At 46.0% G+C, this 57671-nt stretch carries 47 protein-coding genes, 6 tRNA genes and 1 rRNA gene (1 of these 54 running past the window's edge); 4 read left to right on the top strand and 50 right to left on the bottom strand.

Features of this window, described 5'->3' with window-relative positions; all coding sequences use genetic code 11:
* The 15 genes from G633_RS0111590 to G633_RS0111520 form a co-directional block, all read right to left on the bottom strand.
* Nucleotides 1-2288, bottom strand: partial view of a diguanylate cyclase domain-containing protein gene (locus G633_RS0111590; RefSeq protein ID WP_026520017.1) — the 5' portion only. It extends 1498 nt beyond the left edge of the window; the window shows 2288 of its 3786 coding nt (coding positions 1-2288); its start codon is at nucleotides 2286-2288; the stop codon falls past the left edge of the window.
* Nucleotides 2289-2640: 352 nt separating this feature from the next.
* Nucleotides 2641-2901 (bottom strand): HPr family phosphocarrier protein, encoded by a 261-nt coding sequence (locus G633_RS0111585; protein ID WP_026520016.1) that lies wholly within the window; start codon nucleotides 2899-2901, stop codon nucleotides 2641-2643.
* Between the two features lie 10 nt (nucleotides 2902-2911).
* Nucleotides 2912-3856: a DNA-binding protein WhiA gene (whiA, locus tag G633_RS0111580; protein ID WP_026520015.1), complete on the bottom strand. Its 945-nt coding sequence runs from the start codon at nucleotides 3854-3856 to the stop codon at nucleotides 2912-2914.
* A 3-nt stretch (nucleotides 3857-3859) separates the two neighbouring features.
* The gene (gene rapZ, locus G633_RS0111575; protein WP_022767972.1) at nucleotides 3860-4729 is read right to left on the bottom strand and encodes an RNase adapter RapZ; all 870 of its coding nucleotides are present in this window, start codon (nucleotides 4727-4729) and stop codon (nucleotides 3860-3862) included.
* 24 nt (nucleotides 4730-4753) lie between these two features.
* Entirely contained in the window at nucleotides 4754-5668 is a 915-nt protein-coding gene (gene murB / locus G633_RS0111570; RefSeq protein WP_026520014.1) for a UDP-N-acetylmuramate dehydrogenase, read from the bottom strand.
* Between the two features lie 18 nt (nucleotides 5669-5686).
* The gene (locus G633_RS0111565; RefSeq protein ID WP_022767970.1) at nucleotides 5687-6622 is read right to left on the bottom strand and encodes an ROK family glucokinase; all 936 of its coding nucleotides are present in this window, start codon (nucleotides 6620-6622) and stop codon (nucleotides 5687-5689) included.
* Nucleotides 6623-6652: 30 nt separating this feature from the next.
* Nucleotides 6653-7603 carry an HPr(Ser) kinase/phosphatase gene (gene hprK / locus G633_RS0111560; RefSeq protein ID WP_026520013.1) on the bottom strand — a complete coding sequence of 317 codons (951 nt, stop codon included), beginning with the start codon at nucleotides 7601-7603 and terminating at the stop codon, nucleotides 6653-6655.
* A 163-nt stretch (nucleotides 7604-7766) separates the two neighbouring features.
* Nucleotides 7767-8333, bottom strand: coding sequence for a DUF6985 domain-containing protein (locus tag G633_RS0111555; protein ID WP_026520012.1), 567 nt, complete (start codon nucleotides 8331-8333; stop codon nucleotides 7767-7769).
* Between the two features lie 811 nt (nucleotides 8334-9144).
* Nucleotides 9145-11037 carry an excinuclease ABC subunit UvrC gene (uvrC, locus tag G633_RS0111550; RefSeq protein WP_026520011.1) on the bottom strand — a complete coding sequence of 631 codons (1893 nt, stop codon included), beginning with the start codon at nucleotides 11035-11037 and terminating at the stop codon, nucleotides 9145-9147.
* 123 nt (nucleotides 11038-11160) lie between these two features.
* Nucleotides 11161-11418 (bottom strand): HPr family phosphocarrier protein, encoded by a 258-nt coding sequence (locus G633_RS0111545; RefSeq protein WP_026520010.1) that lies wholly within the window; start codon nucleotides 11416-11418, stop codon nucleotides 11161-11163.
* A 58-nt stretch (nucleotides 11419-11476) separates the two neighbouring features.
* Nucleotides 11477-12739, bottom strand: coding sequence for a zinc-binding dehydrogenase (locus tag G633_RS0111540; protein WP_022770814.1), 1263 nt, complete (start codon nucleotides 12737-12739; stop codon nucleotides 11477-11479).
* Nucleotides 12739-13164, bottom strand: coding sequence for a PTS sugar transporter subunit IIA (locus tag G633_RS0111535; protein WP_026520009.1), 426 nt, complete (start codon nucleotides 13162-13164; stop codon nucleotides 12739-12741). Before G633_RS0111535 ends, G633_RS0111540 begins: the two co-directional genes overlap by 1 nt.
* Before the next feature lie 13 nt (nucleotides 13165-13177).
* Entirely contained in the window at nucleotides 13178-15214 is a 2037-nt protein-coding gene (locus tag G633_RS0111530; protein ID WP_026520008.1) for a BglG family transcription antiterminator, read from the bottom strand.
* Nucleotides 15215-15226: 12 nt separating this feature from the next.
* Nucleotides 15227-16630 carry a PTS mannitol transporter subunit IICB gene (locus tag G633_RS0111525; RefSeq protein ID WP_022770811.1) on the bottom strand — a complete coding sequence of 468 codons (1404 nt, stop codon included), beginning with the start codon at nucleotides 16628-16630 and terminating at the stop codon, nucleotides 15227-15229.
* Between the two features lie 214 nt (nucleotides 16631-16844).
* A complete protein-coding gene (locus G633_RS0111520; RefSeq protein ID WP_026520007.1) occupies nucleotides 16845-19211 on the bottom strand; it encodes an EAL domain-containing protein in 2367 nt (788 codons plus the stop codon).
* Between the two features lie 218 nt (nucleotides 19212-19429).
* Between G633_RS0111520 and G633_RS0111515 the strand changes: the two genes are divergently transcribed.
* Nucleotides 19430-20635 carry an endo-1,4-beta-xylanase gene (locus G633_RS0111515; RefSeq protein ID WP_026520006.1) on the top strand — a complete coding sequence of 402 codons (1206 nt, stop codon included), beginning with the start codon at nucleotides 19430-19432 and terminating at the stop codon, nucleotides 20633-20635.
* A 24-nt stretch (nucleotides 20636-20659) separates the two neighbouring features.
* Here G633_RS0111515 and G633_RS0111510 read toward each other — a convergent pair whose 3' ends face one another.
* The 8 genes from G633_RS0111510 to ftsH all read right to left on the bottom strand — a co-directional run bounded on the left by G633_RS0111510 (nucleotide 20660) and on the right by ftsH (nucleotide 27842).
* Complete coding sequence (locus tag G633_RS0111510; protein WP_155834951.1) at nucleotides 20660-21115, bottom strand: hypothetical protein; 456 nt, start codon at nucleotides 21113-21115, stop codon at nucleotides 20660-20662.
* A 24-nt stretch (nucleotides 21116-21139) separates the two neighbouring features.
* Nucleotides 21140-21544: a hypothetical protein gene (locus G633_RS0111505; protein ID WP_155834950.1), complete on the bottom strand. Its 405-nt coding sequence runs from the start codon at nucleotides 21542-21544 to the stop codon at nucleotides 21140-21142.
* A 58-nt stretch (nucleotides 21545-21602) separates the two neighbouring features.
* Nucleotides 21603-23039: a hypothetical protein gene (locus G633_RS0111500; RefSeq protein ID WP_026520003.1), complete on the bottom strand. Its 1437-nt coding sequence runs from the start codon at nucleotides 23037-23039 to the stop codon at nucleotides 21603-21605.
* Between the two features lie 7 nt (nucleotides 23040-23046).
* On the bottom strand, nucleotides 23047-23409 hold the full coding sequence (locus G633_RS0111495; RefSeq protein ID WP_026520002.1) for a hypothetical protein: 363 nt from the start codon (nucleotides 23407-23409) through the stop codon (nucleotides 23047-23049).
* Nucleotides 23410-23420: 11 nt separating this feature from the next.
* A complete protein-coding gene (locus G633_RS0111490) occupies nucleotides 23421-24125 on the bottom strand; it encodes a hypothetical protein (RefSeq protein ID WP_026520001.1) in 705 nt (234 codons plus the stop codon).
* A gap of 26 nt (nucleotides 24126-24151) precedes the next feature.
* Entirely contained in the window at nucleotides 24152-24601 is a 450-nt protein-coding gene (locus G633_RS0111485; RefSeq protein ID WP_155834949.1) for a hypothetical protein, read from the bottom strand.
* A 41-nt stretch (nucleotides 24602-24642) separates the two neighbouring features.
* Complete coding sequence (locus G633_RS0111480; protein WP_155834948.1) at nucleotides 24643-25359, bottom strand: hypothetical protein; 717 nt, start codon at nucleotides 25357-25359, stop codon at nucleotides 24643-24645.
* 254 nt (nucleotides 25360-25613) lie between these two features.
* Nucleotides 25614-27842 (bottom strand): ATP-dependent zinc metalloprotease FtsH, encoded by a 2229-nt coding sequence (gene ftsH, locus G633_RS18215; RefSeq protein ID WP_081664769.1) that lies wholly within the window; start codon nucleotides 27840-27842, stop codon nucleotides 25614-25616.
* A 109-nt stretch (nucleotides 27843-27951) separates the two neighbouring features.
* On the opposite strand from ftsH, the gene G633_RS0111470 reads away from it, so the two are divergent.
* The gene (locus G633_RS0111470; protein ID WP_026519998.1) at nucleotides 27952-29562 is read left to right on the top strand and encodes a CTP synthase; all 1611 of its coding nucleotides are present in this window, start codon (nucleotides 27952-27954) and stop codon (nucleotides 29560-29562) included.
* Between the two features lie 55 nt (nucleotides 29563-29617).
* On the opposite strand, the gene G633_RS0111465 is transcribed toward G633_RS0111470, so the two are convergent.
* The 7 genes from G633_RS0111465 to G633_RS0111435 form a co-directional block, all read right to left on the bottom strand.
* Nucleotides 29618-30409 carry a DUF7402 domain-containing protein gene (locus tag G633_RS0111465; protein ID WP_026519997.1) on the bottom strand — a complete coding sequence of 264 codons (792 nt, stop codon included), beginning with the start codon at nucleotides 30407-30409 and terminating at the stop codon, nucleotides 29618-29620.
* Entirely contained in the window at nucleotides 30406-32448 is a 2043-nt protein-coding gene (locus G633_RS0111460) for a DUF2264 domain-containing protein (protein WP_026519996.1), read from the bottom strand. The genes G633_RS0111465 and G633_RS0111460 overlap by 4 nt, the downstream gene beginning before the upstream one ends.
* A 19-nt stretch (nucleotides 32449-32467) precedes the next feature.
* Nucleotides 32468-33607, bottom strand: coding sequence for a glycoside hydrolase family 88 protein (locus G633_RS0111455; protein WP_035771336.1), 1140 nt, complete (start codon nucleotides 33605-33607; stop codon nucleotides 32468-32470).
* Nucleotides 33608-33627: 20 nt separating this feature from the next.
* Nucleotides 33628-35556 carry a heparinase II/III domain-containing protein gene (locus tag G633_RS0111450; protein ID WP_026519994.1) on the bottom strand — a complete coding sequence of 643 codons (1929 nt, stop codon included), beginning with the start codon at nucleotides 35554-35556 and terminating at the stop codon, nucleotides 33628-33630.
* 4 nt (nucleotides 35557-35560) lie between these two features.
* On the bottom strand, nucleotides 35561-36397 hold the full coding sequence (locus tag G633_RS0111445; RefSeq protein WP_022770540.1) for a carbohydrate ABC transporter permease: 837 nt from the start codon (nucleotides 36395-36397) through the stop codon (nucleotides 35561-35563).
* A 16-nt stretch (nucleotides 36398-36413) separates the two neighbouring features.
* Entirely contained in the window at nucleotides 36414-37337 is a 924-nt protein-coding gene (locus G633_RS0111440; protein ID WP_022770542.1) for a carbohydrate ABC transporter permease, read from the bottom strand.
* 205 nt (nucleotides 37338-37542) lie between these two features.
* Complete coding sequence (locus G633_RS0111435; RefSeq protein ID WP_026519993.1) at nucleotides 37543-38925, bottom strand: ABC transporter substrate-binding protein; 1383 nt, start codon at nucleotides 38923-38925, stop codon at nucleotides 37543-37545.
* 210 nt (nucleotides 38926-39135) lie between these two features.
* On the opposite strand from G633_RS0111435, the gene G633_RS0111430 reads away from it, so the two are divergent.
* Together G633_RS0111430 and G633_RS0111425 are read left to right on the top strand one after the other, a co-directional pair.
* Nucleotides 39136-40848, top strand: a complete 1713-nt coding sequence (locus tag G633_RS0111430; protein WP_196804260.1) for a sensor histidine kinase — start codon at nucleotides 39136-39138, stop codon at nucleotides 40846-40848.
* 24 nt (nucleotides 40849-40872) lie between these two features.
* Nucleotides 40873-42165 carry a response regulator gene (locus tag G633_RS0111425; protein WP_026519991.1) on the top strand — a complete coding sequence of 431 codons (1293 nt, stop codon included), beginning with the start codon at nucleotides 40873-40875 and terminating at the stop codon, nucleotides 42163-42165.
* A gap of 96 nt (nucleotides 42166-42261) precedes the next feature.
* Here the strand turns inward: G633_RS0111425 and G633_RS0111420 are convergent, their stop codons facing one another.
* The 20 genes from G633_RS0111420 to G633_RS0111325 form a co-directional block, all read right to left on the bottom strand.
* Nucleotides 42262-43314 (bottom strand): acyltransferase, encoded by a 1053-nt coding sequence (locus G633_RS0111420; RefSeq protein WP_026519990.1) that lies wholly within the window; start codon nucleotides 43312-43314, stop codon nucleotides 42262-42264.
* Nucleotides 43315-43426: 112 nt separating this feature from the next.
* On the bottom strand, nucleotides 43427-45040 hold the full coding sequence (gene pckA / locus G633_RS0111415; protein ID WP_026519989.1) for a phosphoenolpyruvate carboxykinase (ATP): 1614 nt from the start codon (nucleotides 45038-45040) through the stop codon (nucleotides 43427-43429).
* Between the two features lie 188 nt (nucleotides 45041-45228).
* Nucleotides 45229-46566: a glycoside hydrolase family 27 protein gene (locus tag G633_RS18210; protein ID WP_035771332.1), complete on the bottom strand. Its 1338-nt coding sequence runs from the start codon at nucleotides 46564-46566 to the stop codon at nucleotides 45229-45231.
* A gap of 2 nt (nucleotides 46567-46568) precedes the next feature.
* On the bottom strand, nucleotides 46569-47432 hold the full coding sequence (rsmI, locus tag G633_RS0111405; protein WP_026519988.1) for a 16S rRNA (cytidine(1402)-2'-O)-methyltransferase: 864 nt from the start codon (nucleotides 47430-47432) through the stop codon (nucleotides 46569-46571).
* Between the two features lie 12 nt (nucleotides 47433-47444).
* Entirely contained in the window at nucleotides 47445-48179 is a 735-nt protein-coding gene (locus tag G633_RS0111400; protein WP_026519987.1) for a tRNA1(Val) (adenine(37)-N6)-methyltransferase, read from the bottom strand.
* On the bottom strand, nucleotides 48172-49107 hold the full coding sequence (locus tag G633_RS0111395) for a PSP1 domain-containing protein (RefSeq protein WP_022770555.1): 936 nt from the start codon (nucleotides 49105-49107) through the stop codon (nucleotides 48172-48174). The genes G633_RS0111400 and G633_RS0111395 overlap by 8 nt, the downstream gene beginning before the upstream one ends.
* Complete coding sequence (locus G633_RS0111390) at nucleotides 49104-50150, bottom strand: DNA polymerase III subunit (RefSeq protein ID WP_026519986.1); 1047 nt, start codon at nucleotides 50148-50150, stop codon at nucleotides 49104-49106. Before G633_RS0111390 ends, G633_RS0111395 begins: the two co-directional genes overlap by 4 nt.
* Nucleotides 50151-50161: 11 nt before the next feature.
* Complete coding sequence (locus tag G633_RS0111385) at nucleotides 50162-50602, bottom strand: YaaR family protein (protein ID WP_022770562.1); 441 nt, start codon at nucleotides 50600-50602, stop codon at nucleotides 50162-50164.
* A gap of 24 nt (nucleotides 50603-50626) precedes the next feature.
* Nucleotides 50627-51229 carry a guanylate kinase gene (locus tag G633_RS0111380; protein WP_022770567.1) on the bottom strand — a complete coding sequence of 201 codons (603 nt, stop codon included), beginning with the start codon at nucleotides 51227-51229 and terminating at the stop codon, nucleotides 50627-50629.
* 5 nt (nucleotides 51230-51234) lie between these two features.
* Nucleotides 51235-52644 (bottom strand): pyruvate kinase, encoded by a 1410-nt coding sequence (pyk, locus tag G633_RS0111375; protein ID WP_026519985.1) that lies wholly within the window; start codon nucleotides 52642-52644, stop codon nucleotides 51235-51237.
* Nucleotides 52626-54071, bottom strand: coding sequence for an aminotransferase class I/II-fold pyridoxal phosphate-dependent enzyme (locus G633_RS0111370; RefSeq protein ID WP_026519984.1), 1446 nt, complete (start codon nucleotides 54069-54071; stop codon nucleotides 52626-52628). Before G633_RS0111370 ends, pyk begins: the two co-directional genes overlap by 19 nt.
* On the bottom strand, nucleotides 54064-54657 hold the full coding sequence (locus G633_RS0111365) for an HD domain-containing protein (protein WP_022770571.1): 594 nt from the start codon (nucleotides 54655-54657) through the stop codon (nucleotides 54064-54066). The genes G633_RS0111370 and G633_RS0111365 overlap by 8 nt, the downstream gene beginning before the upstream one ends.
* 115 nt (nucleotides 54658-54772) lie before the next feature.
* On the bottom strand, nucleotides 54773-56692 hold the full coding sequence (locus G633_RS0111360; protein ID WP_022770572.1) for a M3 family metallopeptidase: 1920 nt from the start codon (nucleotides 56690-56692) through the stop codon (nucleotides 54773-54775).
* 113 nt (nucleotides 56693-56805) lie between these two features.
* A tRNA-Phe gene (locus G633_RS0111355) sits at nucleotides 56806-56878 on the bottom strand.
* A 6-nt stretch (nucleotides 56879-56884) separates the two neighbouring features.
* Nucleotides 56885-56958, bottom strand: a tRNA-Met gene (locus tag G633_RS0111350).
* Between the two features lie 36 nt (nucleotides 56959-56994).
* Nucleotides 56995-57076, bottom strand: a tRNA-Tyr gene (locus tag G633_RS0111345).
* Between the two features lie 6 nt (nucleotides 57077-57082).
* Nucleotides 57083-57155: transfer RNA gene (locus tag G633_RS0111340), tRNA-Thr, on the bottom strand.
* Between the two features lie 29 nt (nucleotides 57156-57184).
* A tRNA-Val gene (locus G633_RS0111335) sits at nucleotides 57185-57257 on the bottom strand.
* A 25-nt stretch (nucleotides 57258-57282) separates the two neighbouring features.
* Nucleotides 57283-57356 (bottom strand) — tRNA-Asp (locus G633_RS0111330).
* Between the two features lie 70 nt (nucleotides 57357-57426).
* A 23S ribosomal RNA gene (locus G633_RS0111325) occupies nucleotides 57427-57671 on the bottom strand; the annotation flags it as partial.

Below are 57671 nucleotides of genomic sequence, written 5' to 3'. Positions count from 1 at the left end.
AGCATGTATTTGCTTGCCTTATTGGACAGAAGGTCTCTTTCGTCCAACACAAATATACCGGCGCTGGAGAGTACCCATGCCTTCTTGTTTTCATCTATAAATACGTCATAGTTATTGCTGTAAGGGAAGGAATTCAGCGGCTTTATCTCAGCGCCGTTGTTGTAGTAAATGGCGTTACTGGTCACATAGAGGTATCCGCCTCTGCAAGGTGTGATCTTCATGACAACCTGTGACTTAAGGCCGTCCTCTGCCCCAATGGTATCCACCACTTTGAAGTTTTTTATGACAAATATTCCTCCGCCGTCGGAGCCTGCGTATATGGTTCCGTCAGCGTCCTCAACCATGCACAGCACCTGAGTTGTTATGCCGTCATCTTCACCGAGTTTTTTGAAGATCCTCTCGTTTTTGATGAAGTTAAGGCAGGTTGATGAGACTGCCACAATTGTTCCGTCCGAGAGTTCAAAGGTACTCCTGAACTTTTCGCCTTCAGTTCCGTCATACTTGCGGGTATAGGTATTTATGGTCTTGTCAGGATGCATCACCACAAGTCCGCCCGGTCCATAGGTACTGAACCATATGTTGTCATCGCTATCGCTCATGACACACCTTATGCGGACATCTCTTAAAACCTCAGGATGAGGAATGGGCACGGAATAGAAGGTCTTAAGATCTATGGTCTTAAGGCCTGAGCCGGTTCCGGCATAGAGAACTCCGTCTTTTACAAGAACGCTGTTAACAACCTCGTTCTCAAGATGTGCTTTGGCATAGATATCCTCAAAAGGATTCCAGGAGAACTTCTTGATGCCCTGTTTACTTGAAGCAAACCATACGTTGTCCTGATAATCAACGTATATATCAACAATGGATGTGTTGAAGTCGGAGGTGGAAAGATCCGTCACAACACCTGTATCCGATATAAATCCCAGACCGTTCTCGCAGGCTATGAAATACCCTTTAAAGGTCTTGGAATAAAGAATGTCATTGAAGTAGGTAAGCTTTCCGGCAAGGTGCTTGGACATGATGTCCGTCATACCATCCTTGATATAAAGCCTTCCTGTCATGTTGCTGCTATTTCCTATTATATAATTGCCTTCATCTTCTTTTGTTATATCCGTGTAGTTTCCCGCAAGGACATAGATTATCTTCTTATCCCTGAAGATCATAAGGCTTCCGTCACTTCTAACGCCGGCCACGGTATCTCCGCTGGAGCTCAGCTTGCTGACACCGTAAAAGCTCTTTGCCATAAAGACTTCTATCTCGCCTTTTTGGTCTATCTTGCAGAGCTGCTTGATGGTTGCCACATAGATATTTCCTTCAGAATCCTCGCAGATTGCTCTTATAGCATCGGAAGCAAGACCTCTTCCCGTATCGAAGAATTCAATTTCTCCCGTGTCAACATCGTAGCATCCGACACCACTGTCGTTGGTTCCTATCCAGAGTCTTCCCTTGGAATCCACAAACAGTACTATAACGTTCTTGATTCTCTCGTCTATGGCAAAAGACCTGAACCTGTAGCCGTCGTATCTGTACAAGCCGGAGTATGATCCTACCCACATGTAGCCGTCCTTTGTCTGGGCAATGGCATTTATCTCAACCGACTCAAGTCCACTCTCTGTGTCATATATAGTTCCCGCATATTCAGACCCAAAGTCAGCAGCGCTTGACTTAACAGGATAAAGCATAAGGGGAGCTGTCACTGACAGAGCAAGTAATGCGCCAAAGGCTTTAGCTGCCGTTCTGTGACTTTTGCTCACAAGACCTATCAGCTTCATGAGGCAAAAGGCTATGATAAAGCTCACCACTTTATCCGGAATATCAACAAAGGCTTCGCCCAAAAATGAGTTGAGAGCCTGGACCTGAATATCGCTGGAGAGCATGTCCATAAAGCTGTCGCCCCAGGCATTTCCGGTCTTTCCGTCATAAATGATGATGTTGAGAGGAGTTGATATGACTGCAGAGAGAATTCCGGTCATAACCATGGTGGATATGGCCTTGAAGACATTTCTTTTTCTTCTGGGATAAAAGACTCCTACGCAGACGCCGATGGCTATTGACACAGCCATGTACGGCAAAGATACCGGATCCGCAAAGGATATGATGGCATTAAGAAGCAAACCACAGACTGCACCGGCAATAGGTCCCAGTACAACTGCAGCAAGGATTGTTCCAATCGAATCAAACCAGAAAGGAATTTCATAGCCCGAGGCTATAGTCCTTCCCAGCAGGTTTAAACCGACGCATATGACGATAACAAACCAACCTACCCATGATTTAAGTTTATTATTCATGCTATCCTCAAAATTGATGGCACAATCAAACAAAACGCAGCTAAATATAGATATGCGTACTCACAATAATTTTATCACTATTTCGAACGTTTTCCCAACGGTTAATTGTGAAATATCTATTAAAAAAACGTCAAACAATCGGCACGTATGCGCGATCTTTGACGTTTACAATTTGTTAACAATTAATTAAAAGAATAGTTTACTTCAAATCATCTTTTAGACACATTAGCTTGTTAATATAATATTGTCAGATGAGTTAAGACAATACCAAACAAAAACTTTTTCATAATATGCCAGGTAAGGAAGCTTACCTGGCATCCTCCCTTTTATAGGGCTTTTTTTATTTATAGGATTATTTCTGTGATCCCTGAAGGAACTTCTCAAGATCTGCAACTGCAGACTCCTCATCACTTCCCTCTGCAATAACCGTAACCTCCTCACCGGAAGCAAGATTAAGTGTCATCATTCCCATGATGCTCTTTGCGTTCACCTTCTTGGACTGAGCCTCGATGTGAACAGTGCTGTCATACTTACTTGCAAGCTGTACAAGTTCCGCAACAGGTCTTGCCTCAAGTCCTCTTGGGAGCTTAATTTCGATAGATTTTGTGATCATAATATCCTCCTTAAGATCTCAACTTGTCCGCCAGCTCTGAGAGCTTGCGAAGCCTGTGGTTAACTCCTGACTTACCCACGGGCGGGTCGAGAAATTTACCAAGTTCCAACAACGTTGCATCAGGATGCTCAAGTCTGACCTCTGCCATTTCCTTGAGTCCTTCCTGAAGTTTACCAAAACCATAGTGGTCTCTGATATAGGTTATATCTTCTACCTGCTTGGTAGCAGCATTAACTGTCTTGGTGATATTGGCCACCTCACAGTTTACCTTCCTGTTGATGGAGTTCCTCATCTCCTTGAGAATCCTTAGGTTCTCAAGATTCATCAGACTGACCGGCGCCTCCATTATATTCAGAAGATCCACGATTCCGGATCCCTCTTTAATATAGAGAACGTAGTACTTCTTGCGCTGTACTATCCTGGCCTCAATGTCAAAGCTCAGGGTCATGTCAGCCAGTTGCTGCGCCAACTCCGGAGTGCTGCATACATACTCCAGATGATACCCTTTATTGGGGTCGCTGATAGAGCCGATGCACAAGAATGCGTCCCTCAGAAATGCCCTCTTGCAGCAGGAATTTCTGGTGACCATCTCGCTCACTTTAGCACCTGTTTCTCTCAGGTTTCCATTCTGATCCATCAGCCTGATCGCCATTAAAACGGATTCCACATCATGCTCTGAATCAAGGACAGGGCGGTAGATTCGGCCTCCTGCCTTAACATCGGGAATCCCCTCTAAAATGCTAGTAACTATATTAAATGCTTTTTTTAATAATGTAAAGAACTTTCTAAGCACCTGTGCGTTATCCGCCTGCAGGTAAAGCACCGTATTTCCTGCATTATCGGCTTCCACATGGCCTATGCAGGTAACGATGGCCGAGATTTCAGCCAGCTGACAATGCCTGGATGATGCGATGCGCTTTGAGAGTTCCTCTTTTACCTCCGAGGAAAAAGACATATCTCACCTTGCCTGTTTAACGTCCCTATGAGACAGATTGAGTCCGTAGTTACCGCCGGATGCCTTTAGTCTTTCGTAAACCTCATTGGCGATGGTAACACTTCTGTGCTGACCGCCGGTGCAGCCAATAGCTACCACCAGCTGATACTTGCCCTCCTGAACATATCCCGGGATAAGGAAGTTAAGCATATCTACGAGCTTGTCCACAAATTCACCGCAGGCAGGGAAGCTCTTAACATAGTCCTGAACAGGCTTGTCGTTACCTGTCAGGTGCTTGAGTTCATCGATGTAATAAGGATTTGGCAGGAACCTTACGTCAAAAACAAGGTCTGCATCAGTAGGGATTCCATGCTTAAATCCAAAGCTCATAACGTTGACCATCAGGGAGTTGTACTCCTTGTTCTCAACAAATATCCTATCCAGCTCCTTCTTGAGCTCTCTGGTAAGAAGGTTTGAAGAGTCGATGACATAATCAGCCTTCTTCTTGATCTCCGCAAGGACTTCTCTCTCCTTGGCAATTCCGTCCTCGAGCCTGTCTCCGGCTGCGTTCATTGGATGGATCCTTCTGGTCTCTTTGTATCTTTTTATGAGCACCTGGTCTGAAGCATCCATAAAGAGGATCTCAACAGGAATTCCTCTTTCCCTCATGGAATCTATGATTCCGGTCACGCCCTCAAAGCTCTGACCGGCTCTTGCATCAACGCCAAGAACAACTTTTGTTATCTCGCTGTTGGGAGCAGAAATAAGCTCCGTGAACTTTCCAATAAGAGATACCGGAAGATTGTCAACGCAGTAAAATCCCGCGTCTTCGAGCATATTTATAGCAGTGGCTTTTCCTCCGCCGCTCATACCTGTTACAATTACAAATCTCATTTTTCAGGTCCTTTCAATACCTCTTTATTCAAAGTCTCCAACCAGGATAACTTCCGGCTCTAGGCTTACGCCCGAGTCTTCAAGTACTCTCTTTTGTACTTCTTTTATAAGTGCGTATATATCTGCAGCCGTGGCCTGTCCCTTGTTGATGACAAAGCCGCAGTGCTTCTCGGAGACTGCTGCATCTCCTACGCTAAATCCTCTAAGGCCCGCATCCTCTATGAGTTTGCCGGCAAAGTAGCCTTCAGGTCTCTTGAATGTTGAGCCCGCGCTTGGGTACTCAAGGGGCTGTTTTTCTTTTCTCTTAAGTGCCAGCTCCGTCATAAGGTCTGTTATCTCTTTTTCGTCGCCCTTTTTTAACTGCAAAAGAGCTGAGAGAACAACGTAGCCTTCTCTCTTTAATGCACTGGTCCTGTATCCAAAATCGCAGGTTTCTGCCGGCAGCTCTTTTACCTCTCCGGTAGGAGTAATGGCTCTTACGGAAACTGTGATCTGCTTCATCTCTCCGCCGTAAGCACCGGCGTTCATGATCATGGCTCCGCCTATGGTTCCGGGAATCCCGGCAGCGAACTCAAAGCCTGCAAGTGCGTTTTCTTTGGCAAAAGAGGCTATCCTGGAATTTAGTGCACCGGCCTGTGCGCGGATGGCTGTATCGCCCTCAAGGCTTATCTCTGAGAGCTTCTCTAGACTTATGACAATGCCGTCATAGCCCTTGTCGGAAACCAGGAGATTACTGCCGTTGCCAAGGAGCATAAAGGGTGCCGATTTGTCTTTTAACAGGGCGATAGCCTTTATGAGCTCTTCCTCGGACTGTGGGCGCAAAAATAAGGTGGCAGGCCCACCACATCGAAATGTAGTGTGCCTGCTCATGGGTTCATTTATTAATGTATTTTCTTTTGAAACAATCTGACTTAAAGCTTCTATTACTTCTGTGTTCACTGTATGTCCTCAACAAGATCAGTCGATAACGAGCTTGGCTGCTCCGAATACACCTGCGTCATTTCCAAGCTTGGCAAGTGCGAACTTGGCGTCTGCACAGCCCGGGAATACGTACTTCTTGAAGCTTGGCATAAGGAGGTCAAAGAGCATGTCGCCGGCCTTTGAAACGCCGCCGCCGAGAACGATGATCTCAGGGTTTGTAACTGAAGCAACTGCTGCGATACCCTTTCCGAGGTAGTAGCCGTACTGCTCAGCAGCCTTCTTGGCAAGAGCGTCGCCTGACTTGGCGGCATCGAAGATGTCTCTGCACTCGAAGTCTTTGCCGCGAAGAACGCTGTCCTCTGTAGTGGAAGCAAGGAGTCTCTTGGCAAGTCTTACTGCACCTGTTGCGCTGGCATACATCTCAAAGCATCCGTGGTTTCCGCATCCACAGGTCTCGGGCTCGTCATCAACAAGATGAAGGTGTCCGATCTCTCCGCCTGATCCCTTGGCACCGTTTAAGATCTTGCCGTCAACGATGATTCCGCCGCCGACACCGGTTCCGAGAGTAACAAGAAGCATGTTGGGATAGCCCTGTCCGCCGCCCTTCCAGGCCTCGCCGAGAGCTGCAACGTTAGCATCGTTACCTGCCTTAACAGGGAGTTTGAGCTTTGAGTGAAGCTCATTTACAACGTTTACCTTCTCCCATCCGAGGTTAACTGCCTGATGGCACATACCGTCTGAATTAACTGCGCCGGGTACGCCGACACCTGCACCTACAACCTGTGTGTCCTCGATGTTCTTCTCTTTCATCTTGGCTCTGATGGACTCTGCAATATCGGGAATGATATTGATTCCGTGGTCCTCTGTTCTTGTGGGAATCTCCCAGAAATCCACCTTCTCACCGGTCTCTGTAAGGAGTCCGATCTTAACTGTTGTTCCTCCAACGTCTGCGCCAAATACGTATCTTGCCATTTTTATTCCTCCGATTTTTAATAGGGTTTATCATTCGTCGTCGTCGTCATCCTCTGACCTTCTTCTGGCCAGGGAGTTCTGTACTCTGTTGTAAAGCTCCTGAGCTGCGTTGTAGCCCATTGCCTTCTGTCTGTGGTTAACCGCTGCCGACTCACAGATGACAGCCAGGTTTCTGCCGGGACGGATAGGAATCCTGTGGCAGACAACCTTGTTTCCGAGGTACTCTGTGTACTCCTCTTCAAGGCCGAGTCTGTCGTACTCTTTGTCTTTATCCCAGTCCTCAAGCTTGATCACAAGATCGATGTTCTGGGTCTCCTTTACACTTGATACACCGTAAAGGGTCTTTACATCGATGATTCCGACACCGCGCATCTCGATGAAGTGCTTGGTGATGTCGGGTGCTGAGCCGATGAGGGTCTCTTCACTTACTCTTCTGATCTCGACAACGTCATCGGATACAAGACGATGTCCTCTCTTAATCAGCTCGATGGCTGTCTCGGACTTACCGATTCCGCTCTCACCTGTGATAAGAACGCCGACACCAAAGACATCCACCAAAACGCCATGGATTGAAATGCATGGAGCGAGCTTAACATTGAGCCATCTGATGATCTCTGCCATGAATGCAGATGTTGATTTCTTGGTAATAAGTACCGGTACTCTCTCTTCAAGAGCTATCTTAACGAAAAGAGGATCCGGAGCAAGCTCTCTACAGAAAACTACTGCCGGGATGTCAAAGGATAAGAACTCCCTGTACATCTTCTCCTTGTCTTTCTCAGGAAAATTCTCCATATAGGTGTACTCAACGAACCCAATTACCTGAAGTCTTGTGGCTTCGAAGTGCTCGAAATATCCTGCCAGCTGCAGCGCCGGTCTGTTGATATCCGGCTGAGTGATCCTGATCTTCTTGGCATCGATCTCAGGCGTCAGGTTCTCGAGCTTCATTTTTTCAATGATGGTTTTAAGACTTACACTCGACATGCTATCCTCCTAGCAATATTATTGATAATCTGTGAGTTATTATATATTAATCACAAGGAATTTGCACCCTTTTGTAATGAGTCACCGGGGACGTTTCACTTTGTCTCATTTTGAGTCACTGGGGACGTTTCATTTTGTCTCATTTTGAGTCAGTGGGGACGGTTCATTCTTCCTTATCCACGTAATTAATGTTCATGTCTTTTTCCGGATCATAATATCCATACTTCTCGATTATATGCGCCAATCTGCTTGTGTTAGGACCATAGTCTTCAAATGCACCTACATACAGTATCTTTCCATCAGATATGGTGATCTCAAGTCCGTGCTCAACTTCCCATTTGCATCCACCTTCTATATGGAACTCAATCCTATCTTGCCTGCAATGATCATCAACTATCACAGACCTTATCCTGATAAACTTTAAAACAGAATCTTCGTTTACCATTCCCATATCAGCTTTCTGTTCATCATCTAAAAACTGCTCAAAGTCCTTATAATACCTTACAAGATATTTGCAAAGTCTCTGCTCTACTTCAAAAGGCATATTATCAAGATAATCAAGACATCTCAGCGCATAAGAAATCTGCTCTTTAGATCTGCACATCAGCCTAAAGTCTTCACCCCATTTTTTTGATGTGGTCATAGCTGTTATTAGTCCTGAAGCAGACTCTTTGGTCTCCTTGATTGCATAACCTTCATTCTTTTTCTTTCCAAAAGGAAAAAATCCCATCAGATTCTCCATTCTACATATGTTTTATTTGCTTTCTTAACAAAAGATATCATGCACCGGAAGTCAACGGGGACGGTTCTCTTTGACTCCTTTTGAGTCACCGGGGACGTTTCACTTTGACTCACTTTGAGTCGCCAAGGCGGCTCTCTTCAACATATCGTCCCATTTTCTATGCCCATCGGGTACTTTTTCTGATATATGTAGAAAGATTTTGCCTCCAAAATTTTTGAGCGCCAAATTTTCTACGCCCACAGCCAAGTTTTTGTCATATATATAGAAAATTAAAAGTCAGGTCTCACCAATTTCTACGCCCACACCTCACTTTTGTGCATATATATAGAAAAATAGCTCAATCATCCTTTTCAACACAAATTTTTTCTATACCCATCAGGCACTTTTCCTCATATATGTAGAAAATTAGATGAGTAAAATTTCTTCAGCATCACAACCAGCAGACCACAGATTCTTTGTGATGCATCCCTCGACAATTCAAGACAATCGCCATAGTCTCTGCATAACCCGTGCCCACTTTACCGGCCCGCCTTAGTGACCGACCGCTCATATAAATACCGGAGTCAAGGGACAGTACGCTGGACGCCGCCCTTTGGCGCCCGGGCAGCCCTTGGGTCCGGTATTTATGTGAGCTACAATCCCATGGCGGCGGGCCTATATACACTTACGCCTGCCCCACTCGCATAGCGAGTCACAAGAACCGTCCCCTTGACTCATCCCCTTGACTCACAAAGTGAGTCAATCTGAAACGTCCCCGGTGTCTCACGTCCCCGGTGTCTCACTCGGTGACTCAAAGGAGTCAAAGAGAAACGTCCCCGGTGACCCCTTCGGTGTGGAAGAAGTCGTAGATCTGCTGCGCGGTACTGAGAGGGATCTCGGGTACGGCGCAGAGGTCTTCAACCGAAGCCTGCCGGATATCCTCGATAGATTTGAAGGCCTTCATGAGGGCCTTGCGCCTTGCAGGGCCGATGCCCGGGATGTCGTCTAAAGAGCTCTTGACCTGGGCCTTGCTGCGAAGGGATCTGTGGTACTCGATGGCGAAACGGTGAGCTTCGTCCTGGATCCTGGTGATGAGCTTAAAGCCTTCGGATCTGGTGTCGATGGGAAGCTCTACATTATTATAGTAGAGACCCCTTGTCCTGTGGTTGTCATCCTTGACCATTCCGCAGACGGGAATGGTGATGCCAAGTTCCTCAAGGACCTGAAGACAGATGTTGACCTGTCCGCGTCCGCCGTCCATGAGGATAAGATCCGGGAACTTGGTAAAGCTTCCGTACTGAGCGTCAATGTCCCTGACCTCCAGGTCGTGACGCTCCTCTATTCCGTGAAGGAGTCTTCTGGTCAGAACCTCCTTCATGCATGCATAATCATCAGGACCTGCAACAGTCTTGATCCTGAACTTACGATAATCACTCTTCTTGGGCTTGCCCTTTTCATAGACAACCATGGAACCTACATTGGCAAAACCACTGATATTGGAAATATCGTAGGCCTCCATCCTGGTCAGTCCCTTGATGCCGAGCAGACTCTCAATCTCCTTGACCGCGCCGATGGTCCTGCCCTCCTCGCGCTTGATCCTCTCCTTGTCCTTGGAGAGAACCAGCTCTGCATTCTGGGCCGCGAGCTCCATGAGCTTCTCCTTCTGGCCACGCTCGGGCACGGTGATATACACACGGCTTCCCTTTCTCTGGGTCAGCCACTTCTCGATGATGTCCATGTCCTCGATCTCATCGGGAAGCAAAAGCTGCCTCGGAATAAACGGAGTTCCGGCATAGAACTGCTTGACGAAATTCCCAAGAATCTCCTCCTTGGGCGTCTCCGACACATGCGTCATGTAGAAGTGCTCGCGCCCTATCAGCCTTCCATCCCTGACAAAGAACACCTGAACAACAGCGTCTTTATCATCCGCCGCAATCGCTACTATATCTTTATCCTCCATGGAGGAATCAGTCATCTTCTGCTTCTGTGCCACCACCTTGACCGAGGCGATAAGGTCCCTGTATCTCGCTGCATTCTCGAAATCAAGCTCCTCGGAAGCAGCCTCCATCTTCTCCTGAAGATCCTTCAGGATCACAGAATAATTACCATTAAGGAAGTCCAGCGCCTTGTCGATCCTCTCGCGATACTCTTCCTTGGTCACATGTCCGTTGCAAGGCCCGCAACACTGCTTCATATGATAATTAAGACAAGGCCTCTCAAGCCCTATGTCCCTCGGCAGTACGCGATTGCAGGTCCTTAGCCCATACAACTTATTTATCAGTTCAATCGTATCCTTGACCGCCGCAGCACTGGTAAACGGCCCGAAGTATCTTGACTTGTCCTTCTTCATGAGACGGGAAAAGAGAATTCGCGGATAATCTTCTGCAACGGTCACCTTTATATAAGGATAAGTCTTGTCATCCTTAAGAAGCGTATTGTACCTCGGACAATGCTCCTTAATAAGGTTGTTCTCCAGAACCAGAGCCTCGAGCTCCGAGTCCGTAACAATATATTCAAACCTCGCAATCTGCTTAACCATGCGGTCAATCTGAGGTCCGCGACCAATATTTGCACGAAAATAAGACCTGACACGGTTGTGCAGGTTTATGGCTTTTCCGACATACATGATGGTATCGTTCTCATCACGCATGATATAGACTCCCGGGTTCTTCGGGAGCTTTTTTAACTCTTCCTGAATATCAAAGTTTCCCATATCCAACTAAATAATACCATAAACACGCCATTAAGGCACCGACGAAGTGTGAGGAAGTCGGTGCCTTAATGATTTGTTAAAGAGGAAAAAAAGGATACTATTAGAGGGTGAGGCCTGTTGGCATCAAAGATTATCCTGCAGATATCTCAAAAGAGCTGCTTCTGCCCTTTCTTCGTCCTCGCCGTCGCAGGTGATGGTGATAGTCTCTCCGCATTTAATGCCAAGAGACATAACGCCAAACAGATGCTTAAGGTCAACGCTGCTGCCGTTCCCCTGCGCTGTAATGCTGCAGTTAAACGTGCCGGCGAGTTTTATGAGACCTCCTGCCGGAAGTGCATGGATCCCCTCGGGGTCTTTTACAGTATAATCAAATACCTTCATATAAAGCCTCCTGCATGCACATCCGATCCGGGATGCCATAAATCACGTTACTAAAAAACTAAATCTCTACTCCAAAGTGCTCGAAAAGAATCTTCTCTGCTTCAGGGTTCCAAAGTCCCTGGTGAGCCTTGCAGCTCTCATTAAGCTTTGCAAAGAGAGGATCGCTCTCCCCAAGCTTTTCAAAATCATCAATTGCTGTAAGAGGCATATCGATCTGTGTATAGATCAGTTTCTTACCTCCGGGAATACCGGGCAGATTGCAGGTAGTCTCTGCTGCTGCATCAAGTCCTCCGATGTGAGTAACCATAACTGAAGGATTGATCTCTCCCTTGGCAGCAAGCTGAAGAGCCTCTAAGAGGTCATCATTGTTTCCGCCTGTTGTACCCAGAATATGAGTGCTTGTATAGTGAGCATTGTAGAGGTTGATGTCAGCCTTGAACTGGTTGTCTGTAGGACCTGCAAAGAAGTTCATGCAGCCGTCAAACGCCATAAGTCTGTCGCCCATCTCAGCAACGCTTCTTACAGGAACATAAACGAATACGTCGTCATATCCGTGTCCCTCTGTGATGTCCATGAGCTTCTGCTCAGCATCATCACCTGACGCATTGAAGTATATAAGCTCGATGCCTTTCTCTTTTGCAAACTCAGGGCTGATAACCTGTGCTGCCCTTGCGAGCTTGGCATCATCAAGATCTGTTACAACGATTCTCTTTGGCTTGTTCTCGAAACGAAGGCCATAGCTTACAGCGCCCAGGCCCATAGGTCCGCAGCCACCCATGATAAGGATGTTTCCGCCCTCTTTGGTTCCCATAGCGTGGTTGTAATTCTGCTTGTTGGTGTGGTAGTTTGCATGATATCCACCGATAATGCAGCTCATGGGCTCTCCGAGAGATGCCTGGTAGAAGCTCTCGCCGTTGTAAGGAAGAAGCGCATCCAGCTCCATTACTTCGTGAGGCATGATGCAGTAAGTAGCATCTCCGCCGCAGAAACGATATGAATATCCGGGAGAATCAAGCTTGCCCTGGTAGTTAAGTGCAGGCTGAAGTGCCCACTTATCGCCTACCTTGTACTTGTCCTTCCACTTATCGCCAACTTCAACGATAACACCTGAGCACTCATGTCCTGTGATGATAGGATTTACATCGATATCCTGAGGTGCTCTCTTATGCTTCTTGCCCTGCTTGGCAAGCTTATATGTTGACATGCAGATGCTGTCACTGATTACCTTGACAAGTATCTCATCGTCTTTGATCTCGGGGAGCTCAAACTCCTCAAGTCTAAGATCCATTTCTCCGTACATTCTAACTGCTCTGGTTTTCATTATTCCTCTCCTTCAAAAAACTCACTGATTTCCTGTTCACTCATGGTCAAAACCTTCTCAACACCTGCCCTGTCGCAGAATGTCATTGCGATCTTCTGAAGAACATCAAGGTGCTCATCTCCAACCGCTGCGATCCCGATAACAACCTTAACCTTCTCGGGAGCGCCCCAGTCCTGACCCTCAGGAAATGTCATAAGTACAAGTCCTGTCTTTAAAATATGTTTCTTAGCTTCCTCAATACCATGAGGTATTGCTACCTCATTCCCAATATATGTATTAAACACCTTCTCTTTATCCAGCATTGCCTGAGTGTAATACTCATTTGTATACCCCTGTGATGCAAAGATATCTCCGATTCTTCTTATGATATCTTCCTTTTCACCGCTTGCCTGATTTATAAAGATATTCTTAGTTTCCAGTATCATGTGTACCTCCGGTTTAAAACGCGCCTAACTGTTCACTAAAATAGGCCCTTAGTATCTCCTGTAGCTTGTCCTGAATGCCTTCTTCATCTCCCCCTTTGAGAACCGCAAGAAACTTCTCGTCCTCAATGATGGCTCCGGACACCCGTCCAAGCATCTCAGCATTCTGCTGCCTGTGCTCATCTATCGGCATTGTCATGCAGAGCACTGCCTTAATGCCATTTAGCTTTGGATCTGTAAAAGAGCTTTCTCCTCCCAGTCCCGCTGTTATTATCTGACACTCTTTTACCGCCTTTGACCTGCAGTGGAAAAGAGCTATCCCAATCTCCGGAAAGAGCTGGCTCATAACCTGTTCTCTTGCGATGATGTCCGCCGCAAGTACCGCTGCTGCCCTTGGTGTGTCAGTAATATCTGTAGCCAAAAGTTTTATCAGTGATTCAAGGGTCGTATCTTTTGAAACTATCAGGTGATGATACCTTCTGATAACACCTTTCACCCTTGTAATAACGTTGTTGATCTCATCAAGCTGCCTTGTGAAGTCATTGTTTTCCTGCCTTGCCGGCATTGATGCATATTCGTCTATCTTAACGCTGATCTGCAAAACATCTCTGTTTGTGATCAGGGGACTAACCTGGCAATAGTCAACGCCCAGGTCATCCACATTTATGCTTGATATAAAAAAATCTGTTCTGGATACGGTATGCTGTGTGATCTCATCCACACCGTATGCCTTTAGCACGATGTCCCAGTCCGAGAAGTGACTCTTTAGCTTGGCCATCATCAGCTGCGCTACCCCAAATCCGCTGGCACAGATGACACCTATTGTTACCGTGCGCTTCTTACGCTTTCTTGAGTCGATTCTCTCTTTTGCTGCTCCAAAGTGCATTGCGAGGTAGCCGATCTCGGCCTCGTTAGCAACAAGACCTGTCTTTTCCCCAATTACCTCTGCTGCCTTTTCGCATTTTTCAAACACCTCCGGATACTCCTGCTTTATCTGCAAAAGCAGCGGATTGCTGATAGTCATGTCGTTCTTCATCCTGTAAAGAGCCGGCTCAAGATGTACCATAAGGCCTCTAATGAAGTCATCATCAACCTTAAGTTCCCTTGCCAGTTCCGGATCAAAGACATCTATCATGCCATCGATTATTACCATAAGTTCATCGGTATTAATGCCGCTCTCGCCGATGGTTTCACTGGTGTAATTAAGTTTTGCTCCGTTTATGTGAAGCAGTATGTTGTTAACTTCCGATTCAGGAATCTCAATGGAGAACTCATTCTCAAGTGCCGTTGCGATATTCTTGGCGATGTCATACCCCTTGTCAAATCTTGCATCGTAGGTCTGCTCATCCACAAGCTCGCCCTGGCTTATTCTCTCAACCGCAACTGCAAGGTGGACCAAAAGTCCCATAAATGCATCGTTGGTCAAAAGATTCAGATACGGTTCTTCAAGTTTTTCCAAAACCGATTCCACTTCAGAGAGTATCTCTTCATTCATAAGAAGATAGATATTATCTCCCTCTACCGTGACTTTTTTGCTCTTCATGTTCTCAGTGACGTAGCGCTGCATCGCCATTCGATAGCTCTTTTCACTTCCTGAGAGCATGATCCCGTAGCCGGGTTTTCTTATGATATCCAGGTGGCACTCGCTTGCCCATTCACTGATAGCTTCAAGGTCCGTGCTGATGGTAGCTTCGCTCACTCCGAACATATCACTGTAGTAAAAGAGCTTTTGAGGCTCGCGATTTCTAAGAAGCTCAAGCTTAAGCAGATTCCTTCTCTGGTCCTTGTCGGATATCACCTGTTCTTTGCGGGCTTTTACGATCTTTAAAAGCTCGGCCTTTTTGCTTTCGTCGCCGACTATCAAAGATCCTTCGCCCTTTTTTCTTACAAGGGTCAGATCATAGCTCTTTAAAATACTCGAGATGTAATCCGCTTCCCTTAAAATAGTGCGCTTGCTTACACCCAGAGCATCAGCGACTTCCGAATCTGTCGCCGACTGCTCTGCTTCCAACAAATATATTAAGATTTGTCTAATGCGAGGTGTAAGTTCCATTTAATCTCCGTCTTATGCTCTGAGTTCCTCAGCGAGCTGATCATACTCAGGAGCAGACATGAAGTTGCTGATTGTTATCAGTCTTGCGTTAGGAGCGCTCTTCTTTGCTCTTGCTGCAAGATCCTGATGAGTTACTACTATCTGAGTTCCCTCAGGAATCTCAGAAACTGAAGCGTGTGTTACTTCGATATCTCTTCTTCCGACATCAGCGAGTTTCTTTCTGAGTACTGTTGCACCCATTGCTGATGATCCCATTCCTGCATCGCAGGCAAATACGATGTGCTTAACATCTGCTGCTGCAGTGTTTACAAGTGTGTCAGCTACTGTCTGCACTTCGCTTGCTGCAACACCCTTTGACTCAGCCTTCATCTCTTTCATCTGGTTTGTTGACTCCTCAAGAGACTGCTTTGCATTTGAAAGCTTGATGATAGGAGCTGCGATAACAAATGAAACAGCTGCTGCAACTACTACTGAGAGAAGAACCATGAAGGTTGATCCCTTAGGTGCCATTCCAACATAAGCAAAAATTGATCCGGGTGATGGAGGTCCTGCAAGACCAAGCTTAAATGCTGTGTTGAAGATCATGGCTGCTACTGATCCACCGATTGTAGCAAGGAGAAGAAGTGGATTCATAAGTACATATGGGAAGTAGATTTCGTGGATACCACCAAGGAGATGTACTATAAGTGCTCCGGGAGCTGAATCCTTTGTTACCTTATCCTTAGCAAAGAGCCAGTAAGCAACAAGTACGCCTGTACCTGCACCGGGGTTTGTCTCGATCATGTAGAAGATTGACTTTCCGGCCTGGCTAACCTGCTCTGCTCCAAGAGGAGTGAAGATACCGTGGTTAATAGCGTTGTTAAGGAAAAGAACCTTAGCAGGCTCAACAAATATTGAAACAAGAGGCAGAATGCTGTGGCTTACAAGGAAGTCTACACCACCGTTAAGAACTGCAAGTACTCCGCCCATGAAAGGTCCGATTACATAGAATCCAACGATTGCAAGTAAAAGACCAAGGATTCCGATTGAGAAGTTGTTGACAAGCATCTCAAATCCTGAAGGGATCTTACCCTCGATTGCCTTGTCGAACTTCTTGATAACCCATCCGGCAAGAGGTCCGGCGATCATTGCGCCCATGAACATAACGTAATCTGTTCCGCAGATAACACCGACTGCCATGATGGCACCCATAACTGCTCCTCTTTGTCCTCCGACCATCTTACCACCCTGATAAGCTATAAGCAGAGGCAGTACATATTTGATCATCGGATCAACCATTGAACTGAGCTGTTCATTAGGAAGCCAACCGGTTGCTATAAATAATGCGGTCAAAAGACCCCAAGCAATAAACGCGCCGATATTCGGCATGACCATTCCACTAAGGAAACGGCCGAAGCTTTGTATTTTTTCTTTCATTTGGATTTCCCCTTCCAACCTATGCGATAGGTACGTCCCGACACGTCTGCCGGTATTTCAAGTGTATAATCCGAACGCATTCGTTTGTTGTAAGGTCATTATATTTGTACGCAATTTAATTTTCAATTCATACATCTTTAACTTTGTCACGTGGAGAAAGTGACAAGTCCTTAAGAGTCAAAAAATGCGCGGTGTACAGTGCACCGCGCATTATTTATTTATCCAGTATTTTCTCGAATTCCTTCTCGGGCATCGGCTTGTAGAAATAATAGCCCTGAATAAAATCACAGTCATAGTCCCTTAGGAACTTCAGCTGCTCTTCAGTTTCAACGCCCTCGGCCGTAACCTTGGCGCCTATCATGTGGGCGAGTCCTATGGTTGTAATGATAATGGACTCCGCCTTATCGTTGATTCCAATCTTTCGGATAAAGCCCAGATCCAGCTTAATGATGTCAAAGCTGAAGTTCTCCAGCATTGAGAGAGAACTCATTCCGCTTCCGTAGTCATCAAGAAGGATCTTTATCCCCTGCTTCTGCATCTTGTTAAGGTAGTCCATTGCCTTTGCTTCAAGGTCCGCATAAGCCGACTCCGTAACCTCGAACCTTACCATGGTAGGGTCGAGCTCCATGGCATTTATCCTGTCAAAGATACTCTCGATAAAAGAGGTATCATAGAAATCCACTCTTGAGAGATTCATGGCACAGGGGACAATCCTTTGCTTGTTGCCCGTGCGTCTTGCTATGAACTCCATGCCCCGTTTAATAATAAAGTTATCCAGAGACGGGATCTTACCCTCGGCTTCAATGACAGGAATGAAATCGCCGGGAGAAACCATACCCATATCTTTGTGCCGCCATCTGATAAGCATCTCGGCACTGACGATCTCGCCGGTCTTGGCATCAACTATTGGCTGGTAATACGGCTCGAATTCGTTTTCATCAAGCGCTCTCTCAAAATCCGCCAGAAGGAATCGCTGCTTAACATAGTTCTCCTTCATAACGTCATCATAGTAAGCGTAGAGAGGATTTCCTTTTCCTGTCTTAATATTCTTCTCGGCAAGCTTGGCTCCTGCAAGGAGCTGTCCTATCTCCGCACCGGAATGTTTTATGGAATAGATTCCGCATCTTATCTCAAAGTTGAATTCCTTGTTTTCAACTTTGAAGGTCTGGCTGCACACTGCCTTAAGCCTCTTGTCTTTTAAGTTTTCATCAGCAGTTATCAGCGCAAAGTGATCGCTTTCAAGACGCCCCAAAAGCACAGGCTTTAAGTACTTCCTCAGTGCATCCCTGGTCTGGAAGATGACCATATCTCCGCTGTTGTCGCCAAAGAGCTCGTTTACCGCCTTAAAGCCCTTAACATTGGTATAGACAAGGGAGTAATCTCCCTGATCAGAAAACTCGGATATAAAGAGCCTTGCCCTGTCCATAAATCCTGATCTTGTATATTCTTCTGTCAAAAGGTCATGATCCAATGTAGTCGTAATATCAAAGTACACAAACAGCAGCCAGTCGGGATATCCGGGAACCTTTCTCACCCTGATATTCTTGGCTCTTCTTCCCCTTGGGGACTCAACATTTATGGTTCTGACAAAATTGCCCTTCTCTTCAATCTCGCGGAAGATCTCTTTTAACTTCATTCCCTTCAGAAAGTTTTCACGTTCTTCCTCGACAACTTTCTGTGAGAGTTTGAAACAAACATCACTGTATTTGAGCTTGGTACTCTCAAATACTTCCCATAGCGTCTCGCACAGATAATAAACCTCGCAGTTCTCGTTCTTCATGTTTACTGTTACTACCATGTCGAAACCGTCTGCAAGAATAGCCTTTATAACAGGCTGCTCGTAAATGCCCATGTAAGGAATGACAGGGCCTTCTTTAAGCGTGCTTCTGACGCCGTCCTCTATAACTTCACCGGTACCTTTAAATCTTGTTCTGCCATTTTTCACCTTGAAATAACTTCCGTCGGTGATCATATAGAATCTGCTTCCGAAGCTGTCAGGCAGCACAATATCATTGATGACATCCAGGCCATCAATCTTCATGGTTTTTACAGAATCTGCGTGGGGTATTATCTCAATATTGGTCAGATCAAGTCCGTCTGAAAAGTGGACAAAGTTAGGATCCGCAGCTTCTCCCTCAAGCTCCGGCAAAAGATATACATTATAAGCCGCATTCATGGATCCCGAGCTAAGTCCTATAATAACGCCCTCGTAATCAAGGAGCGCCTCCTTTAGCCCTATTTTCTTCATGTATGCCAGCTGCGTAGGCACATGACCACCTGCCAGATATATTACGTTTGACCACGCAATAATATCCGACAGAGCATCGCCGGTCTGTTCTCCCAGTATCTTTACTTCGCTTACCGGAAGGTCTTTAAACTCAAACGCATTGAGCAGTTGCTGCTTCTGATGTTCATTCTCTGATGCAGCCTTAGGGTCGCAGGGAATATAAAGGAGCCTTGCAGACTCCGGCCACTCACTCCTCATATCCTCAAAAAGGCCATAGCAGTCCAATGGTGGAATCTTCTCTACAGATTCCATCTCCTGATAAGGGATGAAACTGCCGGTTAGATAAAGAACCATTTGCTCTTTCTCCTTTTAACCCAAGGCCATTTGCATATCGTATATAAATCTATTGTATCACGTTTTTGCATTCCCTGCCGAATATCCGCACACTATTTTCAAATGATTTCCGCATATATTGATTAGTCTATGCACAATATTTAAGGAGACTCTATTTTTTTCATCACATATAATAAGCAAAATACTGAAAACAATTCTCGCAGCAGCAGGAGGTTACCATGGATATTTCACATAGAAAAGTAAACAAAGTTCTGGTTCTTACAGATAAAAACGGCGCACCGATTGCCAATAAAGAGGTACATATCCGGCAGACTAACCACAGCTTTTTATTCGGCTGCGGAGCCTTTGATTTTATCCCACACGTAATGAACGGTGATGACAGGACAAAAGAGATAACGGAGAGCTGGCTCGATATCTTTAATTACGGAACGCTTCCCTTTTACTGGGGTAATTACGAACCCGAGGAAGGTAAGCCAAATAAAGAAGTGCTCATGAATACAGCAAAATACCTTCAGGGTAAAAACGTCAAGGTCAAGGGCCACCCCCTCTGTTGGCACACTGTGTGCGCCGACTGGCTCATGAAATATGACAACGAGACCATACTTAAAAAGCAGCTTGAGAGAATCGAGCGTGAAGTCGTAGGTTTTAAGGGCGTTATTGACATGTGGGATGTCATCAACGAAGTTGTTATCATGCCCATTTTCGATAAGTACGACAACGCCATTACAAGAATCTGCAAGGAGAAGGGCAGAGTTGGCCTTATCCGCGAAGTCTTTGAAAAGGCTCATGAATGCAATCCTGATGCCACTCTGCTGCTGAATGACTTCAACACATCCATAAATTACGAGATACTCATCGACGGATGCCTTAATGCAGGTGTCCCCATCAGTGCGATAGGTATTCAGTCCCACCAGCATCAGGGCTACTGGGGAAAAGAGAAACTGGAAGAGGTTCTGGATCGTTTCTCATCATTTGGTCTTCCTATTCACTTCACGGAGAATACGCTGATCTCCGGCGAGATCATGCCCGCGCATATCGTTGATCTCAACGACTGGCAGGTAGATGAATGGCCAAGCACTCCGGAGGGCGAAGAGAGACAGGCAAGAGAAATCGAGGAAATGTACCGAATTCTCTTTTCACATCCTCTTGTTGAGGCTATTACAACCTGGGATTTCAAGGACGGCGCATGGCTCAATGCACCAAGTGGGTTTCTCAGAAAAGACCTCTCGAAGAAACCTTCTTATGAGATGCTTAAAAAACTCGTGAAGAACGAGTGGTGGACTGACACCACAGTAAAGACTGACGAAAACGGTCGTGTAGACTTCTCCGGATTTAAGGGCGAATACAAACTGACCGCCGGCGATATGTACGCAGATGCGACACTCACAGACGATCAGGAGATGGTTATCAAACTGGGACGATAGCACTAATTTACAGCTCTTCCATTTTCAAGTTGTTGTTATAGAAAAGATGATTGTGTTCCCATCTAGCCAAGCTGCTCCTCCATAGTACCCGGGAATAATATCCTTACAAAAGTCATATGAATATTTCCAGTTACCCTCAGGCTTTTCAATACTCTCGAATGTAACATCGGGATCAACTTCTTTCCATTCATAAGATGAAGCATACTTCTCAGCTGCCTCATCTGACAGAATAATGTATCCCTGGTACATGTAGTCTGTAGGTCCGGGGACTCTGTCATCTCCACTGCCTAATCTGATCTGCTCCCACTGAGTTTCAAGTGCACCTTCTAAAGAAGGAAACATCTTTGCTATTGCTTCCATATTATTGCTTGGATTCATTATTTCCTCCTCATTTACGGTTTTACTAATTTCCTTTTTACCTGAACATGCTGTAGCCCCTAACATCAGAAGTATCAGCAGTCCTGCTATTGCTCTTTTCATACACTATTATTCCTCGCCTAGTATTTATTCAAAAATCAGATCAAGTCTTAATACATCCATTCGGACGTATTTTCCATCCAAATGTCCATAATTATATAATTCCTCTTGATCAATTTCGAAGTCTATTAATGATTTCAAAACCGCATTTTCAATATCCAATACTCCCCATATTGAATATTTGAATGACTTGCCTAACCTTTCAATGCACATTTTATTATCTTCAGATAATTCTATCTCTATATCATCGTAAAGTAATATCTCAACCTTTACTTCTTCACCAATTTCTGCATCAACACCACAATTAGCAAAGCCCGTAATAGTTGCATCTCCTATCTGTACTGTAACTTCGTCTTCATCAACATTGATAATTCTACAATCATATGTCATTTTTTCAGCTCCTACAAAGAATGATGCAATGAATACTGTCAAGTATCCTGTTGACTCACAAAAATCTCTTTGGACTAATTCCTTTTGTGTTCAAAATGTTTCATTCCTCATTTCCATCCCAGTCTATAACTATCTTGACTTCGTCATGGCCTTCTATTTTTTTTATAACAATCTTGTCATCATATATTTCATCAACACCGGTAATGCCTGAATATATTATATTTCCTTCATAATCGGCAACGAGGCTTTCATTGGCATTTTCATCAATTGTAGTGTGGCCAACTTCTCCCCACACTAATTTGTTCTTATCATCGAATTCAATACTGCGTAAATTATTATCTTCTTTAAATAACTGTTTTCCATCCAGTGTGAATGCATTTTCTTCACCTGTCCTACGCATACGCACTCTCAATACATTGGGACTTTTGAACTTATAACTATAAAACACCGGCTCCACTATTATCTGCCCCTGATCATTTACTAGTCCGTAGCCGCCTTTTACATCAGAATAAAAAGCTGTGACGTGATTATAAAAATACTGCTTGTGTTCAATTTCATCGCTATCATAATAATCAAACTCGTAAAACTTATCATCCGAATTATGCCATGCAATATATGAATCATCAGCTCCCAGCAACACATTAAGACTTCTTTTGTAATCAGGGACATACTTATGATAGTAGCCTTTACCACTCTTCACCAATGCATAAATAGGATTGAAGACCTTTGTCATGGTTGAAGTTTTCGCGGAAACTATCCATGGCATTGTGATCACAATATTACCTTCCTGATCAATGAAATGTCCTTTATTGTCCCAGGCGATACCAGTATCATCGTATTTAAGCACATTATTCTCTCTTGGTTTATGAATGCCGTTAAATGTAACCACGAACAAAACAAAAGCATATACGCCGATAAGCGCAATCCAAACCCGTTTACTGATCTTCTTGTTGGCAAACTTGCTCCAGACATTCCATTTACTGATAACGTCACTTCCCTCAATATCAGGAAAAGGGCTCGCCAATACAATCACCAGAGCCATCACAAATCTGACAAACACAAGACATACCAAAAGAATAAATAATCCAAAAACATAAGTACTAAGCACTATACTCACAAGTAGTGCAACATTGATTGTCACCCAAGTCTTTTGGACTTTATCGCTATTACATAATTCCAAATATAAGAAAAAATCCAGAATGGTGTTAGCAATAACCGGAATCAGAAAAAGAGTGAGCCCCAAGGCATACCCCGGGTCTGTGCCCAATACCGATACCAGAAGCTCCCAAACACTGAAAGCGATTATGAACTTCATGATAAGCAGCACTCCTCGATACCTTTCCGGAATTTTGTTTCTTAGTAGAAACACTGTCAAGATGCAAATCAAAAGTTTAGCTGTATATAATACGTGATCCGCTTGATCACTCAAAAAGCCCATTCTGTAGTTTATGATGCGAATAAATAAATGCGCATACGTAAAAAACACATACAGATAAAATTCAATTTTAAGCTTTTCGGTTTTCTCATTTTTTACCATTTATCTGTCACCACTGCTTCCTCTTCTTTAATAACAGTTCATCAACCCAAAATGTTGCAAATTTAAAAAAAGAGCATCTCCAAATGAACTCATTCTGAACTGTGTATTCGATTATCATACTGACAATGTCTTCATAGGGCATAACCACTTTGTCAGCTGAATATTGAGCATCAAAAAGATCTCTTAAATCAATAGGTATACCATTTTTCTCAAGCTCAATTATATCCATGTTTTTGTTTGGATATCGCTGAATACCCTGTTTTTCATCCTCGAGAAGTTGCTCTATCTCTTTAATTGTGTTCTTAATATTCTCTGGCAGAAGCTCTAGTTCTGCTTCCAAAAGTTCTATATCGCAACGTTTATCTCTCATATACAGCCTCCTTATGGATTGTGCGTTCGATATTCTCCGTTTATATCACATTCGCATACCGGTATTCCTGGTCTGTATTCCCAAATCATTTTGCATAACTCATCAATATCGTCATCAAGTATGTTGAAAACAACAACCTGCTCAAGGCCATCAATATTCTTTAGTATTCCTAAACTCTCTTTTGAGATCCCACTGCCATAATCGAAATATATTGAAGCTACAGATGCCTTTAAATTAACATCTTCTGTGTAGACTTCCTCCGGAAGATCCATCTTGTATAATTCTATGGTTTCAACTTTTCCGGATTGCAGGTCTTTCAAAGCATCATTCTGATCCAGCACGTAGGAATCAGGTGCCTTATTACTAAACGCAAGTAATGATGTCAATTGTTTTCGATTTCCACTCACAGCTATAATTGAGATATCGGAATCACCAAAGTATCCCGGATTCTCATCAATGAACAGGTTGGTGGCATCAACCACCTCGCTCAGTTCTCTATATCCGTATACATTCTTACACTGAATACGCAGTTGTATTGTACCGTCTTTCTCACTGTAGTTCTCAACTGAAAGATTCTTTTTACTCTTCAAATCCAGCGAGTTTACCCACTCTTCATAAGAGGTGTCAATGGAATTGCTTGAGAATCCACATCCAACGAAAAGAATACATATACAAACTGTAGCTAGCAATATTATTGCTTCAATTCTTTTTTTCATAGCATTTATCTCACTTATGCACTAGCTTAGTAATTTACGTCTTCTTCATATCTGGACCACGCGATTTTCATTTGCGTCCAATCCATTTTCGTAACCGTATCTTCACCATTTTCCACATTATGCATTATCATCTCGAACTCATCAAAGCTTTCACTAGCTATTTGTGATATCCATAACGGACGCTCTACTTCATGAAAACCATGCTCTTTTGCATAGGTGGCGTTGCCTGTGAGTACTACAACATCATTGCCTCTGACATCACTCACAAAGAATGCCAAGCCATCTGAAAATGCCCGAAATGCAACTGTAAAACAACCCTTTGTGTCTTTTAAATTAACAGTTTTCTCGTAACAAATAATGCCGCCGCGACCGATGTCTGTTTTTCGGAAGCCATCTACGGGAGTATAACGCCATATATCTGCTTTTTTTCCTCTTTTTTCGATATTGAATATTTCACCTTTATACTCTGTAAGCATTACTTTCCACCGTTGCTTTTTCAAATACATGTTCACTCATTTTAGTCGCCGCCTAGGATATCTGATTTAATGCTTCTTTTTTCAATTCGTACTTTATCTATTTTGGCTGTCTCTTCCGGAGACAGATCTTTATATGTACCATCATAAAAATTATGGGTAAAACTTATCGGACAGCTATCATACAAGGATAGATCAGTTTCTTTTTTCATATGATCGTTTATCATTACATTACTCAAATGCTCAGATACAGCAATCACCTCAAAAAGATAACCATAGAGCGATACGTACATAGTGCACTTGTAAATATCATCAAATTCTTTGGCATTTAGTTGTGTCCGATACTTACATCTGCCCTTATAGCGAGTTTTTTTAGATTGTTTACATATTGGCACGGCTGTATGTATAACAACCTGCTTATCTCCTATTAAAGTTACATCATAGCAATTCCCTTCATACAGTCCTTCGTGATAAACGCCCCATCCGGAAAAAGTTGATTCTTTCGAAAATTCTTTTGCATTATATTCTTCCACTATTACGCCGACGAGTCTTTCTGCTTCCTTCTGTCTCATGTCTTTGACATGATTGATCATGCAGTCAACCGACTCTTTAACTGCATCTTCTGCATCTTGGCTTTGCAGCCTCTTTTCCCCGAACACAGATTGAAGCTTGAAGAAATAGCTGTTATGTAGTACCGGCTGTTTTTTCCACTCAACATTTGCTATTAGGTTTTCACCAAGGAAAATGTCAAAGCTTTTCATAAACAGTTCATGCTCATAGTTTGTATCACAGACACTTAAGCATTCAGTACACAGGCAGATATATCCGCCTGATGCATCAATACTATATTGGTTATTGCATTTATTACAGGATATCAACATCTCTCTTCTCCAATTCATCATGTCCTCTGAATTTATTAAATTTTTATAAATAAATCGTATTATATTTGATTTGTCCGCTTGTTGCAACACATAAAAAAGGCCATGGAAAAAAGTCCATGGCCTAAAATAATGTCTTAGTCTTTCTTGTCAAAGTCCTCAGGAACGCGGGAGAAAAGTCCCTGGTTCTGAGTGGGCTGAGGCACTTCCTGTTCTGAAGGCTCTTCTGTGACAGGGGTATCTGTATCTACTTCACGGAAGTCCTGAACCTGTGGCTCAGCAGTAGGTGTCTGCTCCGGTTCACTTACCACCGGGTTCTCAACAGGCTGCTCGGGAGCAGGCTCTTCTTTCTTAGGCTTTTTAACAGGAACATCCTCACCAACCTTGGCTGATTCAGCTCTTGTGGCGTAGATTCTTCCTTCCTTAGCCTTCTCCTGCTCTTCCTCTGTGGGTTCAGGAATGTTCTCAACCTCGCGGTAGATCTTCATGAACTCCTTACCTGTAATGGTCTCTTTCTCAATAAGGAACTGAGCAATCTTGTCCATTGCATCGAGGTGCTCGCTGATGATCTTCTTAGCCTTGGCGTAGCACTCTGCAAGGAGCTTCTGAACCTCGGCATCAACCTCAGCAGCTGTCTGATCGGAACAGTTAAGGACTCTGTTTCCGTCCAGGTATCTGTTCTGGATTGACTCAAGCTGCATAAGTCCGAACTTGTCGCTCATACCGAACATGGTGATCATGCTGCGCGCCATGCTGGTAGCTTTTTCTATATCGTTCTCAGCACCGGTGGTTACCGTGTTAAAGATAACTTCCTCTGCTGCTCGTCCGCCGAGGCTGACGATGATGTCATCTATGATCTCGTCCTTAGTCTGAAGGAATTTCTCATCCTCAGGAACCTGCATTACATAACCGAGAGCTCCCATGGTTCTTGGAACAATGGTGATCTTCTGTACGGGTTCTGTGTTCTTCTGAACCGCGCTGATAAGCGCATGTCCAACCTCGTGATAGGATACGATCTTTCGCTCTGCCTTACTGAGGATTCGGTCCTTCTTCTCTTTTCCTACAAGAACCTGCTCAACGGCTTCCATAAGATCCTGCTGGCATACATACTCTCTGTGTGCCTTGACTGCATTGATGGCTGCCTCATTGATCATGTTGGCAAGGTCGGAACCTACAGCTCCGCTGGTTGCTAGCGCGATTGCCTTAAGGTCAACGGTCTCATCCATCTTAACATCCTTGGAGTGAACCTTGAGGATCTCCTCACGTCCCTTAAGATCAGGCTTATCAACGATGATTCGTCTGTCAAAACGTCCCGGACGCAAAAGAGCTTTATCCAGGATCTCAGGTCTGTTGGTAGCGCCAAGGATAAGTACACCCTTGGAAGAATCGAAACCATCCATCTCTGAAAGGAGCTGGTTAAGAGTCTGCTCTCTCTCCTCATTGCCTCCGCCGTACTTGCTGTCACGGCTTCTACCGATGGCATCGATCTCATCTATGAAAATGATACATGGTGCATTCTTACTTGCTTCGCTGAAAAGATCTCTAACCCTGCTGGCACCTACGCCGACATAGAGCTCGATGAAGTCCGAACCTGCCAGTGAGAAGAAAGGTACATGCGCTTCTCCGGCAACTGCCTTGGCAAGAAGTGTCTTACCTGTTCCGGGAGGGCCTACAAGCAGAGCACCCTTGGGGAGCTTAGCTCCAATCTTGGCGTACTTACTTGGGTTATGGAGGAAATCTACGACTTCCACCAAAGACTCTTTTGCCTCATCCTCACCTGCTACATCCTTGAATGTAACTCCGGTCTCCTTCTGTACATAGACCTTGGCATTGCTCTTACCTACGCTAAGTGGTCCGCCGCCTCTGCCCATTCTCTTGAAGATGATGGAGAGAAGGAGCCACATAAGAAGAATCGGCGCTATATAATAAAGAAGAAACGTAAGTATTGCACCTGAGCTGTCGGGAACTTCGCTTGATACCTCAACTCCCGCATCCAGCATTCTCTGGGTAAGGACGCTGTCCTCTTCTGCCTTGCCTGTGTAATAAGTCACTGTGGTATAGCCTGTGAGGGAATAGCCAAAGCCAAGCTGGTCTTCTGCCTTGGTTTCCTTGGGATAGATGTTGATGCGATCTTCCTCGATCACGATCTTCTCTATCTCGCCGGCCTCTACCTTCTGAATGAATTCCGAATAGGTAACTTCACTGTTGGTGTTCTCTGAAAATGCTCTGAGAAAGTATGTCATGCAGAACATTGTTACCAGTGCTGCTACAAGTAGCAGTATGAGGTTCTGTCTTCTCGGAGAATTGTTGCCACCCCCTCCGAGAGGGTTGTTATTTCCATTTCTTTGATTTTGATTATTGTCCATATATTTTCCTACTTCCTTAAATGTCCGTTCATGCTATAATAAAAAGGATGTTTTAACTATAACACAGAATTATATCGTGTACAATCGATCAAATCAAGGGGAGGCGAAAATGGCAGTAAAATACATCTTTGTGACAGGTGGTGTTGTATCAGGTCTAGGGAAAGGAATCACTGCTGCGTCGCTGGGACGTCTACTTAAGGCCCGCGGCTACAAAGTTACAATGCAGAAGTTTGATCCATATATTAATATCGACCCGGGTACAATGAACCCCGTACAGCACGGAGAGGTATTCGTTACCGAAGACGGAACTGAGACAGACCTCGACCTTGGTCATTACGAGAGATTCATCGACGAGAACCTGGACAAGAACTCAAACGTTACAACCGGTAAGATCTACTGGTCAGTTCTTCAGAAGGAGCGTCGCGGTGATTACGGCGGAAGGACCGTTCAGGTAATCCCTCACATCACCAATGAGATCAAGAGCAAGTTCTACCGCAACTTTACAGATGATGAGACACGTATCGCCATCATCGAAGTTGGAGGAACCGTGGGAGATATCGAGTCCCAGCCGTTCCTTGAGGCCATCAGACAGTTCCAGCACGAGGTAGGACACGACAATGCAATGCTCATCCTTGTTTCTCTCATTCCTTACCTTCGCTGCTCACAGGAGATCAAGACCAAGCCCACACAGTCAGCTGTTAAGACTATGCAGGGAATGGGACTTCAGCCCGACGTTATCGTCTGCAGAAGTGAGCTGGAGCTGGATATCGAGACCAAGGAGAAGATAGCTCTTTTCTGTAATGTTCCATCAAGCCATGTTCTCAACAACCTTGACCTTGAATACTTATATGAAGCACCACTTGCCATGGAAAAAGAGCATCTGGCTCAGGTTGCATGTGAGTGCTTAAACCTTGAATGTCCCGAGCCCGACCTTACAGACTGGAAGGCAATGGTTGACACTCTCTACTCCCTTAAGCACGAGACAAGGGTTGCCCTTGTTGGTAAATATACTCAGCTCCATGACGCTTACATCAGCGTTGTTGAGGCACTTAAGCACGGCGGTATTTCCAATCAGACAGCAGTTGACATCAAGTGGGTTGATTCAGAGGAAGTTACCGAAGACAATGTGGCAGACATCCTCTCAGATGTTGACGGACTTATTGTTCCCGGCGGATTCGGCGATCGTGGTATCGAAGGTATGATCACTTCCATCAAATATGCGAGAGAGAACAACCTTCCGTTCCTTGGCCTTTGCCTTGGAATGCAGCTGGCAATCGTTGAGTTTGCAAGAAACGTTGTCGGATATACAGATGCTCACTCAATTGAGTTTGATCCAAACACCCAGCATCCTATGATAGCTCTTTTACCTGATCAGAACGGTGTTGAGGATATCGGCGGAACTCTGCGTCTTGGTTCATACCCTTGCGTTCTTGATAAGGACTCCAAGGCTTACGAGCTCTTCGGCGATGAGAACATCACTGAGCGTCACCGTCACAGATATGAGGTTAACAACGACTACAGAAACGTGCTGGTTCAGAACGGCATGAAGCTCTGCGGAATGTCACCGGATGGCAGGATTGTTGAGATGATCGAGCTTCCAAGCAACGACTTCCACATGGCAACTCAGGCACATCCTGAGCTTAAGAGCAGACCTAACAGGCCACATCCGCTGTTCTCCGGATTTATTAAGGCTTCACTGGCGCATGAGAATAAGAGATAAACATTATAAAGGCTTTCCTCTTGGCGGAGGAAAGCCTTATTTTTTAGATTTGCGGTTATTCGGATTCCGTGCCGTAGACTTCGATCTGGGTCAGCGCCGGGAAGGGGCTTGGGTCATCTGCTTTGATCAGGTTGCCAAGCTTGAGGTTGGTGATTTCTTTTTTGGTTATGTTGAAGATGTGTGGCTCCTGGACTTTCTTGTCCATTTTTATGGTTTCGCTGCTGCCGTCGGAGAAGGTAAATGTTCCCTGGATCCACCAGTTATCATGCGGGAAATCCGCTCTTGTGTACAGAACGATCTTGTCGATATCTACCTTTCTTCCGAAGTCCAGCGTAATCTCTGCATCGTCCTGCCTGTTGATGCCCCAGGACTCGTATGGCCACTCGCCATGGGAAAGGGTTGCCTTGCATCCGTCTATTGCGTTACGTGCTGCAAACACTGCTTCGCCTCTGGTCTCAACGTTGGCGCTGGCGTGCGGATAAACTCCTGATACTTCATGCTGGTCAAAGGGATTAAGCGCCAGGTTTCTGTAGACGTTGATCTCGTATTCTTCTGCCTTCCTGATGGTGACTATATGCCTGTTTCCGAAGAAGGAGAGGGGGTTGTAGCTTGTCTTTTTCTCATAGAAGGGCACTGTGAAGAGAACTGTTTCCTCCTTTATCAGTACCAGCGCCGGATCGATGGTTGCATCCACCTTCACCACATAGAACTCTCCCGGATTTATTCCGGAGAACTCGATGATATCGCCTTTCCTGTATTCTCCATCCCAGGCCAGGATCACTTCTGCTTCGCCTTCAGCTTCTGCTTTCGGGACATGGTCCCAGTCGTTGTATATGCTAATCTTCATACTGAAAATCTCCCTTCGATTCCGTAGAAGTCGATCACTCTTGTTTCGCCGCTCTTTAGGTGGATTGTTACGGGGCCGTAGCCGCCGCATTTCTGGGGGTCGGTGTATTCCACTTTCTCTATAGGGAAGATCTCATCCTCGGTAAAGTCTTCCAGCGACTCCTTGGTGATGACCTGGGAGATCAGGAAGTAGGGCTCGTACCCGTACTGCTTCTGCCTGGAAGTCTTGGCGTACATGACGATGGACTTCTTGCTGTCGGGGTTTGTGCCCTCAGAGTCTATACGCTCTATGCTGCTCCAGCCGTCGAATATGGTGAAGGCCATCTGCTTCTCTTTGCCGGTGTGGTCATGGCCCTTAAGGACTGCTGCCCTGGCGCCGTCCTTCTCAAGGAATGTGACATCTGTGCCGTTATCGGGGAAGCCGAAGGCGCCGAGTGTGATCTCAAGTGGCCTTCTGTACATGCGGATCTTGTCGGCCCTGATGATTCCGTAGGGAACGGCAAAGTCCGCCAGGTCGATGGCTGTGCGCCAGTGGCACTCAGTCTCCATCTCGTAGTCGAAGAACTGCCTTCTGTAGAGGACCTCGTCCTTCTCTCCCGCCCAGTAAGTGACATTTCCGCGAAGCGCCATGTCCTCGTCGGTGTAACGCACCACGTACTGCTGGGACTCAACCGCCCTGTCCACGGTAGCTTCCCATGGGAATTTAGAATTAAAGACGAGCTTGGAGTAATTGTTCATGCCATGCTCATCATCTTTGTGCTTAACAATCTTGCCGGTGCGTAGCTCAGTAATGCCGTTTGCCTGATGGTTCGCCATGCAAAGCCCCGGCCCGTCAAGGGTCCAGACCTTTGTTTCCTTATCCTTAAGCTCATCCCAGATTCCGCCATTCTCCCTGGCAGTCCAGAACGGATGATCCTCAGGAAGATGCAGGCACAAGAGAGCCTTCGCCAGCCAGAAGGGTGATTCTGCGCAGGAGTATCCCTGAAGAAGCGGTGAGAACGGGCCGTAGAACCCAAGCGTCGGAACGCCCTCCCACAGGAAGTCATCCCTTGTGAAGAACTGCAATAGCGACCCTGAGCAGATGCGCCTTGCAAGTCCCGGATCCACCGTAGGATTCTTCATCATAAGGTTTCCGTCAATGGCGCTGGTAGCTGCGTTTCTATAGATTCCGCTCCTGCCCCACATATTTGTAAAGCCATCCCTATCGAAGAAATAAGGATAGGTCTTCATAAGTTCATTGGAATTCTCCTCAAACCTCACTGCGATGTAAGGCTCTTTTTCATAGCCATACCAGTTGTTCCAGATGGCTGTGTACATATTGAAAGCCCAGCATGAGTAGTAGTCAAAAGAGTGCCCGTCGCGATACCAGCCATCTCCAACATAGTAATGTAGTATGTTCTGGGCGTGGTCTCTCATGATGTCCTCGTCGATCTCATACCCGTTCATGTAGAGGAACGCAAGGTCCAGCATGTTAAAGAGTCTCCAGTTCTGAGGAACAGTATTGGCATGGGCAAAGTCCGACAGAAATGCTGCGATCCTGTCCTTCTCCTCCTTGCTGTACCTATCCCAGATTTCCTCCGCGGACAGCCACAGGCAGATGACAAGCGCCGCCGTCTCCACAGTCTGCTGATATGCAGCAAACAGATTTCCACTCTCGTCCGTGCTCTTCATATCTGTGTAGTTCAGGACATAGTTGGGCTCCCCGGGCGTCACAGCGCACAGAACCTGCTTTGCATAGTAGTCCCTGACGTTTATCCCGTTCAGCTCAAGCTCCGGCTTAATATGCACAAGTGGCGCAGCTATGAAAAAAGATCTCGCCAGCCCCTCAAAGATCTCGGCCTTAAAGCGCCACTGCGGATGATCCGGCTGCGGATATGTGATCTCTCTCTCATACCTCGGCATGACTACCGGATCCTCGATGGACTTAAGGTTATTAAAGACGCCGGACAAAAGATATTCTGCCGCCTCTATCCAGCTCTCTCTGGTAAGCCCCGTGTAAGGGCTGAGTTCAAAGTCTGTATGTGTAGGTTTAAATACCATCTTCTCTCCCCCCCGGGCCTTAGAAAATCCTAAGTGCCTTATCTGCCAGCTTCATAAGCGCTTCTATAAAGTAGTAATCACCATAGATGATGGACATGTTGTGACCATCGCCGTGATAATCAACCGCACAGTTATTAAGAAGATTGTCTGTATCCGTGCCCCAGCTTACACGCTTTTCATCAAGTGTCCTAAGGAGCTTAAGCGCAGCGCCCAGATATTTATCAGCCTCGCTCTCATCATCAAGCCCCCTGGCCAGCTCGATAAGACCTGAAGCTGTGATAGCTGCTGCCGTAGAATCCTCAAGATCCACGTCCTTAGGCTGCCTGTAGTCGATGGGCACAAGGTAGCTCTCCGGCATTTCAGAGAGCACATAGTCAGCGATCTTCGCCGAAGTCTCCAGATATTTCTTTTCCCCTGTATAAAGAGCTGACAGCGCAAAGCCGTAGATTCCCCAGCTCTGGCCTCTTGTCCAGGATGAGCCCACAGCGTATCCCTGTCCGCCCAGGGTCTCAGTCACCTTGCCCGTGAATGGATCAAAGACAACGATGTGATTAACCGATCCGTCCTCTCTGACAAATTCCTTCATGGCAGTATCCGCGTGAGCTACAGCTATCATCTTGAATCTCGGATCCGTTGTCTCTTCGCTTGCCCAGTAGAGGAGCGGAAGGTTCATCATGCAGTCGATTATCGCATAGCCCCTTCTGTCCACGTTGTCCCAGTTGTTCCAGGCTCTGATGAAATTCCCCGCAAGGTTGAATCTGCCGGCCATGTTATTTGCAGCCAGCATCGCCCTGTTCAGGGACTCCTTGTTCTTTTCCTGTTTGTATCTTATAACGGAAGTCGGCAGCCACTTAAAGCCGTTGTCATGGTCAAGCCCGTCAGTGTTCATGAGGTTCTTATCGAGCTTGTTCTCGACACCTATGGCCTCCTGCCTGAACATCTCATTCCCCGTGAGCTTATAGAGCTGCCACATCTCGCCGCCCCAAAATCCATTGGTCCACCAGCAGGGGTCCGAAACGCTCTTATCGTCAAACCTTCCATTCTCTGTGGTGTAGGGGATCTTGTCCCTGTTTCTTTCTGTCACCACTGTCATTTTATCTTCTATCTTCTTAAGGGTCTCAAGGACCCATGCACTCTCATTTTCTGTCAGCGCTCTCATACCGATTCTCCTTCTCTTTTTTAGCTTATCTGCAGTTTGATCCGGCTACCTGTCAGCCTTATCAGCACCCTGTAAACCTCATGCTTCCAGGAAATCTTCAGTCTCTCGTCGGTGATGGGATAGGTCTGGATTTCAACGACCTCACCTCCGGTAAGAACTGCCTCTCCAAGATCTCCAATTCTGATGCATGTTTCTCCCGAAGCGGCAACATTTACCTCGGGCCTTTCGTACGTCATAAGGGTCAAAAGAGCTGTCGCACTCCCTTCATACTCATCCAAAACCTCAACACCGCTTCCCTTTTTGTGGGTAATGGTCCTGAAATATCTGCGGACCTCATCGCTCTTATAAGCTTCGGCGATGTCCATGGAGAGCGAACTTGCTCCGGTTTTTGAATCCCCTTCAAGTGCAGCTAAGACGCCTTTTGCGCCAAACTCTTTTCCGTTTTTTTGCAGAATAATGCCATCATTATAGTAATCCCCGGCTGCGTCAAATCCTAGGCTGGCGATTTTTACTTCAGTATCATTTTTTATAAAGGTAGGCACGTTGTGGAACTGCGACTGCATAGTCCAGATCTCATAGCGCCTGTCGGAAAACGTCTCCCTGGTATAAGTCCCAACTCCAAGGTCGATGATAAGTGGCTTGCCTTTCTTATAGATGGTAAACGATCCCACATCGTTGTGGTTGTGGCTGTCGGCATTATCCCCAGCCTTGGCTGCACAGATGTAAGTCTCATCCCTGCTGACCATGAGCCCCGTGCTCTCAAAGAATGAATCCCCGCAGAGCATCTCACTCTCCGGATAGTCCATCATCTCTTCATAGCTAAGAGCCTGAAGCACATGGTAAAAGAGATTTATCTCTCCCGTAAGTATCCTGTCGCCATCATCAGCCTTCCTGAAATCAGCAGCTGCAAAGGATGAAAGCACCTCATCCCCGCAGAGCTTGCCAAACAAAAACTCCCTTGAAGTTCTCCTCGGGCAGATGGCTGCGCAGTCTGCAAAGTTAATGTATATGTTGTCGGTTACATTCATCCGTACGATGTAACTTGCGATGTTCTTTATCAGTGGCTCCTTAAATACTTCCTCAAAGCCTGTTCCCTTAAGGGCATCAGACATCAGATATAGTGCCCCAAACAGGCACAATCCTGCATGGGAGTAGTACTGTGCTCCCTCGTTACAGCACCCGTCATCGCCGTACTCATCAAGGAAGAAATCCAGAGATATTGCCGATCTCTCGAGATAGCCCGTAAGCTCTTTTTCCTGAAAATATCCTTCCGGCCTTGTGAGTGCGCAGATGAGCACGTTCTGAATTATCCAGGGCGTCCAGTTGCACATGGGCTGCTTGCCGTCTCCCATCCACCAGAAGTGCTCGGTTTCATAAGGCGTAAAGATCCTCTCTTTCAGGGCGCTTTCTATAACTTCGCTGATATCAGAGCTCTTTTCCCTAAAGGCAGGGCGAAGCAGATACTCAGCAAATGCCAAAAGCGCGCCGGTCTCTGCGGCGAAAAGGTCGATTATCGGGTGAAGGACGTCAGGCATCTCCTGCTGCTTCTCATCCCTGATATGTGAGTTGTGGGCAGGAAGACACCAGGAGGATTCTGAGAGAATAAGGTATATTCCATCAAGGATATCCTCGCAGAAATTCCCCTTGTTCTCTGCAAGCTCCGCCATTACAAGGCTGCAGAGTTTTCTTCTTCTGGAAAAGTACAGCTCCTCAAACCTTACTCTGTTTCCGTTTTTTGAAAACTCCAGATAGTCGGACAAAAGGATCACGGACCAGGGCTCTTTGTTAGCTCTTTTACCATCTTCTATGAGCATGTCCTTAAGATGCGCCGGGAGCCCTTCGTATTCCTTCCTGTCACTGATGTCAGGACACAAAGAAAACGCGCACAGTGAGCGCGTTTCCTTAAAGTAGTCGTATACGAGGTGTCTATGTGAAATCTCTTTTGCCATCTGATCATCCCTTTACTGCACCGGTTGTAATGCCGGCAACGAAGTACTTCTGAAGTGAAATAAACACAATAAATACCGGTATTAATGATAACACAGATGCTGCCATAATAAGACCATATTCGGCAGAGTACTGCGAAATAAACATCTTCAGTCCGATCTGCAATGTCTTCTTGGACTCGGTGGTCAGATAGATGAGTGGTCCAAGGAAGTCGTTCCAGGTGTTAACGAAGGTAAAGATGATCAGCGTTGACAGCGCAGGCTTTGAGAGCGGAAGCATGATCTTGGCGTAGATCTCGTACTCACTCATTCCGTCGATCCTGGCTGCTTCGCACAATGAATCCGGGATTCCCTCGTAGAACTGTCTCATGAGGAACACTCCGAAGGCTGAGAAAGCCTGAAGTATGATGATGGCAAGGTGCGTATCTGCAAGGCCGAGGCTTCTCATGAACATGAACTGAGGAACCATGTAAACCTGCCATGGAACTGCGATGGTTGCCACGTATGCCAGGAACAAAAGATCTCTTCCCTTGAATTCCAGCTTGGCAAAGGCGTAGGCTGCAAAGCTCGAGGTAAAGAGCTGGAGCAGTGTGACGATAAGTGTCAGCTTGGCTGTGTTTAATGTGAACTTTGCCAGAGGGATCTTGGTCCAGATATCAATGTAGTTCTGCCACCTTGGCGCCTTGGGGATCCACTCGAAGGGAATTACGAATACGTCCTTGTTAAACTTAAGCGATGCGGAGATCATCCACAAAAACGGCACAAGCATCATAAGTGCCAGGAGGATCAGCAGCGCATAGATTATGATATTTCCTATTATGCGATTGTTCTTTTTGCTCTTCACTTTTGATTCCTCCCCGTCAGTCGTTAGCGTAATTCTTCTCACCCCTGAACTGGATGAGTGTAACAACAAGAACTATGGCAAAGAGCACCAGTGCTGAAGCAGAAGCTCTTCCCAGCTTCCAGTTTCTGAAAGCTTCCTCGTAGATGTAGTAAACAAGAACGATAGCGCTCTTATTGACAACACCGTTGGAACCTCCTGCCAGCATATAAACAATGTCATATACCTTGAAGCAGTTGATAGTAAGCATGATTGTTACAAAGAAAGTGGTGGGCTTAAGCTGCGGAACAGTGATGTGCAGGAACTTCTGCCATGCATTTGCTCCGTCCAGGGAAGCGGCTTCGTACAGGTCTTCGCTGATTCCCTGAAGTCCCGCCAGATAAATAACCATATAGTAACCCATGTTCTTCCATACGGAGAACATGATAATTGTCAACATTACCGTACTTGATGATGCAGCCCACTTAAGAGGCTGAGCATGAAATACGTTCATAAGAAGCTGATTCACGATTCCGCCCTTGGCCGGTGTAAAGAGCATGTTCCATACAGCAGCAACGGCAACCAGTGAAGCAACATAAGGGAAGAACGCAACAGTTCTGAAAAAGCTCTTTCCCTTGATCTTCTGATTGAGAAGAATAGCCAGTGCCAGCGCCATTACAAGAGTTACGGGCACTGTGAATATACTGTAGATGATCGTATTCTTTAAGGCAGATGTGAATCTGTCGTCTGCAAATATCTGCGTGAAGTTGCTAAGACCCACAAACTTCATCGCATTACTTCCGTCCCACTCAGCAAAAGACATGAGCAGGGCCAGGATTATAGGTCCAAGGGTAAATACTGCAAACCCTATAAAATTCGGTGCGATAAATGAATAGGCCACCAGATTTCTTTTTCTCTGGCGTCTCTTCATATTCTGTTCCATTGCAGTCAGTTCTGCAGCCATGTGTGTTTCCTCATTTTCCTTCGATTCAGTTTCAGCTTGGTGAGTCACTGGGGACGTTTCAGATTGACTCATTTTGTGAAGCAAAATGAGTCAATCTGAAACGTCCCCAGTGACTCACCAATGCCCTTTTCCTAAAAAGAGCACTTGAATTAGGGCTTTCCTGAAATTCAAGTGCTCCTTCTTTTTGGTATCTGATTATAATTTATTACTGAGCAAGAACTGCCTGAACACCTTCGTTCATTGCAGCGATACCATCATCAACGCTTACTTCCTCATTCATGATAAGGTCGTGCTGCTCGTTGAGAACTGTCTCGATCTCAGATGACTTGTCGTTTGCAGGCATCTCAAGATATGTGTGGCTTGTGATAAGAGCTTCCTTGGAAGCATCGTCTGTCGGGAAGCCGTCCATAGATGCGATGATGTCAACGATTGTCTTGTTGGTCATAGCAGGGATGTTACCTGTAGAAGCCATAACCTCTGCACCCTCAGCGCCGCTTACGAACTTAACGAAATCCCAAGCTGCATCCTTGTTAGGAGCTGATGTAGGAACTGCAAGAGCTGTGATTGTTGAAAGAGTTGAACCAGCCTCAACACCGTCAGCGTGAGGATACTTAACAATACCCCAGTTTGTGCAGTCTGTGTACTCACCGTCTTTGATCTTCTGGATAAGAGTTGCGATGAACCATGATCCCATGTTCATTGTAGCTACGTTACCCTGAGCAAATGCTGCTGAGTAGTGAAGTCCCTGTGTCTTAAGTGTTGCATAATCCATGCAGACACCGTCTTTCTGCTGATTAAGAACCATCTCGTAGTAAGGCTTTGTGAAGTCATACTCGCCATCAACGATGGTGTGCTTGCCATCAAGGATACCATCAAGCTGGATTGTTGATCTCCATGTGTGGTAGTGAGATCCGTAAACCTCAGCACCTGGTGTTGTATCTGTTACGCTTCTTGCAAGCTTGTCGTACTCTTCCCATGTCATGTCGTTTGTAGGGTAAGCAACGCCTGCCTTATCAAAGATGTCCTTATTATAGAAGAGAACCCAGATATCTGATCTGAAAGGAAGCTCGTAGAGGTTTCCATCGATAGTAACCTGATCTGTTACTCCGTTGTAGAGTGAAAGATCAACGCCGTCTGCTGCGATGCGGTCGTTAAGGGGCTCAAGAACACCCTTGTTAACCAGTGATACGTAGCCGGGAACGTCCTTAATTGTTACTACGTCGAAGTCTGAACCTGCTCCTGAGAGCTGTGTTCCGAGAACTGTGCTGTAATCTGTTGATCCAAGGTCAACCATCTCGATGGTTACATTGGGATGAGCCGCTGTATAAGCGTCGATAAGTGGCTGATAGTAAACTGTGCTTGATACATCCCAAAGAGCCCACTTAAGTGTTACCGGCTCATCAGATGTAGCCTCCGGTGTCTCAGCTGCTGCCTGTGTATCTGCTGCAGGAGCTGCCTCGGGCTGTGCCTGTGTTTCTGTCTGTGCTGTGTCTGCTGCAGGAGCCTGCTCTGCTGCTGCTCCGCAAGCGGTGATGCTTGCAACGACCATGGTCATAGCAAGTAAAGAGCTAAGAATTCTCTTTTTCATATTAACCTCCCTCTCAAGGTGCCATCAAATGACGGCTTGTTTGTTATACACATAGTTTATATTTTGTTAATAATTGAATGAATGTACATTCTTTATTTCTTGTTGTCAAAAAAATGCAATTTTTTTATATAAAATTGTATTTTCTTTATTTCCCCACTGCTCTAATATATACCTATGCATACCAAAAAACACTCTATTCGTAACAAAATCGTGTTATGGGCTGTGGGTTTTGCCCTCATCATAGCTCTGGCAGTTGCCTGTGCAAGCTACGTTCTCTCCGCCAGGTACCTCAGGGAAAACCAGCAGCAGTCTGCGCTCACCAACATCCACGTCCTCGGGGGCGATCTGGATTCCGACATAAATACTGTGATCACCTTCACCAACTGGATATGCCTCGACAGTACCATCGGCAACTATCTCCGCACCGTGGACAGGTCTTATGCCAATGACATTCAGGCCGGCAGGAAGCTATCAGTCGGCGCCTGGAATCATCTCAATAACGAATTTAATATAGTAGGTGTCAGAAATTCTGTAACTAGGGTCGTCATCTCAACTCCCGACGGAACCCAGTTCCTTCAGTGTGTCTCCGGCGGTAACGATCAGTCCGTCACCGATGTGCCGATGACCATTATGGATACTTCGTTCTTTGACGATCTTATCACTGCTCCCGGCTTTAAGTGGAACGGCTTCTATCCCAATCCCTTAAGTAAGAACGGCAATCCAAAGGTCATCCCCATCATCAGGCCCATCCACAGCTCATCCTCCTCGGCCATCATCGGCTGGGTTTATATGGATATTCCGATCTCTGTCATAACCGATTCGCTAAAGAGCTTTGTGCTGACGGAAGATGATGCACTTTATATCACATTTAGCAAGGGCATAACTTACAGATATACGGATGAAGGTCTTTTAAAAGAGGCTGTTCCTGAAGGCGCAATTTCCTATACCCTCCCGGACTCAGGCTGGACTCTGTCCTACCTTCCGTCAAAAGCCGCACTGATAAACAGGATGCGCTCCTATCAGCTCATGATCATGGTCATCTTCCTTGTCATTCTCTTTGCAGGCGTAATGCTTAGTTTTTCTCTGCACAGGACCATCACAAGACCTGTTGACCGCCTGATAAGCAGGCTCGATACCATCGGTCAGGGCGATTTCTCACGAGATGAGAAGATCGAGTGGAACAACGAGCTGGGCGAGATCGGCCGTGGCATCAACAACCTCTCCGAGAACGTATCCGATCTTATGAACAAAAGACTTCTCGACGAAAAGGCAAGACATGACCTGGAATACCAGATACTTCAGTCCCAAATCAATCCGCACTTTTTGTACAACACCCTCAACACTATTAAGTGGATGGCAACTATCCAGGGGTCTGAGGGTATCGCGGATATGTCGACATCTCTTTCGCGCCTTATGAAGAACATCGCAAAGAGCACTGAGGACCTGATCCCGATCAGCGATGAATTCTCGCTGGTCGATGACTATTTTACCATTATGAAATACCGCTACGGCGGAACCATCGACCTTGAGTACATCACAGATGACGAAGCACTGCTAAAGCAGCACATCAACAGGTTCTCTCTGCAACCCATAATCGAGAACGCCATCTTCCACGGCATCGAGCCCAAAGGCAGCGCAGGCAGAATCACCATCCACACTTATCGCAAGGACGGCAATGTTATAATAGATGTTACCGACAACGGCGTTGGCATGACGGCGGAGGCAATTGCTGAAGTGCTCTCCGGCGCAAGCCAGACCAGCACCGAGTTCTTCAAGCAGATCGGCGTTTACAATGTTAACGAGCGCATCAAATATACTTTCGGCGAGGGCTACGGAATCACGATAGAAAGCGAGCCGGGAGTCTACACCACCATGAGATTTACGCTTCCCTTTGTCGCACCACCGGAAGAAGAATATATGTAAAAGCAAATTGGAGTTTTAAGATCAATGTACAGATTACTGATTGTAGATGACGAGCCTCTTGTGCAGATAGGCTTAAAGAGTATGCTGGCAAAAGAGCTGGCTGACAAAATAGAAGTAGTGGGAACAGCCTCCAACGGACAGGAGGCCTGGGACATCATCTCGGAAAATCCGCCGGACATCGTTATTGCCGACATCAGAATGCCGGTGATGACAGGGCTTGAGCTTCTGGGTAAGTCCCACAACAAGTACGGCTCAGTTCCTGCCTTTATAATGCTGACTGCCTACGAGGAATTCGAGATGGCAAGGCAGGCCATCGTCTATGACGCCGTGGACTACCTGGTCAAGATAGAGCTCAATCCCAGGACCCTTGCAAGTGCTATAGACAAAGCTATTTTGCGTGTTGACGAAGCACGTCCGTCCGGTGCATCCAAAGAAGCCGGCAGTACTGGCTCTCTTGAGGACCTCAGGCAGAAGTTCATGATGAAGCTCTTCAGTCACCTCCTTGGTTCTGAGGAAGCTCTTTTGAGCGAGGCAAGAAGCCTTAATCTTTCTTTTGACTACAACCGCTACATCGTTGTTTATGGCGAGATTTCATCAGATGGCGCTTCGAGCTCAGGGGATGGCTTTACCCCGGAAGCACTTGATATCTACAACTCCAGCATCAGTATGGCAAAAGAGATCATCTCCCGCCATGCACCGTGCCAGATTGTTTCAATTGACCTGCAGCACTTCGCAGTTGTCTTTTCCTTCACTGAGGATACTCCCGTTGCCGGAACCATGGACCTTATAACGGAGGCACTGGAAAACGCCAGGACCATGATAACCAATTACTTTAAGGCTTCCCTTACTTTTGGTATCGGCTCCGCCGTCTCTACACCCATGGATATCGCAGTCTCTTTTGACGAAGCAAAGACTGCGCAGCAGCAGGCAGACAGCGCTCAGCCCATTCGTCTCTTCAGTCACATCGTCGGCAGCAACAGGCGCTCCGGCAAGGACAAGCTCATCGGCGCAATCCAGCAGTACATCGACGAGAACCTCGGAGGTAAGCTGCAGCTAAACGAAGTCGCAGAGGTCTTCGGACTCTCACCGGCTTATCTGTCAGTTCTTTTCAAGAAAAATACAGAGACGGGCTTTTCAGAATACGTCTACACCAAGAAGATCGATCGGGCAAAAGAGATGCTCCTCTCCGGTGATATGAAGATATACGAAGTCGCTGACGCTCTTGGGTTTGAGTCAGCGTACTACTTCTCCAAGGTGTTCAAGAAAGTCGACGGGCATAGCCCCAGAGAATATATTCAGAGTAAGAGTGATATGTGAGTCAGTGGGGACGTTTCAGTTTGACTCATTTTGCTTCACAAAATGTGTCAAACTGAAACGTCCCCACTGACTCACCACTGTCTCCCCAAAGTCTTCTTAAATCACCCACTTTTTTAGCACCGGTATGTGACTGATCACAAGTACAATGCAAGCTGAAATCACATAATCAGCAAGTGCAAGTAGCGGAAGCATCAGTAATGGCGTTCCTAATACCGGACTTAATCCAATCTTCCTAAATACAATAAGCCCAAAGTCATGCACCAGATATATTCCGAGATTCATTTTTGAGAGCTTTATTATTACTCTCATAATTTTGCTACCCGGATCCACATCCTTAAATCTGTATTTGAAAAAGACAAATGCTGCCAGACCAAAAAGAGGCATTCCGGCATTTGTATATTTATGATAGGCGAGCGTCGGATACTGATTGATGATTATTATCGCCGAAACTACTGCAAACATTATCAGCGCTGATGCTATACCAAGGGTGTAGATTATCTTTCTCTGCTTGGGACTCAGCTCCATAGTGCCAAAATAGTATCCCGCAAGATAATAAAGAACATATCCTGAGATGTTAGACAGATCAAACTTTCCCGTTAACCATGTAGTGCTATCTGCAATAGCCGGAATAAGCTGCAGTGTTGGGATCAGATAAGTAAGCAAAAATGACACCAGAAGAAAATATCTCATGGCCTTTCGGTCAGTAGCAACAGGCCTTATAGCCGGAGTAATTATGTAGAGTCCTGCTATGGTAAAGATATACCACATATGATATCTGCCCGAAAGTGTGTCCTGAAGGAGTTTCTCACCAACGCCTCCCGACAGCGATCTCGAAGTCATGAAGCCACTGGTAATAAGGGCATAGAGAAATGACCAGAAAAAGAATGCGCAAAGAAGTCTTGGTATATACTTTTTAAAAATATCAGAAGGACTTACCTGTCTTTGTGGGTTCAAAAACAGATATCCGCTGATCATCAGGAAAACCGGAACGCTAAATCTCCCCAGCATATCAAAAACATTTAGCACACCCCAGGGATAGATCCCAAATGGTGCCTCATACCAGCTGATAGTACCGGTGTGAACAATTATGACCCCTAACATGGATACCACTTTTGCAATATCAAGAAAGCATTCTCTTTTCTTTTCCATCAGAATTCTTTTGAAACTCCTCCCGACAATTATTAATAGTATTATACGAAAAGGCACTACGCCGGAAAAGACGTAGTGCCTCATTTATTTTTTCTATTGAAGAACTTCTAAATTAGAGCTTAGGACCAGCTGCAACAAGTGCCTTGCCGGCATCGTTTCCTTCATACTTCTTGAAGTTCTTTGTGAATCTCTCTGCAAGATCCTTAGCCTTAGCTTCCCACTCAGAAGCATCAGCGTATGTATCTCTAGGATCAAGGATTGCAGGATCAACACCGGGAAGTGATGTAGGAACTTCGAAATCGAAGATCGGGATCTTCTTGGTCTCAGCCTTGAGAACGTCGCCGTTAAGGATTGCATCGATGATTCCACGAGTATCCTTGATGGAGATTCTCTTGCCTGTTCCGTTCCAACCTGTATTTACAAGGTAAGCCTTAGCGCCGGATTTCTGCATCTTCTTAACGAGCTCCTCACCGTACTTTGTAGGATGAAGCTCAAGGAATGCCTGACCGAAGCATGCTGAGAATGTAGGTGTAGGCTCTGTGATTCCTCTCTCTGTTCCGGCAAGCTTAGCTGTGAAGCCTGACAGGAAGTAGTACTGTGTCTGCTCAGGTGTCAGGATAGATACTGGAGGAAGTACTCCGAAAGCATCAGCTGACAGGAAGATTACGTTCTGGGCTGCAGGACCTGAAGATGTAGGATGTACGTTAAGAACGATGTTCTTAATGTGGTTGATAGGATAAGATACACGAGTATTCTCTGTAACGCTCTTATCATCAAAGTCAATCTTGCCGTCGCCATCTACAGTTACGTTCTCAAGAAGAGCATCTCTCTTGATAGCGTTGTAGATATCAGGCTCTGAATCCTTATCAAGGCCGATAACCTTAGCATAGCAGCCGCCCTCGAAGTTGAATACTCCGTTGTCGTCCCAGCCGTGCTCGTCATCACCGATAAGAAGTCTCTTAGGATCTGTTGAAAGAGTTGTCTTACCTGTTCCTGAAAGTCCGAAGAAGATTGCTGTGTTCTCACCGTTCATATCTGTGTTAGCTGAGCAGTGCATAGAAGCAATTCCCTTAAGAGGCAGGTAGTAGTTCATCATTGAGAACATACCCTTCTTCATCTCTCCGCCGTACCATGTGTTGATGATAACCTGCTCACGGCTTGTGATGTTGAATGCTACGCATGTCTCTGAGTTAAGGCCAAGTGCCTGGTAGTTGTCAACCTTTGCAAGAGATGCATTGTAAACTACGAAGTCAGGCTCAAAGTTTGCAAGCTCTTCATCTGTAGGAACGATGAACATGTTCTTAATGAAGTGAGCCTGCCAAGCAACCTCAACGATGAAACGAACTGCCATACGAGTATCCTTGTTAGCTCCGCAGAATGCATCAACTACAAAGAGTCTCTTGTTTGAAAGCTCGTTCTTAGCGATCTCTTTAACCTTAGCCCATGTCTCTTCTGTCATAGGGTGGTTGTCGTTCTTGTACTCGTCTGAAGTCCACCATACAGTGTCCTTGGAGTTCTCATCCATAACGATGTACTTATCTTTAGGAGAACGACCTGTGTAGATACCGGTCATAACGTTTACAGCGCCAAGCTCTGTGTCAACGCCCTTCTCATATCCGGTAAGTTCAGGCTTCATTTCCTCTGTGTAAAGATCATCATATGAAGGATTGTGGACGATCTCTGTAGTACCTGTGATTCCATACTTGGTTAAATCGATGTTTGCCATTTGTTAACCTCTTTTCTTAATAATTTTTGCACGAATAATCATATACCTCACTATATACTGATAATTCGCGGATACACTATTAAATTACGGGGCAAATTGCGCCCACTACTACATTTATACTACAAAGCCAAGCTTTTAACAATGTTTTTAGGGCAAATTTCTATGAAATATGTGTAAATTAGTTAGCATTAGCTACATGGACTGAAAATATCATCCGCCGCGTCTTCCGTCGCTTCAATGGCATAGCACTCAACTGTGTGTGGTGCCATGTCAACGCACTCTTTATCCTTGACGATTCCCTGCATTCCGCTCCAGATATCAACGGCCTTTGCCTCGGTTCCCGAGAGTCCCAGGTCCTTAAACTTTATCTTGTGGCTCTGTGTCTTTTCCCCAATATTAAATATGGCAAGGAAAGTCCTTCCGTCCTTGGCTCTGCTCCTCCAGATAACAAGGTCCTTCTTTCTGTATATTTCCTTTGGCTTACGGCCTTTCTTGTGCATCTCAAGGAGTCTTTCATTGGTTAAAAGAGCTTTCGTAAACTCGTCATTTTCTCTGAGATCGCCGCCAAACATAAGAGGAGATCTGAAGATGCACCAGAGTGTCATAAGGATCTTTTGCTCATCATGTGTAAAGTGTGTGTAGTGGCCCTTCTCGCCGTTCTCGTCATTGCACATGCAGACGCGTCCAAGAGGAAGCATGTCGCAATCAGGCCAGTGACCCTTGCAGCCTACACCTTCCCACTCGTGGGCTTTCTCGAACATGTCGTAGAGCATCTTCCAGTCGTCCCAGAAATCGTCCGTCATACGCCACATATTTGCATTCTCTAATAAGAAGTCTTTCTGGCTAAGCTTGGCCGGTCCGGGTGAAAGGCTGAGAACCATGGGTCTTCCGCACTTCTCAATAGCCTCTTTTATCATGGCAATCTCGGAAAATCCTGCTCCCGGAGCCTCCGGTCCGCAGTCGATCCTTGCGATGTCATCAACCTTGACGTAGTCAACGCCCCACTTCGCGTAGAGCTCAAATATTGAATCATAATAAGCCTGAGCGCCTTCAACCGAGGCGTCAACGCCGTACATATCCGTGTTCCACATGCAGATGGAGTTAGGGATTGCAATATCCCTAGCCGTCTTGTCTGTTCCCAGTATCTTGGTATTCTGATGAACAGCCTGTCTCGGGATTCCTCTCATGATATGGATTCCGAACTTAAGGCCCATATCATGTATCTTTTTCGCAATGGGGCCAAAGCCCTTGCCCTTAGCAGCAGAAGGGAATCTGTTAACCGCCGGCACAAGCCTTGAGTACTCATCCATCTCCAGCTCTGTAAATTTGTGATACTGATGAGAATCCGCCGTGGGCTCATACCACTGGATATCGCATATCACGTACTCCCAGCCGTAGTTCTTAAGATTCTCTGCCATGTACTTCGCATTTCCGAGAAGCTGCTCCTCATTTACCGCTGCCCCGTAGCAGTCCCAGCTGTTCCACCCCATGGGCGGTCTTTTTGCAATAATCTCTTTCTCTTCCATGATCAGTCCCCCTCTTCTGTATTAAGCAGTGCCTGATAGATTTCCCTCTTTCCGACGCCTCTGTCAGCTGCCACTTTCTTCATGGCGTCTTTGTGGGAGATTCCCTGGTCCTCATAGTACTTCATGTGATCTTCGATGCTCATCTCCTGCCAGGAAAGTCTCTTTTCCTCGTCCTGCTCTTCGAGGCTCTTTCCCTCTATTACCAGCACATACTCGCCCCTTGGTTCGTTCTCTTTGTAAAAAGAGATTGCCTCGGCGATAGTGGTTGGCCGAACTTCCTCAAATTTCTTGGTGAGCTCTCTGCAGATGGAGATGCGCCTGTCGCCAAGTGTCTCGTACAGATCATCAAGCGCAGCCTTTAGGTGATGCGGCGCTTCGTAGATGATCATTGTCCTGCTCTCATCCTTGAGATCCTCAAGGATTCTTTTTCTGCCTTTTTTATCTTCAGTTGCTGAGGGCAGAAATCCCTCAAAGCAAAATCTTCTGGTCGGAAGTCCCGACAGCGTCAGCGCTGTTATGCACGCAGCCGGCCCCGGTAGTGATGTGACGGTTATCCCCGCCTTGTGACACTCGGCAACAAGAACCTCCCCCGGATCCGAAATGGCGGGCGTTCCTGCATCGGTAATAAGCGCAACATCGATTCCTTCCTGCATCTTCTGGATCAGGTACTGCGCCTTGTCGTACTTATTATATTCATGATAGCTGGTCATCTCGGTATGAATATCGAAATGATTCAGGAGCTTTATGCTGTTTCTGGTGTCCTCCGCAGCAATCAGGTCGACACTCTTTAAGGTCTCCAAAACCCTGAAGGTCATGTCATCCAGATTTCCGATGGGGGTCGCACATAGATAAAGTTTACCTGCCATTTTTTCTCCCTCTCAATATCCGTAGATATCGTAGATCTCCGACGTATACTTACCTGGAGCCTCGTAGATAATAAGCGGCTTTTCAACCGTCAGCCTTGATCTTCCGCCTCTTGCTCCTTCAATGAGAACCATATTCGGCTCCTTGTCGGCGTAGGGGTAAACCAGCTGCATTCTCTTGGGCTCAACCTTGTACTCGTGCATCAGCACCATGATCTCCGCAAGCCTGAAGGGCCTGTGGACCATGTAGAACTTACCGCCGCTCTTAAGGCATCTGGCTGCTGCCCTGATAACGTCCTCAAGGTCGCAGAGCACCTCATGCCTTGCAATCGCCTTCGGGCCCTCCGGGTTCTTCAGCCCGTGGCCTCCTATCATATAAGGTGGATTACTTGTAACCACGTCAAAAGAGGCAGCGTCAAATAATTGCCCTGCCTCCTTAATATCGCCCTGTACTATTCTTACTCTGTCCTGGAGATCATTGTAAATGACGCTTCGCTGCGCCATATCTGCGCTCTCCTCCTGGATCTCAAGGCCTATGAGCTCTTTTGCATCTGTCTTGGCCGCCATAAGGATCGGTATGATCCCGGTGCCTGTTCCCAGATCCAGTACTCTTCCTCCTTCCGGAGCAGAGGCAAATCCTGACAAAAGAACTGCATCCATCCCGAAGCAGAATTTCTCCGGGCTCTGGATTATCTTGTAGCCGTTCCTTTGCAGGTCATCAAGTCTCTCGCCTTCCTTAAGATCAACCATCTGTAAGCTTGGACTTTCCTTCCTGCTTTTCGATCTTCTCAAGCTTCTCGAGCTCTTTCATCTCCTCGTCTTCCTGAGAGTTCTTCTTGTTGTTATTGTTCTTTTTCTTCTGTTTCTTTCTGATTGTCTCTATCTCTTCGAGCTTATACTCGTGAACTTCCTTCTCGTCGTTGACTTCAACAAGGATCTTAAGTGTCTGTCTTAAGATGTTGACAGATGACACCTCTCCGCCAAGTCCGTCCTTGGCTACGCAGTAGTCGCCGACACCGGGCATCTTGCGATTGAGCTCCTCGTATACATCCTCTTCGTTCTTGAGGCAGCACATGAGTCTTCCGCAGACACCGGAAATCTTGGTAGGGTTAAGTGAAAGGCTCTGCTCCTTGGCCATCTTGATGGATACTGGAACAAAGTCTGAAAGATATGAGTGGCAGCAAAGAGGTCTTCCGCAAATGCCGTAGCCACCGATTATCTTGGTCTCGTCCCTTACACCGATCTGCCTGAGCTCTATCCTGGTCTTAAATACAGCCGCCAGGTCTTTTACCAGTTCTCTGAAATCGATCCTGCCGTCAGCTGTAAAGTAGAAGAGGATCTTGTTGTTGTCAAAGGTATATTCTGCATCGATAAGCTTCATATCCAGGTTGTGTTTCTTGATCTTTTCTAGACAAACCTTAAAGGCCTCTTTCTCTTTTTCCCTGTTGGCCTTCTCCTGCTCATCGTCCTTGGTGCTGGAGGTGCGAAGTACTGTCTTAAGGGGCTTGACCACCTTCTCGTCCTCGATGTCCTGAGGCTCTGAAACTACGGTTCCGTACTCAACGCCTCTGGCTGTCTCAACGATTACATGGTCACCCTTTTTAATGACATACTTGCCCGGTGAAAAATAATATATCTTGCCGGCTGTTCTGAATCTTACGCCGATTACTCTTGTCATAAATACTCCTTAATGCCCATGAGCATAAGCTCTAAGGCTAAATCTATATTAACATTGGAGTCTATGCGGTTTTTCGCAATCTCCATATCTTTAATAATGCTGCTTATGCCCTCATAAGTGCAGTTTGTGGTAACACTACTAATATACGATACCTTGTCAGTGAAAATCAAGTGAGTATCATCCCCCATGGCCTTATACACCAGCATATCCCTGAACAGGAAAAGAAGTATGTCCATAAAGTCAGCGTACTGACCAAGGTCAATTCCCTTCTTGCTGCTTTTCTCATCCCCATCGGGATTCTCTAATATGCCGTGAACCCTGTCCATGATCTCGTGTATCTCAAGGTTCTTGAGCTTAGCCACCAGCTCTATGGTCTCGTTCTTTAAAGTCTCGAACCTCTCATTGGAAGCCAGCTCCAGCGCCTTGCCCACATTTCCTCTTGCAAAAGAGGCGCACAACATCGCCTTGTAATCCACCACGTGGCACTCCTGCATCAGGTAATTTATGATGGAGTCGTCCCTGACGGGCTTCATGGGAAGAACAATACATCTACTTATAATAGTAGGCAGAAATGCATTTATGTTGCTGGTCAGAATAATGATGACAATATATGAAGGTGGCTCCTCCAAAGTCTTTAGCAGAGCATTCTGCGCCTGGGGCGTCATCTTCTCCCCCTCGGGAATGATATAGATCTTGTATCTGCTCTCGTAGGGCTTAATGACAACATCGTCTCGAAGCTGCTGCCTGATGTCGTCAACACCTATACTATTAGGCTTTTCATGGGTTATGGTTATGATGTCCGGATGATTGTCTGACAGTGCCTTTATACAGGAGGGGCACTCGTTACAGGACTCCCTATAATCTCCCCTGTCCTGCCTGTTTTCGCACTGAAGAGCCTTGGCAAAAGTCTTGGCGATAAACTCTTTTCCCGAACCACTCTCACCTGAGATGATATAGGCATGAGAAACTTTATCAGTAATGAGCGCATGCTGCATGTGCTCTTTCATCTGCTGTTGATCTATGATATCGGCAAAATCCGCCATTTACTCTCCCCTTAAGTAAAGATGTCCAGTAGTAACCCCTGTATCTGTCCAATCTTAGCAAGTATATCGATACCGTTCTTCTCGTCCTTGACCAGTTCCTGGGCCAGCTCATCAAGCTCTTTATCCACCTGCCTGATTATGCCGTAAACCCTGTGTCTTCCCTTCCTGTCAAGGAAGTTCTCTCTGGAAAAGACATGGCTCCTCGTCACTACTTCGTTCATGAAATCCTTGATAAGGATCCTGTACCTCTGCATATCCTTGATGTCATTTCTCTTGGATATCTTCTCCCCCTGCTGGATGATATCCTGCATCATGAGATTCAGGCGCTCTGCAAGCCCCGAATCCTCAAGCTTGCTGGTAAGGACAAACTTAAAGTCGCCGTTTGCCTCCTGCACCTGCTCCGGAGCCGGGGTCTGAGTTGTGGGTGTAAGATTACTAACTTTAATATCCATACATTCCCTTCCCGCCTAATAAGGTCAGCTCATCTTCTCTAAAATGTGTTCCCTTATCTCTTTTATACAGTCCTCGATAAGTCCGTTGTTGAAAAATCTCTTTTCCACACCGGCCTCTTTTATCTTGGCCTCGTCAAAATCTTCCTCGTCTGCCAAAAAGCGTCTGCACATCTCGTCGTATCTGGGGTGCTCCTGCTTGGCTTCTCTCTTCATGGCTCTCTCAAGCCTTATCCTTGCCTCTACATCGATCAGTATCGGAAGGACATTCTCTTTTCCGAAGTAGTCCCTGAAGTAACAGTAGGACTCAAGTGTCCCTATTACCAGGTAACTGTCGCCACTGGCAAGATCAATCTGACCGTCATCTACTGTAAAATACCTCCACTCGCCGTAGTTGGTGTGGTAGGTTCTCTCCTCGATAATCTTCCCTCTGCTGCGAAGGTCAAGGTAGCCCTCTTCATCTCTGAAGAAGTACTGAACTCCGTCCGTCTCACCATCGCGCATGGGGCGCGTGGTGTAGGGAACGACCTTCTTAAGGGATAAGTCATTATCAGCTATTAGGTTTTTGTAGATTGTGTCTTTCCCTGAGGTGCTCTTGCCCATCAGAAGGAAAATCCTGCCGGTAGCCATTTTGCTTATACTTCCTCAACTCTTATCATGTTTGTTCTTCCGGGGATGCCAAGAGGTACGCCTGCTGTGAGGACTACCTTGTCGCCGGCCTTTAAAAGACCTGCATTCTTAGCTGAACTTATTGCCTCCCTGAAGAGCTCATCTGCTGTGTCTTCCTGCCTGATGTGAAGAGGCGCAACGCCAAACATCAGGTTTGCCTGTCTGCATACTGTAGGATTGATGGTGCATGCAATGATCGGGCAATTTGGTTTATACATTGAAACCATGCTGGCTGTAAAGCCGCTCATGGTGACTGTCAGGATCGCATCGGCGCCAACCTCTGCAGCAATGTTGCAGGTAGCATGTGAGATCGCTGTGGTGTCATCGCTTGGTGCGTAATCTCTTTTCTTAAGTCTTCCTACATAATCTATATCGGCTTCTGTTCTCTCGGCTATACGTACCATGGTCTTGAGGGCCTCCACAGGATAATCTCCTGCAGCTGTCTCGCCTGAGAGCATGATAGCTGTTGTTCCATCATAAATAGCATTGGCAACGTCGGTAGCCTCGGCTCTTGTTGGTCTTGGATGGTGGATCATGGAATCCAGCATCTGTGTGGCTGTGATAACGTACTTACCTGCAGCCTCTGCCATCTTGATGAGCTTCTTCTGAACTACGGGAACTTCCTCGAAAGGAACCTCCACGCCCATGTCACCTCTTGCAACCATGATACCGTCTGCAGCAGCAAGGATCTCTTCAATGTTGTTGATACCCTGAGTGCTCTCGATCTTGGCAATGATCTTCATGGGAGAGTTCTTCTCTTTTAATATAGCTCTGATGTCCTCTACGTCTGCCTTGGTTCTTACAAAAGATGCAGCCACAAAGTCAAAGCCCTGCTCACATCCGAAGATGATATCGCTCCTGTCCTGCTCGCTTAAGTACTCCATTGAGAGCTCAGCTCCGGGAACATTAACTCCCTTCTTGTCAGAGATAGGACCACCGTTTACTACTGTGCAAACGATGTCTGTATCGGTAACCTTCTCAACGGAAAGCTCAATAAGTCCGTCATCAAGAAGGATTGTCATTCCGCTCTTGCAGTCCTTGGTGAGGTCCTTGTAAGTGATGGATACCTCGTCCTTGGTGCCTTCTATATCTCTTGCTGTAAGTGTGAAGGTCTGTCCGGCCTCCAGCATCTCTTTTCCATTCTTAAAGTCCTTAAGTCTGATCTCGGGACCCTTTGTATCAAGCATGGTTGCAACAGGGATCTCAAGCTCGTCTCTGAGTTTTCTTATCCTCTCAAACTTTCTTCTGTGCTCATCATGGGAGCCGTGTGAAAAGTTGAATCTTGCAACATTCATACCGGTCAGCATAAGCTCTTTTAACTTATCCTCACTCTCACTCGCCGGTCCGATAGTACATATTATCTTGGTTTTACGCATAAAATTCCTCTCTTATCTATATCTATTATACCCTTATTCTCGCTATTTTCGAGCTCCAAAATGCCCTGGACATTAAGTCCTTCGGCAATATATCGCTCTATGTCCTTAATGAGATCTCCGCCAATGACCTCTCCGGGCACTATCAGTGGAATTCCCGGTGGATAAAGGTTTACAAAGTCCCCGCTTATTCTGCCTTCCGCCAAATTTAAAGACACCGTTTCCCGCTCGCTGTCCCAGGCTTTTTGCAAAGACATCTCTTTTTTTGGAATAGCATATTTTTCATCTGCTGCGACGATCCTTGCTCCCGCTTTTTTATGCAAGGCCTCATCTATCTCGCAAATTGCCTTTATCAGGCGCTCTATTCCTTCCTCTGTATCCCATCCGGTGATTATGGCCAGAGCATAGTGCTCCCCTGCCATTTCCAGCTGCAATAAATAGTCCTCACGCAGTATATCATATAACTGCTGACCTGTCATTGTATCAGTATCCGCATAGATAAGCACCTTTGCCGGATCCTGTAATTCGCAAAGCCCAGGAATCTTAAGGATACTGCAATCCTTCGTCTCATCCTGTATCTTCTGCCTGTAGCCTAAGAGCTTTTCCGAAAACTCTTTTCCCCTCTCCTGCATCTCTTTCATGCACAGATCTATGGAGGCCATCAGCACGTAGGATGGGCTGCTGGACTGATATATTCTAAGGAACCTCTTTAAAAGAGCTTTATCAACAAGGCTGCCCTTAACATGGATAAGCGCAGTCTGTGTCATGGCCGGAAGCGTCTTGTGAAGAGAGTGTATAACAATGTCAGCTCCCGCCTTCACAGCGCTCTCAGGCAGTCCCTTTCCGAATCCAAAGTGCGCACCATGGGCTTCATCCACAATAAGGATCACGCCTTCTTCATGGCACACTTTTGCAATCCCCTCAACATCCGAGCATCTTCCCTCATAGGTTGGGGATGTGATAAACACGGCTCTTGGCTTATCCGTCAGGGAGTCTAAAGCTCTTTTCACATCTTCTGCACTATAGCCGTCGAAAATCCCGTACTCCCGAATCATCCCGGCTTCCAGGTAATCTATCTCCAGCCCTCTCAAATACGCTGCATGGTAAAAAGACCTATGGCTACCCCTTGCAGCTAATATCCTGCCGCCTTCCGAAACCGCCGCAGATACAGCGCTGAGTACGCCTGATGTACTTCCGTTTACCAAAAAGAAAGTCTCATCAGCGCCGTATAAGCTGTTTGCCCTTCTCTCGGCCTCAAGTATTATGCCCTTCTCGTCATGAAGATTATCAAAACCGTCAATTTCCGTTATATCACAACGAAAAGCACCCTTTAACGGGGTGCTTTGAAGGTTTCTCTTATGACCGGGCATATGGAAGGGGTACATGTCCCCCTCCGCCAGGTTTATCAGCTCCTGGTAAATATCAGGCATAATTTACGTTAATCTTTCCCTTCTTAAGCTTGAGTGTCTCCAGTGTTGATGCATACTTGTCCGCAAGACATACCACCCAGGCTTCCCTGCATTTAGGCGGCTTAACCGTAAGCGGCCACATGTGCTTTTTTATTATCTCTTTCTCTCTCTCGGAGAGCGTAAAGTCTCTTGTCGCGTTCCTCAGCGCAATTCCCGGATGATAGAATCCGTGGAGCTTGGGATGAATGTTCCCGGGCGCTTCGCCGTCATGCCAGTCGTAGAGGAAATAGTCATGAAGAAGTGCTCCTCTTACCAGCTCCCTCTCTCTGCTCTTAATCCCAAGTTTTCTGTTGAGCCTTATTGCGCAGAGCGCCACATGGATACTGTGCTCATAGACCGTAACATTTCCATGCTGAATAAAACTCTTTAACCTGATGTAATTCTCAGAGCCGAGGATATCTGCGCCGTAACGGCATAGTGTTGCCCTGTATTCCTCGTCCTTCTCAAGCTCAGTTAGTAGCTCAGGATCGAATACATCAGGGTCATAGTCCTTAACATCCAGGACTTTCTTTATTATCTCTTTATCTTCTTTTGAAAGTCTGTGCATCTATAAACTCCATAAAACCGCATAGTTATGGCTGTAAACTTAACTTTTGTTTCAATTCATAATAACACACATTGCCTAAGAAAAAATTAAAATCATGAAAAAACTAACTAAATATTTACTTCTTGTTAACCAGCTCCTCGTACTCGTCCACAAGCGACTTGAAATACTCCAGTGCCTTGTCGTAGGTCTCGTCTGAAAGCGGGTCAATTCCTGCCTCTGAGAGAAGCTCTACAGGCGGCGCAGATCCACCAAGCTTAAGGAAATCCAGATACTCATCCACAGCACCGGCTTCACCTGATGTGATCCTCTCAGCAATTGATGCTGCATAAGCCACATCTGCAGAATACTGGTACACATAATAAACATAGTAGAAGTGAGGAATTCCTGCCCACTGATATCTTGAAGCCGGGAACATGGTAACAGCATCGCCTCTGTACTCCTGAAGGAGCTCCATCCACTTATCACCAAGGTCCTCAGCATCCAGCGACTGTCCTGACTCCACAACCTTGTACATGTAATCCTCAAACTCGGAATACATCATCTGAGTGAAGAACGTTCCAGCAAACATGCTGATTGCATTCTCCAGATAAAAGAGCTTTTCGTCATCACTCTGGGCATTTTTTAACTTATATTGATAGTACAAAAGCTCATTGGTAGTAGATGCAACTTCCTGAGTAAATATTGTGGGATTGCTGTAAGCAACAGGCTGGTTCTCTGTCGCGTACTGATCATATACAGCATGTCCCATTTCATGAGCTATTGTACTGATATCATCTGAGTAACCCTTATAGTTAAACAGTACCCAAGGATAATACTCAACTGATAGCTTGTTCTCAAAGGCTCCTGTAGCTTTGTTAGCAGCAGGATAGACATCAATCTGCTCACTGGTGATTATCTTGGTGAAGTGATCAATATAGTCATCTCCAAGAATTCCAAGAGCGTCTATAACCTCATCCACCGCATCATCATAGGGTGTAGGCGGAATGTAGAAATCTGATACGCTTTCTCCCATGTTGTATGGGTATTGCTCCTCAAGGCCAAGCCCCTTTGCATGGAGCTTTAAGTATCTCTGATACTCCGGAATACCCTTGTGCGCTGATTCCACCAACATGTCAAAGACATCTGTATCAAGATCATAGTCATCAAAGGCCTCTTCCATGGTAGTATCAAAGCCATCAATGACTGCTGATGCATAAGCCTGTGAAGCGTTCGATTCCAAAAGAGCAGCGAAGGTGTTAGCAAAATTCTCGTATCTGGTTAAGTAAGCCTGGTTTGCTTCTGCCCTGAATTTATCCGAGTACTTCGGATTACTGATTATCTCTGCATAAAGCTCATCGGTAAGCTCCTCCTCCTTACCCCCCGGCATTGTGATTGTAGGATAAGGAAGTTCAACCTGATCAAGTATGCCAAAAATCTGTTCTCCGTAGCCCATACCCATTGAAAGAGTGGATACCAAAAGAGTCTCATCCTCTGTAAGTGGCTCGTAGTCAGGATCAAGATACTGCCTTAGCCAATACTCATCGCCATCAAAAAGGGGATCTGAAAAGATCTTCTGTCTCTCCTCCAATGAAAGTGCAAATATCTCATCCTCCGCAAAGGCACATCTCTGGGTTTCTTCCCTGCTCATGGCATCAAGCTTGGCCAGCATGTTTTTATAAACTGCATCCGTTGCGTTAAGAGAGTTTCCCTGCTTAGCATAAAGCGCAAGCTTCTGCTGAATCCTTGTCATCTCGGTAAAGTAAGCAAAGTCAAAGTATTCTCTTATAGTCTTGGCATTATCAAGCTTTCCTCTGAATTTATCGTAACCATCCAGCATGCCCATTACCTTGTCGTAATCAGCCTGCCAGTCTTCTTCGCTGGCATAAATCTTCTCAAGATTCCATTTTGTCGGGTACTTGCCCTGTGTCTGTGTAGAAGCACTCTGATCTGATGCACTCTGATTGCCCAAAACTCCCGTAAAAGATCTGCCACATGCGGTAACAGAAATGATCAAAATCAGTGAAGCTGCTATTCCTTTTAAACGTCTGATATTCATAAACTCCTCTTATCCTCTTTATTTATAAATCTCGTACTCTTTATTATAACATATCCTTTCTTCAATAAAAAAATCCCGACGCTTTGTCGGGACTAAAGATTAATAAAAAAAGATGCCTAGAGTCGGAATCGAACCAACGACACGAGGATTTTCAGTCCTCTGCTCTACCAACTGAGCTATCTAGGCATATAGTAGCGGGAACAGGATTTGAACCTGTGACCTTCGGGTTATGAGCCCGACGAGCTTCCAGACTGCTCCACCCCGCGTCATTATGAAATTTATTGCTTATTGCAATAAAAAAATGGATGGCGGTGGATTCGAACCACCGAAGCAAATTGCAGCAGATTTACAGTCTGTCCCCTTTGGCCACTCGGGAAGCCATCCATATAGAGCCGATGAGCGGACTCGAACCGTTAACCTGCTGATTACAAATCAGCTGCTCTGCCAATTGAGCCACATCGGCTTACACACGAATTGTGTTGTGTAAAAAAATGGGGCCTACAGGGCTCGAACCTGTGACCCTCTGCTTGTAAGGCAGATGCTCTCCCAGCTGAGCTAAGACCCCGGTCAAATTAAAATATGAAGTTGAGCGACCCGAAGGGGGTTCGAACCCCTGACCTCCGCCGTGACAGGGCGGCGCTCTAACCAGCTGAGCCACCGGGCCATATTTCTTCGATTGTACCTTCAAAACCGAACACTGAAATCTCTTAGATCCGTCTCTAACCTTTGCTTTTTTGGATAAGCCCTCGACCTATTAGTACACATCAGCTGAACACGTTACCATGCTTACACCTTGTGCCTATCTAACCTCGTACTCTCCAAGGGGTCTTACTCCATAAAGGAGGGATATCTCATCTTGAGGGGGGCTTCACGCTTAGATGCCTTCAGCGTTTATCCCTTCCGGACGTGGCTACCCAGCCTTATGCACCTGGCGGTGCAGCTGATACACCAGCGGTCCGTCCATCCCGGTCCTCTCGTA

Source organism: Butyrivibrio sp. FCS006 (assembly GCF_000424525.1).
In the GTDB taxonomy this organism is placed as follows: domain Bacteria; phylum Bacillota; class Clostridia; order Lachnospirales; family Lachnospiraceae; genus Butyrivibrio.
The sequence above is the reverse complement of the archived record's forward strand: the minus strand, read 5'-3'. Positions and strand labels throughout refer to the sequence as shown.

Bases quoted from the DNA above. Each gene is read 5' to 3' on its own strand.
- G633_RS0111420 (WP_026519990.1), bottom strand. From the start codon at position 43,314: ATGGAAAAGAAAAGAGAATGCTTTCTTGATATTGCAAAAGTGGTATCC.
- G633_RS0111510 (WP_155834951.1), bottom strand. From the start codon at position 21,115: ATGAAAAGAGCAATAGCAGGACTGCTGATACTTCTGATGTTAGGGGCT.
- G633_RS0111495 (WP_026520002.1), bottom strand. From the start codon at position 23,409: ATGAGAGATAAACGTTGCGATATAGAACTTTTGGAAGCAGAACTAGAG.
- G633_RS0111390 (WP_026519986.1), bottom strand. From the start codon at position 50,150: ATGGCGGATTTTGCCGATATCATAGATCAACAGCAGATGAAAGAGCAC.
- pckA (WP_026519989.1), bottom strand. From the start codon at position 45,040: ATGGCAAACATCGATTTAACCAAGTATGGAATCACAGGTACTACAGAG.
- G633_RS0111365 (WP_022770571.1), bottom strand. From the start codon at position 54,657: ATGCACAGACTTTCAAAAGAAGATAAAGAGATAATAAAGAAAGTCCTG.
- G633_RS0111485 (WP_155834949.1), bottom strand. From the start codon at position 24,601: ATGCTTACAGAGTATAAAGGTGAAATATTCAATATCGAAAAAAGAGGA.
- G633_RS0111385 (WP_022770562.1), bottom strand. From the start codon at position 50,602: ATGGATATTAAAGTTAGTAATCTTACACCCACAACTCAGACCCCGGCT.
- G633_RS0111455 (WP_035771336.1), bottom strand. From the start codon at position 33,607: ATGAGAGCGCTGACAGAAAATGAGAGTGCATGGGTCCTTGAGACCCTT.
- G633_RS0111500 (WP_026520003.1), bottom strand. From the start codon at position 23,039: ATGGTAAAAAATGAGAAAACCGAAAAGCTTAAAATTGAATTTTATCTG.
- G633_RS0111555 (WP_026520012.1), bottom strand. From the start codon at position 8,333: ATGGGATTTTTTCCTTTTGGAAAGAAAAAGAATGAAGGTTATGCAATC.
- G633_RS0111545 (WP_026520010.1), bottom strand. From the start codon at position 11,418: ATGAAGGTATTTGATTATACTGTAAAAGACCCCGAGGGGATCCATGCA.
- G633_RS0111525 (WP_022770811.1), bottom strand. From the start codon at position 16,630: ATGAAAGAAAAAATACAAAGCTTCGGCCGTTTCCTTAGTGGAATGGTC.
- G633_RS0111460 (WP_026519996.1), bottom strand. From the start codon at position 32,448: ATGGTATTTAAACCTACACATACAGACTTTGAACTCAGCCCTTACACG.
- G633_RS0111465 (WP_026519997.1), bottom strand. From the start codon at position 30,409: ATGAAGATTAGCATATACAACGACTGGGACCATGTCCCGAAAGCAGAA.
- G633_RS0111515 (WP_026520006.1), top strand. From the start codon at position 19,430: ATGGATATTTCACATAGAAAAGTAAACAAAGTTCTGGTTCTTACAGAT.
- G633_RS0111370 (WP_026519984.1), bottom strand. From the start codon at position 54,071: ATGCCTGATATTTACCAGGAGCTGATAAACCTGGCGGAGGGGGACATG.
- G633_RS0111470 (WP_026519998.1), top strand. From the start codon at position 27,952: ATGGCAGTAAAATACATCTTTGTGACAGGTGGTGTTGTATCAGGTCTA.
- G633_RS0111440 (WP_022770542.1), bottom strand. From the start codon at position 37,337: ATGGCTGCAGAACTGACTGCAATGGAACAGAATATGAAGAGACGCCAG.
- hprK (WP_026520013.1), bottom strand. From the start codon at position 7,603: ATGTCGAGTGTAAGTCTTAAAACCATCATTGAAAAAATGAAGCTCGAG.
- rsmI (WP_026519988.1), bottom strand. From the start codon at position 47,432: ATGGCAGGTAAACTTTATCTATGTGCGACCCCCATCGGAAATCTGGAT.
- G633_RS0111380 (WP_022770567.1), bottom strand. From the start codon at position 51,229: ATGGCTACCGGCAGGATTTTCCTTCTGATGGGCAAGAGCACCTCAGGG.
- G633_RS0111490 (WP_026520001.1), bottom strand. From the start codon at position 24,125: ATGAAAAAAAGAATTGAAGCAATAATATTGCTAGCTACAGTTTGTATA.
- ftsH (WP_081664769.1), bottom strand. From the start codon at position 27,842: ATGGACAATAATCAAAATCAAAGAAATGGAAATAACAACCCTCTCGGA.
- G633_RS0111520 (WP_026520007.1), bottom strand. From the start codon at position 19,211: ATGGTTCTTTATCTAACCGGCAGTTTCATCCCTTATCAGGAGATGGAA.
- G633_RS0111450 (WP_026519994.1), bottom strand. From the start codon at position 35,556: ATGGCAAAAGAGATTTCACATAGACACCTCGTATACGACTACTTTAAG.
- G633_RS18210 (WP_035771332.1), bottom strand. From the start codon at position 46,566: ATGGAAGAGAAAGAGATTATTGCAAAAAGACCGCCCATGGGGTGGAAC.
- rapZ (WP_022767972.1), bottom strand. From the start codon at position 4,729: ATGAGATTTGTAATTGTAACAGGTATGAGCGGCGGAGGAAAAGCCACT.
- G633_RS0111565 (WP_022767970.1), bottom strand. From the start codon at position 6,622: ATGGCAAGATACGTATTTGGCGCAGACGTTGGAGGAACAACAGTTAAG.
- G633_RS0111585 (WP_026520016.1), bottom strand. From the start codon at position 2,901: ATGATCACAAAATCTATCGAAATTAAGCTCCCAAGAGGACTTGAGGCA.
- pyk (WP_026519985.1), bottom strand. From the start codon at position 52,644: ATGCGTAAAACCAAGATAATATGTACTATCGGACCGGCGAGTGAGAGT.
- G633_RS0111530 (WP_026520008.1), bottom strand. From the start codon at position 15,214: ATGGAACTTACACCTCGCATTAGACAAATCTTAATATATTTGTTGGAA.
- whiA (WP_026520015.1), bottom strand. From the start codon at position 3,856: ATGTCTTTTTCCTCGGAGGTAAAAGAGGAACTCTCAAAGCGCATCGCA.
- G633_RS0111540 (WP_022770814.1), bottom strand. From the start codon at position 12,739: ATGAAAACCAGAGCAGTTAGAATGTACGGAGAAATGGATCTTAGACTT.
- G633_RS0111535 (WP_026520009.1), bottom strand. From the start codon at position 13,164: ATGATACTGGAAACTAAGAATATCTTTATAAATCAGGCAAGCGGTGAA.
- G633_RS0111425 (WP_026519991.1), top strand. From the start codon at position 40,873: ATGTACAGATTACTGATTGTAGATGACGAGCCTCTTGTGCAGATAGGC.
- G633_RS0111435 (WP_026519993.1), bottom strand. From the start codon at position 38,925: ATGAAAAAGAGAATTCTTAGCTCTTTACTTGCTATGACCATGGTCGTT.
- G633_RS0111480 (WP_155834948.1), bottom strand. From the start codon at position 25,359: ATGAAAAGCTTTGACATTTTCCTTGGTGAAAACCTAATAGCAAATGTT.
- G633_RS0111400 (WP_026519987.1), bottom strand. From the start codon at position 48,179: ATGGTTGATCTTAAGGAAGGCGAGAGACTTGATGACCTGCAAAGGAAC.
- G633_RS0111360 (WP_022770572.1), bottom strand. From the start codon at position 56,692: ATGAATATCAGACGTTTAAAAGGAATAGCAGCTTCACTGATTTTGATC.
- G633_RS0111395 (WP_022770555.1), bottom strand. From the start codon at position 49,107: ATGACAAGAGTAATCGGCGTAAGATTCAGAACAGCCGGCAAGATATAT.
- uvrC (WP_026520011.1), bottom strand. From the start codon at position 11,037: ATGGGAAACTTTGATATTCAGGAAGAGTTAAAAAAGCTCCCGAAGAAC.